Consider the following 57,671-nt stretch of genomic DNA (forward strand, 5'->3'; position numbering starts at 1 on the left):
CCTGCTGACAACCCCTAATTTCAAAAAACTTTTCAACCGTCTCTTTTTTGCTCAAAACAGCCCTAAACAGCCAGTTTTTCGAGCCTTTCGAAGCCATAGCGCTGCAAAACGGGCAGTAATTGCGCAGTTTCCGGCGTTAAAGCCATGCAATAGGCAATATTACTGTCAGACGATTTAGCCTCCGGCGCTTCATGCTCCAGCAGCCAGGCGGTACGCCGCGCAATAGCCGAACCGGAATCGATCAGCCGCGTCCCTTCCGGCAGCACCTGCAACAGCTCTTCTTGTAGTAGCGGAAAATGGGTACAACCCAGCACCACGGTATCCGGCGGCTCCTTCATCCGCAGCCACGGGCGCAGAATACGGCGCAACTCCTCAAGCGGCACAGGTTCGCCGTGCAGTTTGCCCTCGGCCAGCTCCACCAGCTCAGCGGAACCCAGCATTTCGATCCGGCACTCATTAGCGAAGCGCGCGATCAATTCATGCGTATAAGGACGCTTCACCGTCCCGCGCGTCGCCAGCAGGCCCACGATGCCGTTTGCCGTTAACCGCGCCGCAGGTTTGATCGCCGGCACCACACCCACTACCGGGAAGGTGAACTTCTCACGCAGCGCGGGTAGCGAAACGGTGCTTGCTGAGTTACAGGCAATAATGGCCAGAGAGAGGGGGTAGCGCGCCTGAACGGCGGAAACAATCTCGACAACACGCTCAACGATAAACTCCTCGCTCTTCTCCCCATAGGGAAACGCGACGTTGTCGAAGGTGTAGATATAGTGCAAGTCCGGCAGGAGCTGCCGGATCTCGTCATACACGGAAAGCCCACCGACACCGGAGTCAAACACCAGCACGGTGGGCCGCGCGTCAGAAGGTGTAGCTGCCAGACAAGGTGTATTCCCGTCCTGCAGTTTGGTAACCATATGCTGTCTCGTACTCTTTATCGAACAGGTTGGCGATTTTACCACGAACTGTCAGGTGAGAGGTTACAGGATATGAGGCAGAAAAATCGACGGTGCTATAACTTGGCAGAATACGTTGCTGCGGATTGTAGGCTGACGAACCGTTATCGTAACGACGACCGAAATACTCCCAGGCCACGTTCATATCTACATTGAAGAGAGACCAGTCCAGCTCATACTTCGCCTGACGCTTGGCGCGGCGCGGCAACACTTCATTGGTCGCATCATCACGCGGATCTATATATTGCAGCGTAATACGGTGAGAGAAAATCCCCGTATCAATGTTGCCTGTCCATTCCACCCCTTTAATGGTGGCCGAGTTGACGTTGTAATAGGTCGTATTGCTATAACTAATGAGATTATCTATCTCATAGCGGTACGCCGAGAGACGCCAGTCCAGCGGACCGGTAAGCCCTTCAATGCCCGCTTCCCACTGTTTCGACTCTTCCGGCTTCAGGTCTGGATTCGACGCAATGCCAAACCGCTTCGCGCCGAACTGCTGGCCCAGCGACGGCGCAAGGAAACCGGTGCCGTAAGAGAGCGTCAGGCGATAGTCCGGTACAAACTCCCATCCTGCCGCCGTCTGCCAGGTGCCGTGCCAGCCAAACGTATCATCTTTATCTTCGCGACCGGACGCCTCAAGCGTCACATCGCCTAACTGCTTCATCCCCGTCAGATAGAGCCCGGTGTTATCGCGATCGTAGGCATCGCGGCTGGTCTCGTTGGACGACACCAGGCGCTCCTGCTTCCAGTCTACGCCTGCGCCAACCGAGCCTTTGCCGATATCAACGTTATTAGCCCACTGAATGTAGCGCTGCTCCAGCTCATCCAGCGTTGTACCTTCATGGTATCGGCCATAGATGCTGCTGTAGTTGTAGTCTTTGCTTTTTTGATAGCTCGCCAGCAGCTGAGAGGAGTAAATACCCTGGCGGAAGTTGAGCCCGGTATCCCAACCCTGGGCATAGAGCTGACGCTCATCAGCGCTGTACTCCGGCGAAAATGGCGGGCTGCCGAGGTCATAGTCCACGTTATTGCTGAAGTCATACCCGCGGAAGAAGCCGTCAAAATTGTCGTTAAACGTATGCTGAACGCTGCCCCAGAAGGTTTTGTTCCGGTAGCCGTCGCGATCCTCGTCATGATCCCAGCTTGAACCGGGCTGAACGTTAAACCCGCGCGTGCCGGTATAGGAGGCCGCACCGGTCACCACCGTGTCGCCAAAACGCTGGCGCACCGTACCGTCGTAGGTTTGATATCCCTTCGAACCGATGCCAGCGTTAATTTGTGATTTCTCATCGCCCGTCAGAGTAATGATATTTACCACGCCACCAATCGCGCCGGAGCCATACACCGTCGAGCGCGGCCCGCGGATGTACTCCACGCGCTGCACCAGCGAGAGCGGGATCTGGTTGAGTTCGGGACTGTTGCTGATACCGGAACGACCAACCGGCACACCGTCAATCATCAGCAGAAGATGTTTGGCTTCCGTACCCCGCACATAGACAGAAGAGAGCTGCCCGAGACCGCCGCTTTGCGAAACATCGATGCCCGGGAGACGGCGTAGAACCTCTATCAATGAACGCGACTGCCAGCGATCGATCTCTTCACGCGTAACAATTTCCGTCGGCGCCAACACGGTTTTAAGCGGTTGTTGAAAACGGTTTGCTGTCACCACTAACTGATCCTGACCGCTATCCTGCGCCCAGCCGGAAAACGCCGTGACGGAGAGCGCCGTCAGCAGCGAAGCTTTTTTTATCATTATGTAAGCATCCACATAATAAGAAGGATGCCGCAGGTTCCATCAATAGCTCGCGATGATGACAACCAGATGCGACGTATGCCGGCAGGTCTTCGGGCTCGGAGGTACTACGAAAGGCGACTTCCCACCCGCAGGCAGTGTCTGGCCTCTCACCTTTATCCTTACCGCTGCGCGTCAGCCCCAGATTTGCACTGGGTTCCCTTTTAACTCACAGGACCGGAAAAAGGATGCTACATTCCGTTACATATAGATGTCCAGACTGCTACGGGACTATTTCGTTGCGCCGCAGGCTGGACATCCCGTGAGCAATCCCTACAATCCCCGCGTTATTCATAATCTCTCAGGAAGCATCATGACCCCAGAACACCTGCCGACAGAACAGTACGAAGCCCAGCTGGCCGAAAAAGTCGTACGTCTGCAATCGTTGATGACGCCCTTTTCCGCGCCGCTTCCGGAGGTGTTCCGCTCGCCCGTCAGCCATTACCGCATGCGCGCCGAGTTCCGTATCTGGCACGACGGGGACGATCTCTACCACATCATTTTCGATCAGCAGACCAAATCACGTATCCGCGTCGACAGCTTCCCGGCGGCAAGCGAGCTGATTAACCAATTAATGTCGGTGATGATCGAGGCGGTGCGCGACAACAAAACCCTGCGCCATAAACTCTTCCAGATTGATTACCTGAGCACCCTGAGCAACCAGGCGATCGTCACGCTGCTCTATCACAAGAAGCTGGATGCCGAGTGGCAGGAAGAGGCCACGCGCCTGCGCGATGCATTACGCGCGCAGAACCTGAATGTGCAGATTATTGGCCGCGCCACCAAAACCAAAATCGAGCTGGATCAGGATTTCGTTGATGAGCGTCTGCCGGTTGGCGGCCAGGAGATGATCTACCGCCAGGTAGAGAACAGCTTCACCCAGCCGAATGCGGCGATGAATATTCAGATGCTGGAGTGGGCGCTGGATGTCACGCGTGGGTCGAAAGGCGATCTGCTGGAGCTTTACTGCGGTAACGGCAACTTCTCGCTGGCGCTGGCGCGTACTTTCGATCGCGTGCTGGCAACAGAAATTGCCAAACCTTCGGTTGCGGCGGCGCAGTACAACATCGCAGCCAACCAGATTGATAATGTGCAGATTATCCGCATGTCGGCGGAGGAGTTTACCCAGGCGATGAACGGCGTACGCGCCTTTAACCGCTTACAGGGCATTGATTTGCAGAGCTACCAGTGCGAAACGATTTTCGTCGACCCACCGCGCAGCGGGCTGGATGCGGAAACTGAGAAGATGGTGCAGGCTTACCCGCGCATCCTTTATATCTCCTGCAACCCGGAAACGTTGTGCAAAAACCTGGAAACATTAAGCCAGACGCATACGGTTTCACGCCTGGCGCTGTTTGACCAGTTCCCCTACACGCACCATATGGAGTGCGGCGTCCTGCTGACGCGCAAGTAATCGCGATGCCGGAGGTGATAAAACGCCCTCCGGCTTACCGCTTACTCGGAATCGGAAGCTTCGTACTGACGGCTGCGGTTGCGCAGGCGAAAGCCAATCCAGAAGACCAGAATTACCGCCAGCAGCGCGGGCAGGAAGTTGGAGCCCATATCCGGATACTCAGCGCGCACCACGGCGCTATAGAGCAGCACACCGAGAATAAAGCAGGCCGCTGAAAGACCCGGTAAACCTACCGGCATGGTGCGATTCTGGTAGCGCTGATGCAGACAGTAGATCGTCAGCACCAGCGAGATAATCGGAAAGAGCGAAAAGGGTACGAGGGAGCTAAACACGGCGGTAAACGTGCCGTTAATCGACAAACCGGCGATCAGCGCCAGCAGCAGCGTACCTTTCTCTTGACCTGACTGTTTCATCATTCATCCTTCACTCGTCGGTTGTTGCGCCATTTTTTCCTGTTCGCGGCGATACCAGTAATATGCGCCCTTTGAAATCATACGCAGCTGTAAAACCAGCCGCTCTTCCAGCTGTTTGCGCTGCTCAGCGCTCACGTCCAGCGCTTCCGCACCGGCGTTAAAGACGATGGTGACCATCGCTTCAGCCTGCGCTTCCGTAAAGGCGCGCGGCATGTGGTTTTCGAGTTCTAGGTAATCGGCAAGTTCCGCAATGAAGTGCTGGATCTCGCGCGCGACCGCTGCACGAAACGCGGCTGACGTTCCGGAGCGTTCACGTAAAAGTAGCCGAAAGGCGTTCGGGTTATTGCCGATAAACTCCATAAAAGTGGAGACCGACGTGCGGATCACGCTGCCGCCTTTGGCAATTCGCTGACGTGCCTGGCGCATCAGCTGGCGCAGCATCAGGCCGCTCTCATCGACCATCGTCAGGCCGAGTTCATCAACGTCGCGGAAGTGCCGGTAAAATGACGTTGGCGCGATGCCCGCTTCACGAGCCACTTCCCGCAGGCTCAGGCTGGTAAAACTTCGCTCAGCGCTCAGTTGGCTGAATGCGGCTTCAACCAGTGACCGCCGCGTTCTCTCTTTTTGTTGCGCTCTTACACCCATCACGATGTTTGAATCCTTCCAGGGGCCCGCTGGCACTATACCAGAGAATAAATCCAAACCGATTGTACTGGATTGTGACGGATTGTTTACGCGCAGATTCTTCTTTTTCAGCGGAAAAAAGCACAGTGATAATTGGGTTATCCCGTGGTTAATGTTAGTATTATGTTGCTTTTATGTATAAGAACAGGTAAGCCTTACCATGCCACATTCCTACGATTACGATGCAATAGTGATAGGCTCCGGTCCCGGCGGCGAAGGCGCAGCCATGGGCCTCGTTAAACAGGGAGCCCGGGTAGCGGTTATTGAGCGCTACCACAATGTCGGCGGCGGCTGTACGCACTGGGGCACCATCCCCTCGAAAGCGCTCCGTCACGCAGTCAGCCGTATTATCGAATTTAACCAAAACCCGCTCTACAGCGACCATACCCGCCTTCTTCGCTCCTCTTTCTCCGATATCCTGAACCATGCCGAAAGCGTGATTAACCAGCAAACGCGTATGCGTCAGGGTTTTTACGAGCGTAACCACTGCGACATTCTGGAAGGCAACGCGCACTTTATTGATGACCACACGCTGGGGCTGGAGTGCCACGATGGCACCGTTGAAACCCTGACGGCGGAGAAGTTTGTCATCGCCTGCGGCTCGCGCCCTTATCACCCGGATGACGTCGATTTCGCGCACCCGCGCGTCTACGACAGCGACTCGATTCTCGATATGCACCACGAACCTCGCCACGTGATTATCTATGGCGCAGGGGTTATCGGCTGTGAATATGCGTCCATCTTCCGCGGTATGAATGTGAAGGTCGACCTGATCAACACCCGCGACCGCCTGCTGGCGTTTCTCGATCAGGAGATGTCCGACTCCCTCTCCTACCACTTCTGGAACAGCGGCGTGGTGATTCGCCACAACGAAGAGTATGAGCGCATTGAGCCATTGGATGATGGCGTCATCATGCATCTGAAATCGGGTAAGAAGCTGAAAGCGGACTGCCTGCTCTACGCGAACGGCCGCACCGGGAATACCGACAGCCTGCAGCTTGCCAATATCGGGCTGGAAGCGGATAGTCGTGGTCAGTTGAAGGTCAACAGCATGTACCAGACCGCGCTGCCGCATATCTATGCCGTAGGCGATGTGATTGGTTATCCGAGCCTGGCGTCAGCGGCTTACGATCAGGGGCGTATCGCCGCGCAGGCGATGATCAAAGGTGAAGCCACCGCGCATCTGATAGAGGATATCCCGACCGGGATCTACACCATTCCGGAGATCAGCTCCGTCGGGAAAACCGAACAGCAGCTCACCGCCATGAAAGTGCCTTATGAAGTGGGCCGTGCGCAGTTTAAACACCTCGCGCGTGCGCAAATCGTCGGCATGAACATTGGTACGCTGAAGATTCTGTTCCACCGTGAAACGAAAGAGATTTTGGGGATCCACTGCTTTGGCGAGCGCGCGGCCGAGATTATTCATATCGGCCAGGCGATTATGGAGCAGAAAGGTGGCGGTAACACCATTGAGTACTTCGTTAACACCACCTTCAACTACCCAACCATGGCGGAAGCCTATCGGGTAGCTGCACTGAACGGCCTAAACCGCCTGTTTTAAGCCATTGTCGAAATGGCCATCCATCGCGCCGCGGATGGCCTCTGCCAGCTGCTCATAGCGGCTGCGCAGCGGCGAGCCCGGTCGATAAACCAGCCCAACGGTACGCTTCGGCTCCGGCTTAATGCACGGTAAGTAGACCACGCCATCACGTTTACGCTCGCGCGGAACGGCAAGCGCTGGCAGCAGCGTGATGCCGCTCCCGGCCGCGACCATATTACGCAGCGTTTCCAGGCTGGTTGCGCGGAAATGGGTATCCTCATCCGCGCCCGCTTCAAAGCAGAAGCCCATCGCCTGATCGCGCAGGCAGTGCCCATCTTCCAGCATCAGCAGCTTTTCACCCGCCAGATCGGCCATTGGCACGCATTCACGGTTCGCCCAGGCGTGATCTTCGTAAATAGCCAGCATCATCGGCTCGTCAAACAGCGGCACTTCAATAAAGGCTTCGCTCTCTTTGACCAGCGCGAGGATCGCGCAATCGAGCTTGCCGCTATCAAGCTGCGCCAGCAGCTGCTGCGTCTGCGCTTCGTGCAGATACATCTCAAGTTTCGGGAAGGTTTGATGCAGCAGCGGAATAATATGCGGCAGCAGATAGGGGCCTACGGTCGGGATCAGCCCGATATGCAGCGGGCCGGACATGGCTTCACCCTGCTGGCTTGCCATCTCTTTCAGCACCTTGACCTCGCGCAGTACCGTGCGCGCCTGGTCCACCAGCAGCAATCCAGCCTGGGTAAAGAGAACTTTGCGGCTGGTGCGCTCAAGCAGCATTACGCCCAGTTCATCTTCCAGTTTGCGGATCTGCCCGCTCAGCGTAGGCTGGCTGACGTGGCACGAGTCGGCTGCACGGCGAAAATGGCGGTGTTCCGCTAACGCCACCAGGTATTCAAGATCACGAATATTCATCTTCATCCTCCGTCGCCACGATAGTTCATGGCGATAGATAGCATAGCAACGAACGATTATCCCTATCAAGCCTTCTATACAATAATTGGCTCCAGGAAACGTAGCGGTACTGTGTTCTACCCTAACCAGTCACCCTTTTCACTACCGTTTCTCTCTGTACAACTAAAGCCAACGTGAACGTTTTGCGGACCCCGTGTCCGCTTTTTTTTGCATAAAAAAGCCCGGCGTTACGCCAGGCTCATTTCGTTTCCACGCTTATCTCACACCAGGCGCGCTTTCGCTTCAGCAATCGCCCGCGCAACCTGCGTCGGGGAAACGCCCCCTTTCGCCGCGCGTTTATCGAGGCACGATTGCAGAGCAAGGATTGGGTAAACATCGTCGCCAATCACCGCACTGAACTGTTGCAGGTCGGCAAGTGCCAGCTCCTCCAGCGGTTTACCCTGACGAATCGCCTCTACCACAGCCTCACCAACAATATGGTGCGCTTCACGGAACGGCACGCCTTTGGCGACCAGGTAATCTGCCAGCTCGGTCGCATTGGCGTAACCCTGCTGCGCCGCTTCCTGACAACGCGGACGTTTCACCTGAATACCATCCAGCACCAGCGTCGCCATATGTAGGCAGTCAAGCCAGGTATCGAGCGCGTCGAACAGCCCCTCTTTATCTTCCTGCATATCTTTGTTGTAGGCCAACGGCAGCCCTTTCAGCGTCATCATCATGCCGGTCAGCGCCCCCTGAACACGGCCACATTTGCCGCGGATCAGTTCCAGCGCATCCGGGTTTTTCTTCTGCGGCATTAAAGATGAGCCGGAAGTAACGCGATCGGAAAGCTCAACAAAGCCCGCTTCGCCGGAGTTGAAGAAGATCAGATCTTCGGCAAAACGCGACAGGTGCACCATGCCAATCGAGGCATCGGAGAGCAGTTCAAGTACGTGATCGCGATCGGAAACGCTGTCCAGGCTGTTACGGGTGGCCGACGCAAAACCTAACCAGCCCGCCAGCTGTTCGCGATCGATCTCATAGGCGGTGCCCGCCAGCGCCCCGCAGCCCAGCGGGCTGACATCCAGACGCTTCAGGGCATCCTGCAAACGGCTCTCATCGCGGGCCAGCATCTCAACGTAGGCCAGAGACCAGTGCGCAAAAGTGACCGGCTGGGCGCGTTGCAGGTGCGTATAGCCCGGCATGACAGCGTCCTGGTTGTTCTCGGCGGTCACCACCAGCGCGCTCTGTAACTGACGGTTCGCCAGCAGCAGTTCGCTGATGGTCTCTTTGCACCACAGTTTTAAATCCGTCGCGACCTGATCATTACGGCTGCGGCCGGTGTGCAATTTCTTGCCCAGCTGGCCCACTTTGTCGATCAGCTTCCCTTCCACCCAGCTATGAATATCTTCCGCGTCGCTTTGCAGGATCTGCTCCGGGTTGGCGCGAACCTCTTCCAGCAGGGTGTTCAGCGCCTCTTCCAGCTGCTGCTGCTCGGCTTCGCTCATCACGCCAACGGTGACTAACGCTTTGGACCAGGCCACAGAGCCAACGATATCCTGCTCCGCCAGGCGGTAGTCAAAGCGCAAAGAGTCGTTGAACTGTTTGAACCGTTGATCCGCTGCCTGAGTAAAACGCCCGCCCCAAAGTGCCATAATATGCTTCCTTCTTTTTCTACGTTTTGCCGGATGGCGCCTGCGCTAATCCGGCCTACATAAGTGTGTCTGTGATTAAGCCAGAATACGGGTGCCGATCGGCGTGCCGTTAAACAGCGCCGGCAGTTGCTCGGCGTGACGCCAGGAGGCGATATCCACCGGACGACCCAGCGTGCGCGCCGCATCCAGCGCTGCATTCACTTTCACGATCATGCCATCGGTAATAATGCCCTGGGCAATCAGCTGTTCTGCTTTAGCTGCGGTCATCTCGGCGATGCGCTGGCCTTTGCCATCAAGGATACCGCTCACGTCGGAGAGCAGAATCAGATCTGCGCCAAGGGTCGCCGCCAGCGCCGTTGCCGCCTGATCGGCGTTAACGTTCATCAGCTTGCCTTCATCGGTCACACCGATGGAGCTGACGACCGGCAGGAAACCGCCCTCCAGTAGGGTGTTAATCAGCTTCGGCGAGCCAGGCTGCGCTAAACCGACATGGCCAAGCTCTTCATCCAGCTGGGTAACGCTGACGCTGTCGCCATCGCCAAGGAACAGACCAACCGAGGCGATATGGTGTTTCTTCGCCCACGCCAGCAGCGTTTTGTTGGCGGTGCCCGCCAGCGCGCCGGTAATGATGTCAATCTGATCGGCAGGCGTCACGCGCAGGCCATTCTTCTTCTTCACCGGCAGATTGAGCTGCTTCATTAACTCATCCACCACGCAGCCGCCGCCGTGAACGATCACCAGCGGGCGCTGATGGGCTTCGCGGTACTGCACCAGGGCAGTAAACAAACGCTCCAGCGCTTCTTCGCTATCCAGCAGTACGCCACCGAGCTTAATAATTAATGGATTCATCATCACGCCTGTTCGATTAGATAAGAGACTGGGTTTCAGCATAGCCGAAACGAATATTGGCACACTGCATCGCCTGCGCCGCCGCGCCTTTCAGCAGGTTATCTTCCGTCGCCACCACAATCAGGTGCTCGCCCTGCACGGCAAAGCCGATGTCGCAGAATGGCAGGCCGACCACGTTTTTCAGCGCCGGGACGCCTTTTTCATACAGACGCACCAGCGGTTTGCCGTCGTAAGCCTGTTTGAACACAGCCGCGATTTGTGCATGGGTCACGCCCGGTTTTAAGCGGCAGGTGATGGTTTCCAGGATCCCACGCGGGAAGCTTGCCAGATGCGGCGTGAAGATCACGTCCGTACCGAGATGCGTGGCGATTTCCGGATGGTGGCGATGGTTGAAGATGCCGTACGGCTGCAGGCTCACTTCACAGAAGCTGTTAGAGAGCGCGGCTTTGCGCCCTGCGCCGCTAACGCCGCTGGTGGCATTGATCACCGGCCACTGATTAAGATCCAGCAGGCCCGCATCGATCAGCGGTTTTAACGAGAGCTGCGCCGCTGTCGGGTAGCAACCTGGCACGGCAACCAGCTGCGCCTCTTTGATTTTGTCATGGTTCCACTCCGCCAGGCCGTAAACCGCTTTTTCGAGCAGATCGGCATGCTGATGGGTAAAGCCATAGAAGGTTTCATAAAACGCGGGATCGTTCACGCGGAACGCGCCAGAGAGATCGAACACCACGCAGCCAGCCGCCAGGCAATCTGGCACCAAATCGTGGCTCACTTCGTGGGCGGTTGCGAGGAACACCACATCCACACCGGCCAGAAAATCCTTGATATCGGCCATCGGCTGCAGCGGCAGATCGACAATGCCCTTCAGCTGCGGATGTAAATCGGAGAGATATTTTCCTGCATCATTACTTTGCGCAGAAACCGTCAAAGCGGTTATGTTCATATGAGGATGGCGATTTACATAGGACACAAGTTCTGCGCCGGCGTAACCGCTGGCACCCACAATTAATGTGTTCAACATCGGTGCGGTCTACCTTCTTACGTCATGTTCGGATCTGGAAGGGTGCGTTCTCCCTCCCGCGTCGCTGAGCAAAGTCGCCTTACGGGTTCCCATACGCTCAACATTATTGTATTTTTATGCACATTTACTGCATGAATATTGATACTATCACGAACTCAGGTATGTCAACAATGAAAATGAATTTGCCGCCATTTATCGAGATCTACCGCGCCCTGATTGCCACTCCGTCGATCAGCGCAACGGAAGAAGCACTCGATCAGAGTAATGCGTCTTTAATCAATCTGCTGGCAGGATGGTTTGGCGATCTTGGGTTCACTGTTGAAGTGCAGCCGGTACCCGGCACACGTAACAAATTCAATATGCTTGCCAGCGTCGGCAGCGGCGCGGGCGGGCTGTTATTGACCGGCCATACGGACACCGTGCCGTTTGACGATGGGCGCTGGACGCGCGATCCCTTCACCCTGACCGAGCATGACAACAAGCTCTACGGCCTTGGCACAGCGGATATGAAGGGTTTCTTCGCCTTTATTCTTGATGCCCTGCGTGACGTCGATGTGACAAAACTGAGCAAGCCGCTCTACATCCTCGCTACCGCTGATGAAGAGACCAGCATGGCGGGTGCGCGCTACTTCTCTGAGAATACGCAGCTGCGCCCGGATTGCGCGATTATCGGCGAGCCAACCTCACTGCAGCCGGTTCGCGCCCATAAAGGCCATATCTCCAACGCCATTCGCATTCTTGGCCAGTCTGGACACTCCAGCGATCCGGCGCGCGGCGTCAACGCTATTGAGCTGATGCACGATGCCATCGGCCATATTCTGACCCTGCGCGACAACCTGAAAGAGCGTTATCACTACGAGGCGTTCACCGTTCCCTATCCAACGCTTAACCTCGGTCATATTCATGGTGGTGATGCGGCAAACCGAATCTGCGCCTGCTGTGAATTACATATGGATATTCGTCCGCTGCCAGGGATGACGCTTGACGATCTCAACGGTCTGCTTAATGAAGCGCTGGAGCCGGTCAGTTCCCGCTGGCCGGGCCGCCTGAATGTTTTTGAACTCCATCCGCCAATCCCCGGTTACGAATGCCCGACGGATCATCAGCTGGTGGAAGTGGTGGAAAAACTGCTTGGCGTTGAAACGGAGGTGGTGAACTACTGCACCGAAGCGCCGTTTATCCAGACTCTCTGCCCGACGCTGGTCCTCGGCCCTGGCTCCATTAACCAGGCGCACCAACCGGATGAATACCTGGAAACGCGCTTTATTAAGCCAACGCGCGAGCTTATTACCCAGGTTGTGCACCATTTCTGTTGGCATTAAGCGCGGCAAAACAGATAAATATTCCCCTCTGCTGAGGGGATTTTTATGCGCCAAAATAGTGCATTTCATAAGCGAAACTTATCTGCAGCGAAGGGTGTTAACTTTCATAAATTCCCGTGATTTATTCGTTTGCTGAACCGATTTCGCCGCAATTGACGTAGTGAGTTTTACGTGGCTTTATAAAAGACGGTGTCTTATATCTGCTCAACGGCGGGTATAACAAAACAAAATGAGATGGGGTGTCTGGGGTAACATGAACGAACAATATTCCGCGTTGCGTAGTAATGTCAGTATGCTCGGCAAACTGCTGGGAGATACCATCAAGGATGCACTGGGCGAGAACATTCTCGACCGCGTCGAAACAATCCGTAAGCTGTCCAAATCTTCTCGCGCCGGCAACGAAACCGACCGCCAGGCACTGCTCACCACCTTGCAGAATCTCTCTAATGATGAGCTGCTGCCGGTGGCCCGCGCATTCAGCCAGTTTCTGAATCTGGCGAACACCGCTGAGCAGTACCACAGCATTTCAGCGAAAGGCGAAGCGGCCAGCAACCCGGAAGTGATTGCCCGCACCATCAGAAAGCTGAAAGACCAACCTCATCTCAACGAATCCACCATTATCAATGCGATTGAATCCCTCTCGCTGGAGCTGGTACTGACCGCCCACCCGACTGAGATCACGCGTCGCACCCTGATCCACAAAATGGTGGAAGTGAACGCCTGTTTAAAACAGCTCGATAACAGCGATATCGCCGATTACGAGCGCCACCAGCTGATGCGCCGTCTGCGCCAGCTGATCGCCCAGTCCTGGCACACGGATGAGATCCGCCGCAATCGCCCAAGCCCGGTTGATGAAGCGAAGTGGGGCTTTGCGGTGGTGGAAAACAGCCTGTGGGAAGGGGTGCCAAACTACCTGCGCGAGCTGAACGAACAGCTGGAAGAGAACCTTAATTACAAGCTGCCGGTCGATTTTGTCCCGGTGCGCTTTACCTCCTGGATGGGCGGCGACCGCGACGGCAACCCGAACGTCACCGCCGATATCACCCGCCACGTTCTGCTGCTTAGCCGCTGGAAAGCGACCGATCTCTTCCTGAAAGATATCCAGTTGCTGATTTCCGAGCTGTCGATGGTTGAGTGTACCGATGAGCTGCGCGAACTGGCCGGTGCCGAAGGCGCCCGCGAGCCGTATCGTTACCTGATGAAAAAGCTGCGCAGCGATCTGATCGCGACGCAGAGCTGGCTGGAAGCGCGCCTGAAAGGGCAGAAGCTGCCGAAGCCTGCCGGGCTGCTGACGCAAAACGAGCAGCTATGGGAGCCGCTCTACGCCTGTTATAAATCCCTGCAAGCCTGCGGCATGGGCATTATCGCCAACGGCGAACTGCTTGATACCCTGCGCCGCGTGAAGAGTTTCGGCGTGCCTTTAGTGCGTATCGATATTCGCCAGGAGAGCACCCGCCACACCGAAGCGCTGGGCGAGCTGACCCGCTATCTCGGCATCGGCGATTACGAAAGCTGGTCAGAAGCCGATAAACAGGCCTTCCTGATCCGCGAACTCAACTCCAAACGTCCGCTGCTGCCGCGCCAGTGGGAGCCAAGCGAAGAGACGCGTGAAGTGCTCGACACCTGCCGGGTGATCGCCGAAGCGCCGCGCGGATCGATTGCCGCCTATGTGATCTCGATGGCGAAAACGCCGTCCGACGTGCTGGCCGTCCATCTGCTATTGAAAGAGGCGGGTATCGGCTTCGCGCTACCGGTTGCACCGCTGTTTGAAACCCTTGATGACCTGAACAACGCCAATGACGTGATGAGCCAGCTGCTCAATATCGACTGGTATCGTGGCTTTATTCAGGGCAAACAGATGGTGATGATTGGCTACTCCGACTCCGCGAAAGATGCGGGCGTGATGGCCGCCAGCTGGGCGCAGTACCAGGCACAGGACGCGCTGATCAAAACCTGTGAGAAAGCGGGCATTGAGCTGACGCTGTTCCACGGTCGCGGTGGATCTATCGGCCGCGGCGGCGCACCGGCGCACGCGGCGCTGCTCTCGCAACCGCCTGGCAGCCTGAAAGGTGGTCTGCGCGTCACCGAGCAGGGCGAGATGATCCGCTTTAAATATGGTCTGCCGGAAGTGACCATCAGCAGCCTCTCCCTCTACACCAGCGCGATTATGGAAGCCAATCTGCTGCCGCCGCCGGAGCCAAAAACCGAATGGCGTCACATTATGGATGAGCTGTCGGCCATCTCCTGCGAGATGTACCGTGGTTATGTGCGCGAAAACAAAGACTTTGTGCCCTACTTCCGCTCGGCAACGCCGGAGCAGGAGCTGGGCAAGCTGCCGCTGGGTTCGCGTCCGGCGAAGCGCCGCCCAACCGGCGGCGTCGAGTCGCTGCGCGCCATTCCGTGGATCTTCGCCTGGACGCAGAACCGCCTGATGCTGCCGGCCTGGCTCGGCGCGGGCGCGGCGCTGCAAAAAGTGGTGGAAGATGGCAAACAGAGCGAGCTGGAGGCAATGTGCCGCCACTGGCCATTCTTCTCTACGCGCCTTGGCATGCTGGAGATGGTCTTCTCGAAAGCGGATCTGTGGCTGGCAGAGTATTACGATCAGCGCCTGGTAAAACCAGAGCTGTGGCCGCTGGGCAAAGAGCTGCGTAAGCTGCTGGCAGCCGATATTAAAGTGGTGCTGGATATCGCCAACGATTCGCATCTGATGGCCGATCTGCCGTGGATTGCTGAATCTATCCAGTTACGCAATATCTACACCGACCCGCTCAACGTCCTGCAAGCCGAGCTGCTGCAACGCTCGCGTCTGGCAGAAGAGCAGCAAAAAGAGCCTGATAGCCGCGTCGAGCAGGCGCTGATGGTGACTATCGCTGGCGTCGCCGCCGGGATGCGTAACACCGGCTAATCCTCTCGCCCCGCTTTTGTTAACCGATTGCAGCATTTTTATCTTTTGGGTAAAAATGCTGCAAATTATGGTTGTCATATATCCTTCACATTTCTTATATTCCTCGCGAAATTCTCACGCTTTGATGAGTTTCTCTACAACTTATCCGCCTGAATGATGAGATTCAGGTTTGCTTAAGCTTTAGCCGCTATGTTTTAGCGCTATTTATTCGCACAGGCACTTCGTATGCGCTCCACACAAACTCACGCTAAGCAACCGTTTAGTGTGAAAGCCCTTGGATGGGCTCTGCTCTATTTTTGGTACTTCTCCACGGTTCTGCAGGTCGCTATCCTGGTTAGCGGATACAGCGGCACCAATGGTTTTCGCGACTCCATTCTCTTCAGCTCACTGTGGCTGATCCCGGTCTTCCTCTTCCCACGCTATACGCGCGCCATTGCCGCAGCCATTGGTGTGGTGCTGTGGGCCACCTCGCTGTCGATGCTCTCCTACTACGTCATCTACGGGCAGGAGTTCTCGCAGAGCGTGTTGTTTGTGATGTTCGAAACCAACACCCATGAAGCGAGCGAGTTTTTAGGGCAATACTTCAGCCTGAAGCTGGTGCTGATTGCGCTGGCCTACACCGCGGGCGCGATCTTCCTCTGGACTCGCCTGCGTCCGGTTTACATTCCTAACCCGTGGCGCTGGGTTGTCTCTTTCGCCCTGCTGTATGGGCTGATCCTCAATCCGATTGCGATAAACATGCTGAAATATAAGCAGGATCTCGCTAAGGCTGCCTCAGGATTAGCCTCCAAGCTGGAGCCTGCCGCGCCGTGGCAGCTGGTGATGGGTTATGTACAGTATCGTAACCAGTTGAGTAGCCTGAACAGACTGCTCGACAGCAACCACGCCCTGCCGCCGCTGGCAAACCTGAAAGATGAGTCGGGCGATGCACCGCGCACACTGGTGCTGGTGATTGGTGAATCGACGCAGCGTGGCCGCATGAGCCTGTATGGCTACCCGCGCGAAACCACGCCGGAGCTGGATGCGCTGCATAAAAGCGACCCGCGCATGAGCCTCTTTACTAACGTAGTGACTTCGCGCCCCTACACCATTGAGATCCTGCAACAGGCGCTGACGTTCGCCGATGAGCAGCATCCCGATCTCTATCTGACACAGCCCTCGCTGATGAACATGATGAAGCAGGCCGGGTACAAAACCTTCTGGATCACCAACCAGCAGACGATGACCGAGCGCAACACCATGCTGACCGTCTTTTCAAAACAGACGGATGTGCAGTTCTATATGAACCAGCAGCGTACGCAGAGCGCCCGCGAATATGACACCAACGTGCTGAAGCCGTTTAAAACCGTGCTCGCCGATCCTGCGCCGAAGAAGTTCATCATTGTGCACCTGCTCGGCACGCATATTCGCTACGACTTCCGCTACCCGCAGGGCTGGGGCAAGTTTACGGATAAGCACGACCATCAACCGCCGGGGCTGGATGCCGATCAATCCGAGACTTACAACAACTATGACGATGCCAACCGCTTTAACGATCATGTTGTCTCCTCGCTGATTAATGATTACAAAGCGACCGACCCGAACGGCTTCCTGCTCTACTTCTCCGATCATGGCGAAGAGGTGTATGACACGCCGCCGCACAACATTCAGGGGCGTAACGAAGCGGAGCCGACGCGGCATATGTACACCATTCCGTTTATCCTCTGGACTTCGGATAAGTGGCAAGCGGCGCATCCGCGGGATTTCTCCGCCGATCTCAACCGTAAATACAGCAGTTCGCAGCTGATCCACACCTGGTCTGATTTAGCAGGCCTGCGCTACGACGGCTATGACGCCACGCGCTCGGTGGTCAGCCCGCAGTTCGTTGAAGCGACGCGCTGGATCGGTAACCCGTATAAGAAAAACGCGTTACGGGATTACGACGCGCTGCCGTACGGCGATCTCCCCGCCAACCAGTAAGCGTGTAAAGCCATCCCATCGGGATGGCTTTTTTTATGGCCTGGCGCTATGGTGAGCCTGTTTTTTTGTCGCAGGAACATCATGAGCCACGATATTGCGTCTCTCCTCTCCCGACTGATCCACGGCCCGACAACGGTTGGGCAGATTCGCTTTGCGGCGGTGAATGCAACCGCGCCTGCGCTTGCCTGCCAGGTTGATTTCCCACGCCTTGAAATTGTGCTTGAGGGGGCGCTGACCGATTCGGCGATCGCTGGCGAAACGGCATTAATGATGCAGCATGATGTGCTTTACGTTCCCGCTGGCGGCTGGAACTGCCCGCGCTGGCTGGCCCCGGCCAGGAGCTTAAGCGTGCTGTTTGGCAAACAGCAACTCTGCTTTAGCCTTACGCAGTGGGATGGCGCAGCACTACAGACGCTGACCCGGCAGCATGTAGCCCGGCGCGGCCCGCGCGTAGGCTCCTTTCTGCTGCAAACGCTGCATGAAATGCAGATGCAGCCGGATGAGCAGCACACGGCGCGGTTGATTGTCACCAGCCTGCTGAGCCACTGCCACGATCTGCTCGGCAGCCAGATCCATACCGCATCGCGCAGCCAGGCGCTGTTTGAAGCCATTCGTGATTATATCGACGAACATTACGCCATGCCGCTCACCCGCGAGTCGGTCGCGCAGGCGTTCTACATCTCGCCCAACTACCTCTCCCATCTGTTCCAGAAAACCGGCGCGGTCGGCTTTAGTGAATATCTCACCCACACCCGGCTTGAGCATGCGAAAACGCTGCTTAAAGGCTACGACCTGAAAATCAAAGAGGTGGCGCACAGTTGCGGGTTTGTCGACAGCAACTACTTCTGCCGCCTGTTCCGTAAAAACACCGAACGCTCGCCCTCGGAGTATCGCCAGCACTACCACAGCCAGCTACGAAACAAATAACTCCTGCACTGGATTTTTGTACGCTTTTCTACCCGCTTCTGCTCTACGCTCCGCGCCTGAAGCCGCTTTTCATCAGGCCGCACTGCATTTTGTGAGCGCTGTCGCACTTCATTCGCATGCGTACATTTGTCCAGTGTTTGGCAGAAATGTTATATAGCCGCCGCCGCCCCGCAGACCGTATGCTTTCGCCAGATCATATTGATGAGGAAGCAGGATGGAACTCTATCTGGATACGGCCGATATCGCGGAAGTGGAGCGCCTTGTGCGCATCTATCCGCTGGCTGGTGTCACCACCAACCCGAGCATTATCGCCGCCGGTAAAACCCCGCTCTGGGAGGTATTACCGCGCCTGCAACAGGCAATAGGTGCGAACGGGACGCTCTTCGCCCAGGTGATGAGCCGCGATGCAGAGGGCATGGTAAGCGAGGCGAAAAGGCTTCATCACGCGCTGCCGGGTATCGTGGTTAAAATCCCGGTAACGGGCGAAGGGCTGGCGGCGATTAAGCAGTTGAAAAAAGAGGGGATCGTTACGCTCGGCACGGCGGTGTATAGCGCGGCGCAGGGCTTACTGGCGGCGCTGGCCGGAGCCAAATATGTCGCGCCCTATGTTAACCGCGTCGATGCGCAGGGCGGTGATGGTGTGCGCATGGTGCAGGAGCTGCAAACCCTGCTGAGCCTGCATGCGCCGGAGAGCAAAGTGCTGGCGGCGAGCTTCAAAACCCCGCGCCAGGCGCTCGACTGTCTGCTCGCCGGGTGCGAGGCGATTACCCTGCCCGTCGATGTGGCGAAACAGATGCTCAATACGCCCGCCGTTGAATCCGCCGTCGAGAAGTTCGAGCAGGACTGGCAAAGCGCGTTTGGCAGCCTGAGCCTGTAATTTTCCGCGTACTAAACGGCAACGTTACAGGCCGGGCGCACGCCGAGAGTGTGGCAAATGGCATAGCTCATTTCGGCGCGGTTCAGGGTGTAGAAGTGGAAATCTTTAACCCCTTCGCGGCTGAGGATCTTCACCATATCCATGGCAATATTCGCGCCGACCAGCTTGCGGGTTTCCGCATCGTCATCCAGCCCGGCGAACATTTGCGACATCCACGCCGGGATGCGCACGTTGGTCATGTCGGCGAACTTTTTCGCCTGCTTAAAGTTGGAGACCGGCAGAATGCCGGGAATGATCTCGACGTCGATACCGGTTGAGGCGCAGCGATCGCGAAAGCGCAGGTAGCTCTCAACATCGAAGAAAAACTGTGTGATGGCACGGCTGGCGCCCGCATCGACTTTACGCTTCAGGTTGAGCAAGTCGGCCTGCGCGCTTTTCGCTTCCGGGTGCACTTCCGGGTAAGCCGCGACGGAGATATCAAAATCCGCCACCTCTTTTAACAGGCTCACCAGATCGGTGGCATACATTTCAGGCTTTCCACCGCCCGGCGGTAAATCGCCGCGCAGAGCAACGATATGGCGAATGCCGTTGTTCCAGTAATCCTGCGCGATAGCACGCAGCTCATCGCGGGTGGCGTCGATGCAGGTCAGGTGCGGCACTGCTTCCAGCCCGGTGCGATCTTTAATCCCTTTAATAATGCTGTGCGTGCGGTCGCGTTCGCCGGAGTTCGCGCCGTAGGTGACCGAAACGAATTTTGGCTTCAGACTGCTTAAGCGATCGATGGAGCTCCATAAGGTCTGTTCCATTTCACTGGTGCGCGGCGGGAAAAACTCAAAGGAGACGTTAATCTGGCCGTGAACTTCCGCCAGGCTCTGATTCAGGGCTTCCCGCTGATTGGCGTGAAAAAAGCTCATACCTTACCTCATCAATCACAAGTCATTATTCAGGGTGAGTGAACTTCTATACGTTTAGACGTCCAGATGTAAAAATGACGGAAATCGTACAAAGCGTCAACAGAAATATCTCGATTGTGCGTGAGGAGTTTTCAGCGAAGATGAAAAAGATTCATGAGGCGGGAAAACTCCCCTCCCGGTGCGGGAGAGGAGTTGCAGCGAGGGTTACAGCAGCTGTGCGAGGCGGTTAATATCGGACTGAATAGCGCCCGCGGTAACGTCCCGCCCTGCGCCCGGCCCGCGGATCACCATCGGGTTATCGCGATACCAGCGGCTCTCAATAGCAAAGACGTTATCGCACGGCAGCAGCGCGGCCAGCGGATGCTCCGGGCGCACCGCTTCAACGCCAACGCGCGCTTTGCCATTGGCATCGAAACGTGCGACGTAACGCAGCACCAGACCCAGCTCGCGGGCGGCTTCAAGGCGCTGGAGCATCTGCTCATTTAACGCCTCGCCATTCTCAAAGAAGTGATCGACGGATTCTGCTTCGCAGCCCGGCGGCACCAGCGACTCGACGCGCACCTGATCCGGCTCGATGTCATACCCCGCTTCGCGGGCAAGGATCACCAGCTTGCGCATCACGTCTTTACCGGAGAGATCGACGCGCGGGTCCGGCTCGGTCAGCCCCTGCTGCCACGCCTGATCCACCAGCTCGGTGAAGGGCACGCTGCCATCAAATTGCAGGAACAGCCAGGAGAGCGTACCGGAAAAGATACCGCTGATCGCCAGAATCGAATCGCCGCTGTCGCGCAGATCGCGCACGGTGTGGTTAACCGGCAGACCCGCGCCGACGGTGGCGTTATAGAGCCAGTGGCGGCCGGTTTTTTCAAAGGCGTCATGGATCTGGCGGAAGCGATCGCTTTTGCTCGCGCCCGCCAGCTTGTTGGCGCTGATGACATGGAAACCGTGGCTGGCGAAATCGAGATACTGCTCCGCAAGCTGCTCGCTGGCGGTGACATCCAGCACCACTAAATCATCATACGGATGGGCGCGCATCCACAGGAATAGCGACTCCTCATCCTGCTCTACAGCTTCATCATTGAAGAAAGCAAGCGCTCGGCTGGCATCCAGCCCGTCGTAGCTCAACAGGCTGCGGCGGCTATCAACCACGCCTGCCAGCACAAACTCAAACCCGGTGCGCGCAGAGAGTGCGCTCTGCTCGCGGGAGAAAAGCTCCAGCCAGCGCGAGCCGATATTGCCTTTGCCGAACAACACCAGACCAATGCGTTTTTCCGCGCGGAACAGCGACTGGTGCAGACCCTGGATCAGGCTCTCGGTCGGGCCAACGCGCAGCACGGCCACCAGGCTGATCCCTTCGTCCGATTGCCAGATAAATTCGACCGGCTGCCCTTTTAGCTGCTGCCAGAAGCGGTGGCTGTGCAGCGGATTGCGGCATACGCCCGCACCGACCATCGCCACCAGCGCCAGCCCCTGGCGTAAACGCAGCTCGCCCGGCAGACCCGCTTCATCAAGTAGTTTAAAGACGCTGTCGACCACTTCGGAGGTGTAGCAGAGTTGCAGCAGATTGCGGTCAGCGTGAACACCGACCGCCAGCGGGCGCACCTGCGCGCGCTTGAGAATAATGTCGATCTCTCTGTGCGCCAGCTTGAAGTCCTGCCCTGACGGCACGAGGAACTCAATCAGGCAGACATCATCATGGCTGGTAACAATGCGCGCTCCGGTACCGGAAGCGAGCACGCGCTCAATGCGCGTTGACCCCTGCTCGGGGTTGTAGCTGCAACGCAGTTGCAGATCGATATTGCTGCCGGAAACGGGCTGTAACGTGCGGGCATGCAGTACCGGTGCGGCCAGGCGCGCCAGCTCGCTCGCTTCATCCAGACGCAACAGCGGCAGCAGACAGGCATCTTTTACTTTGCGCGGGTCAGCGCTGTAGACCCCGGCGACGTCGCTCCAGATGGTCACACGCGAAACATCGCCCAGCGCACCAATTTGCGTTGCCGAGTAGTCGGAACCGTTACGGCCAAGCAGCACGGTTTCGCCCGCGTCGTTGCGGCTGATAAAGCCGGTCACCACAATTCGTTTACCTGGATGCTGCGCCAGCTGCTGCTGGAGTAAAGGGTAAGAGGCGCCTTCATTAACCTGCGGCTGCGCGCTGCGCTCGGCGCGCAGGAAGTCGCGGGCATCGAGCCAGGTAGCGTCAAGTTCCTGCTGATTCAGCACCGCCGCCATCAAGCGCGCAGACCAGATTTCACCATGCCCCACTACTTCGGCATAAACGGCATCGTTGATGCCGCTGTCGAGCAGCACGGCGAGGTGCTCCAGATCGTGAATAAAGGCGCTGGTCAGGCCATCGGCTACATCAGCAGGTAACAGGCCGTTAATTAATTCGAGCTGATAGCGGCGCAGCGATTGCTGCACCTGATGCGCAGAGAGGCGATCGGTCTGGCTCAGTTTAAGCCAGCTGATCAACTGGTTGGTGGTGCTGCCAGCGGCCGAAACCACCATCATGTCGCCCGGCTGCGAGTACTCCGCCATGATCCCTGCTACGCGCAGATAACACTTCACATCCGCCAGACTACTGCCACCAAATTTGTGCAGCTGACGAGCCTTCGTCCCTGCCTGCGCAATCACACTCATGTTTACCCCTCAGCGGCGATCCGGAAGCCATTTTCCAGATCGGCAATCAAATCTTCACTATCTTCAATACCGGTTGAGATGCGCAGCAGCGTCTCACCGATCCCGGCGGCGGCGCGTGCTTCCGGCGCCATGCCCGCGTGGGTCATGGTCGCGGCGTGGGAGATTAAACTCTCAACCCCGCCTAAGGATTCCGCCAGTGTAAACAGCGACAGTCCGCTCAGGAAACGACGCAGCGTCTGCTCATCGCCATCCAGTTCAAAACTCAACATCGCGCCAAAGCCCTTTTGCTGACGCGCCGCAATCTCATGGCCCTGGTTATCAGGCAGAGAGGGATGGTACAGCTTTTTCACCAGCGGCTGAGTCTGCAAAAAGTCGACAATCGCCTGCGCGTTACGCTGCGCCACTTCCATGCGCGGCGACAGGGTGCGCAGCCCACGCAGCAGCAAATAGCTGTCGAAAGCGCTGCCGGTGACGCCAATATTATTCGCCCACCATGCCAGTTCGGTGACGGTCGCCTCATCCTTCGCAATCACCACGCCGGCTACCACATCGGAGTGGCCGTTGAGGTATTTGGTGCAGGAGTGCAGCACCAGATCCGCTCCCAGCGCCAGCGGGTTTTGCAACGCCGGGCTCAGGAAGGTGTTATCCACCACGCTTACCGATCCCGCTTCCCGCGCAAGCCCACAGATTTTCGCAATATCTACGACGCGCAACAATGGGTTACTGGGAGTTTCTACCAGCACCAGCTTCGGTTTTTCCGCCAGCGCCGCTTTCAGCGCCTGCTCATCGCCCTGATCGACAAACTTCACGCGGTAGCAGCCGCGCTTCGCCAAGCTATCAAACAGACGATAGCTGCCGCCGTAACAGTCGTGCGGTGCCACCAGCAGATCGCCAGGCTTAAGGAACACCGTGGTCACCAGGTGAATTGCCGACATGCCGGTATTGGTCATCACCGCGCCCGCACCGCCCTCCAGCTCCGCCAGCGCGCGCTGCACCACATCACGCGTAGGATTACCGCGACGCGAGTAGTCGTGGGCGCGAGGTTCGTTAAAACCGGTGAAGTTATAGGTACTGGAGAGGTGAATCGGGGGGACAACGCAACCGTACTGCTCGTCATCGTTCAATCCGCTACGCACTGCGATGGTGGCCTGTTTACGCGTCATGGTGAAGGCTTCCTGGCTTAATGGATGAAAAGTCAGGTCACAGAGTAAACACAGGAATAATAGACGTCAATACATCTGGACATCTAAACTTCTTTGCGTATAGATTGAGCAATCGCATAATAGCCGTTAAAATTATATGCTTTCGTACGATATTGCAGAGCGATACACGGTGTCACCCCGATGACTCTACGGTAAACTACGCGCAATTACGGCCCGGCGCGACCGGGTATAGATCAATGACTGAGAGGATTAAAGGTATCTCATGGCTGAATGGAGCGGCGAATATATCAGCCCATACGCTGAGCACGGCAAGAAGAGTGAGCAAGTAAAAAAAATTACGGTGTCCATTCCTCTTAAGGTGTTAAAAATCCTCACCGATGAACGTACCCGTCGTCAGGTGAATAACCTGCGCCACGCCACCAACAGCGAACTGCTGTGCGAGGCGTTTTTACATGCGTTTACCGGCCAGCCTTTGCCGAATGATGAAGACCTGCGTAAAGAGCGCAGCGATGAGATCCCGGAAGAGGCGAAAGTGATTATGCGTGAAATGGGTATCGACCCGGATACGTGGGAATACTGATCGCAATAAAAAGGGCGGAAATCATATTCCGCCCTTTTTTGATTTATCGCACCTGCTTATCAGAAACGCGTCACTTCCGGATGCACTTCTGCCAGTGAGAGCAGGTAAGACATAAATACGTTTTTCATTGCTGTCAGCATACAAATGATCCTTTTACGCTCAAATAGTGTGAGGAGATGTATGGCGACAGAATATGCCTGTTTTTTGACCAGAGCAATATTTTTGTGAAGCCCATCACAAAAATAGCGCCCCTGAGGCAAACCGCAGAGACAAAAAAAGCGCCTTTCGGCGCTTTTTTCTTTGGCAACTTACTTGCTGCCCGGGATGCTGAAGCGTTTGTTGAAACGGTCAACACGGCCACCAGTTGCAACATCACGCTGCTTACCGGTGAAGAACGGGTGGCATTTACCACACACGTCCAGGTTCAGATCGTGACCCAGAGTAGAGTGGGTTTCGATCACGTTACCGCAAGAACAGGTTGCAGTAATCGCTACGTAATTCGGGTGAATACCTTTTTTCATGGGGAAACCTCAGTTTAAGGCCGCGTCGCTCTTCCAGCCCTAACGCCAGACACCACGCGAGTTGATATGTAAGTGAATCTCTGACGCCGCAATGAGCATCAAAGGCGGCGAATCATACAGAAATTAACCAGCGTATGCAAACTGATCCGCTCGACCGTCTTAACAATGTGTATACTAACCCGCCACTTTTCAAGTCAGGATGATGAAATGCCCGTCGCCCACGTTGCGCTCTCTGTACCGCTGCCCCGCACTTTCGATTACCTGCTGCCGGAGGGAACCCCCGCCAGCGCCGGTTTTCGCGTGCGCGTGCCGTTCGGTAATCAGACCCGCGTGGGGATTGTGGTGGCGGTCAGCGACAAAAGCGAGTTACCGCTGGCGGAGCTGAAAAGCGTCGAAGAGGTGCTCGACAGCGAGCCTGCATTTTCAACGCCCGTCTGGCGAATGCTGCTCTGGGCGGCTGACTATTATCACCACCCTATTGGCGATGTGTTATTCAATGCCCTGCCCGTTCTGCTGCGCCAGACCAAACCGGCCAGCGCCGAGTTTCAGGGCTACTGGTTCGCCACTGAACAGGGGCAGGCCACCGACATCAACCGCATCAAGTCGCCAAAACAGCAGCAGGCGTTATCGGCACTGCGCAAAGGCAAAGTGTGGCAGCATCAGTTAGCGGCGTTAGATCTGAAAAGCGTGACCCTGCAAGCACTGCGCGCAAAAGGGCTGGTGGAGATGAACAGCGAAGCGCCGACGTTTACCGACTGGCGCAGCACCTTTTCCGTCAGCGGCGATCGTCTGCGGCTCAATACCGAACAGGCCACCGCCGTCGGCGCGATCCACAGTGCGGCGGATCGTTTCTCCGCCTGGCTGCTGGCGGGCGTGACCGGCTCCGGCAAAACGGAAGTCTATCTGAGCGTGCTGGAAAATGTGCTCGAACAGGGCAAGCAGGCGCTGGTGATGGTACCGGAAATTGGCCTGACGCCGCAGACCATTGCCCGCTTTCGCGAGCGGTTTAATGCTCCCGTTGAAGTGCTGCACTCTGGCCTTAACGACAGTGAACGCCTGACCACCTGGCAGAAAGCAAAAAGCGGTGAAGCGGCGATTGTCATCGGCACGCGCTCCTCGCTCTTCACCCCTTTTAAAAACCTTGGCGTGATCGTCATCGATGAGGAGCACGACAGCTCCTATAAACAGCAGGAGGGGTGGCGTTACCATGCGCGCGATCTGGCTGTTTACCGTGCACACAGCGAGCAAATCCCGATAATCCTCGGTTCGGCGACGCCGGCGCTGGAGACGCTGCACAACGTGCGGGCGCGGAAATACCATATTCTGCGTTTAACCCGCCGCGCAGGCAACGCACGCCCGGCGATGCAGCACGTGCTGGATATGAAAGCCCAGCCGCTGCAGGCGGGGCTGGCCCCGGCATTAATCAACCGCCTGCGTCAGCATCTGCAAGCGGGTAACCAGGCGATCCTCTTCCTTAACCGACGCGGCTTCGCCCCGGCGCTGCTCTGTCACGATTGCGGCTGGATCGCCGAGTGCGCGCGCTGCGATCACTACTACACCTTCCACCAGGCGCAGCAGCATCTGCGTTGCCACCACTGCGACAGCCAGCGCCCGGTGCCGCGCCAGTGCCCGTCGTGCGGCTCCACGCACCTGTTGCCGGTTGGACTTGGTACCGAGCAGCTGGAGCAGGCGCTGGCTCCGCTCTTTCCCGGCGTGCCGATTTCGCGCATTGACCGCGACACCACCAGCCGCAAGGGCGCGCTGGAGCAACATCTTGCCGAAGTGCATCGCGGCGGTGCGCGCATTTTGATCGGCACCCAGATGCTCGCCAAAGGGCACCACTTTCCGGATGTCACGCTGGTAGCATTGCTTGATGTTGACGGCGCGCTCTTTTCAGCCGACTTCCGCGCAGCAGAGCGCTTTGCTCAGCTCTACACCCAGGTTTCCGGCCGCGCCGGACGCGCTGGCAAACAGGGCGAAGTGGTGCTGCAAACGCACCATCCGGAACACCCGCTGCTGCAAACGCTGCTGCATAAAGGCTACGACACCTTTGCCGAGCAGGCGCTGGCCGAGCGCCAGACGCTGCAACTGCCGCCGTGGACCAGCCATGTGCTGATCCGCGCGGAAGATCAGAACAACCAGCACGCCCCGCTCTTCCTGCAACAGCTGAAAAACCTGCTGCAGGCGAGCCCGCTGGCAGATAACCAACTCTGGATCCTCGGCCCGGTTCCGGCGCTGGCGGCCAAGCGCGCCGGGCGCTACCGCTGGCAAATCCTGCTGCAACACCCCTCCCGCATTCGCCTGCAACATATTGTGCACGGCGCGCTGGCGCTGATTAACACCCTGCCCGATGCCCGACGCGTAAAATGGGTACTGGATGTCGATCCGATCGAAAGCTAATGCTGCGAGCCAGCGCGTAAAATAGAATGCTTGTCACATTTTTTGTGAAATTTCTGTAACCGATGCGCTTAACTATCTGATAAAAATGTGGCTACGCCTGCGCCGTGCATGCGAGGAGAACAAGGTGAAACCGAAAAATCAGGTTGCGGCAGCAACCATGAAAGATGTTGCCATGAAAGCAAAGGTTTCTACGGCAACCGTATCTCGTGCATTAATGAACCCGGAAAAAGTGTCACAGGCGACCCGCAACCGGGTTGAGCAGGCCGCCATGGAAGTGGGCTACCTGCCGCAGTCGATGGGCCGCAACGTGAAGCGCAATGAGTCCCGTACCCTGCTGGTGATTGTGCCGGATATCTGCGATCCCTTCTTCAGTGAGGTTATTCGCGGCATCGAAGTGACCGCTGCGGAGCATGGCTACCTGGTGCTGATTGGCGACTGCGCCCATCAAAATCAGCAGGAAAAGACCTTTATCGATCTGATCATCACCAAGCAAATTGATGGCATGCTGCTGCTCGGTTCACGTCTGCCGTTTGACGCCAGTATTGAAGAGCAGCGCAATTTACCGCCGATGGTGATGGCTAATGAGTTCGCGCCGGAGCTGGAGCTGCCGACGGTGCATATCGACAACCTGACCGCAGCTTTTAACGCCGTCACTTATCTGCAAGAGCAGGGGCATCAGCTGATTGGCTGTATCGCCGGCCCGGAAGAGATGCCGCTCTGCCATTACCGTTTACAGGGTTACGTGCAGGCGCTGCGCCGCGCGGGTGCGACGGTAGATAAGGAGTATATTACGCGCGGTGATTTTACCTTCGAAGCCGGAGCGCAGGCGCTGGAGCAGCTTCTCTCCCTGCCGAAACCGCCGACTGCTCTCTTCTGCCATAGCGATGTGATGGCGCTCGGCGCACTGTCGCAGGCAAAACGCCGGGGCCTGAAGGTGCCGGAGGATCTGTCGATTATCGGCTTTGATAACATCTCGCTGGCAGAGTATTGCGACCCGCCGCTCACCACCGTCGCGCAGCCGCGCTACGACATTGGGCGCGAAGCGATGCTGCTTCTGCTGGAGCAGTTGCAGGGCCACACGGTAAGCAGCGGCTCGCGACTATTAGATTGTGAATTAATCCTGCGTGGCTCAACGCGAGCACTAACGTAAAGCCGGGGGATTTCGGACGCCCTCTTCTGGTCAAAACCCCGTCGCTTAAGTAACATGGCGGGCTGTTAAACGAATATGAATACAGCGAAACGATAGTGGCACAACGAGATTATGTACGCCGCAGCCAGTCGACTCCTGCGCGGCGAAAGAAGAGCACCTCAAAGAAAAAGCAGCGCAGCGCGCCTGCGGTCTCGCCAGCAATGGTCGCGATAGCGGCCGCCGTGCTGGTCGCCTTTATCGGTGGTTTGTACTTTATTACGCATCATAAGAAAGAAGAGTCAGAATCCCTGCAGAACCAGAAAGTGACCGGTAACGGCCTGCCGCCGAAGCCGGAAGAGCGCTGGCGCTATATTAAAGAGCTGGAGAGCCGCCAGCCTGGCGTACGCGCGCCGACCGAGCCGACGGCCGGGGGCGAAGTGCAAAAACCGGAGCAGTTAACCGATGAGCAGCGCCAACTGTTAGCCCAGATGCAGGCAGATATGCGCCAGACGCCGACGCAGCTCAACGAGGTGCCGTGGAACGAGCAGACGCCGGAGCAGCGCCAGCAAACGTTGCAGCGTCAGCGCCAGGTTCAGCAGATGCAGCAACAACAACAGCAGTCTCAGTGGACGCAAAGCCAGCCGGTTCAGCAACCGCGTACGCAGCCGCGCACGGTGGAACAGCAACCTGCGCGCGTCGCCACGCCGCCGCGCCAGACGCAGCAAGCGCAGCAGAAACCGGCCACAAATTCGCAGCCCTATCAGGATCTGCTGCAAACGCCGCCGCACAGCAACGCCGCGCAGCCAAAAACGCAGCAGGCCGCGCCGGTAACGCGCGAAGCGGAAACGGCGAAGGCGCAGCCGACAGAGAAAAAAGATGAGCGTCGCTGGCTGATCCAGTGCGGCTCATTCAAAGGCCAGGAGCAGGCGGAAACCGTCCGCGCGCAGCTGGCGTTTGAGGGCTTTGACTCACGCATCACCAGCAATAATGGCTGGAATCGCGTTGTGATGGGCCCGCTGAAAGGCAAAGAGAGCGCTGAAGCCACCCTTGGCAAGCTGAAACTGGCCGGTCACGCAAACTGCATTCGACTTTCCGCCGGGGGTTGAAACCCCCAAAATCTCCCCCATCTATAAATGCATTCTGCCCCGTACGCTGTGCGGGGCGCTGTATGTGCTTTTGTAACCAAGGGGTCTGCTCGTGACAACAATCGTAAGCGTACGCCGTAACGGCCATGTCGTTATCGCCGGTGATGGCCAGGCCACACTGGGCAACACCGTGATGAAGGGCAACGTTAAAAAAGTTCGCCGTCTCTACAACGACAAAGTCATTGCAGGCTTTGCGGGCGGCACAGCGGATGCCTTCACGCTGTTTGAGCTTTTTGAACGCAAACTGGAAATGCACCAGGGTCATCTGGTGAAAGCCGCCGTCGAGCTGGCAAAAGACTGGCGTACCGATCGTATGCTGCGCAAGCTGGAAGCGCTGTTAGCGGTCGCCGACGAAACCGCGTCGCTGATCATCACCGGTAACGGCGATGTGATTCAGCCGGAAAATGACCTGATTGCCATCGGCTCCGGCGGACCATACGCCCAGGCCGCTGCCCGCGCACTGCTGGAGAACACCGAGCTTGGCGCGCGCGACATTGCTGAGAAGGCGTTGGGGATCGCAGGCGATATCTGCATCTACACCAACCACTTCCATACCATCGAAGAATTACCCGCTCAAGCGTAAGGATCTCCCATGTCTGAAATGACCCCACGCGAAATCGTCAGCGAACTGAATAAACACATCATCGGCCAGGACGCGGCAAAGCGCTCTGTGGCGATTGCTCTGCGTAACCGCTGGCGCCGTATGCAGCTCGATGAAGAGCTGCGTCACGAAGTGACCCCGAAAAATATTCTGATGATCGGCCCGACCGGCGTCGGTAAAACCGAAATCGCCCGTCGTCTGGCAAAGCTCGCCAATGCGCCGTTTATCAAAGTGGAAGCGACCAAGTTCACCGAAGTGGGCTATGTCGGGAAAGAAGTGGATTCGATTATCCGCGATCTGACCGATGCCGCCGTGAAAATGGTGCGCAGCCAGTCAATTGACAGAAACCGCTACCGCGCCGAAGAGATGGCGGAAGAGCGCATCCTCGATGTGCTGATCCCGCCGGCGAAAAACAACTGGGGCCAGCCGGAACAGGCGGCGGAACCCTCTGCAGCACGCCAATCCTTCCGTAAAAAACTGCGCGAAGGCCAGCTGGATGACAAAGAGATTGAGATCGATCTCGCCGCTGCGCCAATGGGCGTCGAAATCATGGCCCCTCCGGGCATGGAAGAGATGACCAACCAGCTGCAGTCGATGTTCCAGAACCTCGGCGGGCAGAAGCAGAAGCCGCGTAAGCTGAAAATCAAAGACGCGATGAAGCTGCTGATCGAAGAGGAAGCAGCAAAGCTGGTTAACCCGGAAGAGCTGAAAGAGGAAGCGATCGAAGCCGTTGAGCAGCACGGTATCGTCTTTATCGATGAGATCGACAAAATCTGCAAGCGCGGCGGTAACACCTCCGGCCCGGACGTCTCCCGCGAAGGCGTACAGCGCGACCTGCTGCCGCTGGTTGAGGGCTGCACCGTGTCGACCAAACACGGGATGGTGAAAACTGACCATATCCTGTTTATCGCGTCCGGCGCGTTCCAGGTTGCCAGCCCGTCAGATTTGATCCCGGAATTGCAGGGCCGTCTGCCAATCCGCGTTGAACTGCAGGCGCTGACCGCGGAAGACTTCGAGCGCATCCTCACCGAGCCAAACGCCTCTGTGACCGTGCAGTACAAAGCGCTGATGGCAACCGAAGGGGTGAATATCGAATTTACCGACGACGGCATTAAGCGTATTGCGCAGGCCGCATGGCAGGTGAATGAAAGCACCGAGAACATCGGCGCACGCCGTTTGCACACCGTGCTGGAGCGTTTGATGGAGGATATCTCCTACGACGCCAGCGATCTGGGCGGCGAAACCATTACCATTGATGCAGACTATGTGAGTAAACACCTTGATGCTTTAGTGGCGGATGAAGATCTGAGCCGTTTTATCTTATAATCGCGCTCATACTCTTTTCATCACACTCGATGGGGGCTTATGCCCCCATTTTTATTGGCCGGACTTATGAACGATACGCACTCTCTGAGCCTTACCCAGGCATGGCTGGAAAGCCTGCGACCGAAAACGTTGCCGCTGGCCTTTGCCGCTATCGTGGTGGGAACCGTGCTTGCCTGGTGGCAGGGCTACTTCGATCCGCTGGTTGCGGCTCTGGCGCTGATCACCGCCGGTTTGCTGCAAATCCTCTCTAACCTCGCGAATGATTACGGCGATGCCATTAAAGGCAGCGATAAGCCGGATCGCATCGGCCCGCTGCGCGGGATGCAGAAAGGGGCGATCTCCCTTGGGCAGATGAAGCGCGCGCTGCTTATCGTCATTGTGCTGAGCTGCGTTTCCGGGCTCTGGCTGGTAAGCGCCGCGACCCAGACGATGGCGGATTTTGTCGGCTTCCTCGCACTCGGCGGGCTGTCGATTATCGCCGCCATCACCTATACCGTCGGCAAGCGGCCGTATGGTTATCAGGGGCTGGGCGATATTTCGGTGCTCACCTTCTTCGGCTGGATAAGCGTGATGGGAAGCTGGTATTTGCAGGCGCATACGCTGATTCCGGCGATCTTCCTGCCCGCGACCGCCTGCGGTTTGCTGGCGACGGCAGTGCTGAACATCAATAACCTGCGCGATATCGATAGCGATCGCGAGAACGGCAAACATACGCTGGTGGTGCGCTTAGGCCCGGTAAATGCCCGCCGTTATCACGCCGGTTTGCTGGCGGGCGCGCTGCTCTGCTTTGCGCTCTTCAACCTGATTTCGCTCCACAGCCTCTGGGGCTGGCTGTTTTTACTTGCCGCGCCGCTGCTGTTTAAACAGGCAAGTTATGTGCTGCGCGAGCGCGATCCGCGCGCGATGCCGCCGATGCTCGAACGCACCGTAAAAGGCGCGCTGCTGACTAATCTCCTGTTTGTACTGGGGATTATTTTGAGCAAGACGCTCGCCTGAGTGCCAAAAAACAATTAAAAATTGATGCTTTTGCCAACAGCGCGCGATGCGCGATATACTTACGGCTCTCGCAGCAACTGAACGTAAATCCTATGAAATACGATACTTCTGAGCTTTGTGACATCTACCAGGAAGAGGTCAACGTCGTCGAACCGCTGTTCTCCAACTTTGGCGGTCGCTCCTCTTTCGGCGGGCAAATCATCACGGTGAAATGTTTCGAGGATAACGGGTTGCTTTACGATCTGCTCGAACAGAATGGCCGTGGTCGCGTGCTGGTAGTCGACGGCGGCGGTTCTGTTCGTCGCGCCTTAGTCGACGCCGATCTCGCGCGTCTGGCGGCGCAAAACGAGTGGGAAGGGATGGTGGTCTACGGCGCAGTGCGCCAGGTGGACGATCTGGAAGAGCTGGATATCGGCATCCAGGCGATGGCCGCGATCCCGGTTGGCGCAGCGGGCGAAGGCATTGGCGAAAGCGATATTCGCGTTAACTTCGGCGGCGTGACCTTCTTCTCCGGTGACCATCTTTATGCCGATAACACCGGCATTATTCTCGCCGAAGATCCTCTCGATATCGAATAAACGAAAGGGCACCTGAAGGTGCCCTTTTTTGTCGCTGCCGAATGCAATGGCGCTTAACTATTTTGCTTAATACGCGAAAGATTTCGTGTCGTGGCAAGGCGGCAAGCAAGTGAATCCCCGGGAGCATAGATCACTATGTGACCGGGGTGAGCGCGCGCAGCCAATGCCGCTACGGCACGAAAGATAAAGCGTAATTACACTTCTTCCATGCGGCCCAGCAGCGCCTGCAGACGCTCCTGCCAGCCGTGCTGCTGCTCGCGTAGCTGTTGGTTTTCGCGCTCCAGCTCTTCACGGCTCTGGTGTGCAGAGTGAACGTCCTGCGACAGGCTGTTGTTCTTCTCTTTCAGTTCTTCGATTTCCATCTGCAGCAGCGTGATGGTATCAATCGCCTGCTGTACTTTTGCTTCCAGTTTCTCAAACACTTCTAATGACATAGTCATACTTCTCCTGAGTGGCAAGGCGTTGATGGACTTACACCTCATTATTCGCCAGACAAATAGGTTACCCCTCTGCCCGCTAAATTATGCGTGTCTTTAAGCGTCCTCGTCCCGCAGAGCGGCGACGCCTTAATACAATGAGCGGATTTCGCTTGTTAACGATTGTATGAATCGCGCCAGCCCCTGTCCAGCGTGGAGCGGCGCTGTTTGCGCTTTGCAACACTTTTCGTCCTCATCCTGGTGCAATCCGCTTCGCTACCCCGTAATTGTTAATGCCCGGGTTACAAAAATGATTCAGCTCTCATTTCGTATTGGTGCAAAAACGCGCGCCGCCGCTCGTAAACGCTCATTTTATTGACGCAGTACACACATTTAGATTTCGATATTTCTCGTTTTTGCTCGTTAACGATAAATTAACACTATGTCTACACGACATCATGGGGGTGCTGTTTCCCTCATGCCTACAATAACCATTAAACTTCTGCAGGATCCGATTATGAGTCAGACACCAACCGTAAAAGGCCAGTGCATTGCCGAGTTTCTCGGTACAGGGTTGTTGATTTTCTTCGGCGTGGGGTGTGTTGCAGCGTTAAAAGTGGCGGGTGCCACCTTTGGCCAGTGGGAAATCAGTATTATCTGGGGTTTGGGCGTGGCGATGGCCATCTACCTGACCGCAGGGGTTTCCGGCGCGCATCTTAATCCGGCTGTAACCATTGCACTTTGGCTCTTCGCGAGCTTTGACGGACGCAAAGTTGTTCCTTTTATTTTTTCTCAATTTGCCGGCGCGTTTTGCGCGGCTGCACTTGTTTACGGGCTTTACTACAATCTTTTCCTCGACTTCGAACAGACGCACAATATGGTACGCGGCAGCGTCGAAAGTCTTGATCTGGCTGGTATCTTTTCAACCTACCCCAACCCGCACATCAATTTTGTGCAGGCCTTCGCTGTTGAGATGGTAATTACCGCTATTCTGATGGGCGTGATTATGGCGCTGGGCGATGATGGTAACGGCGTGCCGCGCGGCCCAATGGCTCCGCTGCTGATTGGTCTGCTGATCGCGGTAATCGGTGCCTCCATGGGACCACTCACCGGCTTCGCCATGAACCCGGCGCGTGATCTGGGACCGAAGACCTTCGCCTGGCTTGCTGGCTGGGGTAACGTCGCCTTTACCGGCGGCAAAGATATTCCCTACTTCCTCGTGCCGCTGTTTGGGCCGATTGTAGGCGCGGCGCTTGGCGCGTTCAGCTATCGCAAACTGATCGCCCGCCATCTGCCGTCTGGAACCAGTGAGGCTGCGAAAGAGAAAGGCACCGCCTCCACCACGGCTCAACAAAAAGCTTCGCTGTAATGTGACTACGGGATCATAACTATGACTGACAAAAAATATATCGTTGCGCTCGACCAGGGCACTACCAGCTCCCGCGCCGTTGTGATGGACCACGATGCCAACATCATTAGCGTTTCACAGCGCGAATTTGAACAAATCTACCCGAAGCCAGGCTGGGTTGAGCATGACCCGATGGAAATTTGGGCGTCACAAAGCTCCACGCTGGTCGAAGTGCTGGCGAAAGCGGATATCAACTCCGACGAGATTGCCGCCATCGGCATCACCAACCAGCGCGAAACCGCGATTGTCTGGGAGCGTGAAACCGGCAAGCCGATTCATAACGCCATCGTCTGGCAGTGCCGCCGCACCTCTGAGATCTGCGAAAAGCTCAAACGCGACGGCATGGAAGATTACATCCGTAGCACCACTGGCCTTGTGATCGACCCCTACTTCTCCGGCACCAAGGTGAAGTGGATCCTCGACCATGTTGAAGGTTCGCGCGAGCGTGCTAAACGCGGCGAACTGCTGTTCGGCACCGTCGATACCTGGCTTATCTGGAAAATGACCCAGGGGCGCGTACACGTCACCGACTACACCAACGCCTCACGCACCATGTTGTTCAACATCCACACGCTGGAGTGGGACGACAAAATGCTGGAAGTGCTGGATATCCCGCGCGCAATGCTGCCGCAGGTGCGTAAATCGTCCGAAGTTTACGGCCAGACTAACATCGGCGGTAAAGGCGGCACGCGTATTCCTATCGCCGGTATTGCGGGCGACCAGCAGGCGGCGCTGTTTGGCCAGCTCTGCGTAAAAGAGGGGATGGCGAAAAACACTTACGGCACCGGCTGCTTTATGTTGATGAACACCGGCGAGCAGGCAGTGAAATCCGATCATGGCCTGCTGACCACCATCGCCTGCGGCCCGAAAGGCGAAGTGAACTATGCGCTGGAAGGCGCGGTGTTTATGGCTGGCGCATCCATTCAGTGGCTGCGCGATGAGATGAAGCTGATCAATGACGCGTTCGACTCCGAATACTTCGCTACCAAAGTGAAAGATACCAACGGCGTCTACGTTGTTCCGGCCTTCACCGGCCTGGGCGCGCCGTACTGGGATCCGTATGCACGCGGCTCCATCTTCGGCCTGACCCGTGGCGTCAACGCGAACCACATCATTCGTGCAACGCTGGAGTCGATTGCCTTCCAGACCCGCGACGTGCTGGAAGCGATGCAGGCTGACTCCGGCATTCGCCTGCACGCGCTGCGTGTTGATGGCGGCGCGGTGGCGAATAACTTCCTGATGCAGTTCCAGTCAGACATTCTCGGCACGCGCGTTGAGCGTCCGGAAGTGCGCGAAGTGACCGCGCTGGGTGCCGCTTACCTGGCGGGCCTGGCGGTTGGTTTCTGGCAGAACCTGGATGAGTTGCAGGAGAAAGCCGTTATCGAGCGCGAATTCCGTCCGGGCATCGAAACTACCGAGCGTAACTTCCGCTACACCGGCTGGAAAAAAGCCGTGAAACGCGCGATGGCGTGGGAAGAACACGAAGAGTAACCGCTCCACTTATGCCCTCTCCCTGCCGGGAGGGGGCATCTGCCTCACCCCCCTCCTCTTTTCACTGTGTTAAACTTCGCGCAATTTCTTTCAAAACTGAGTGTGTGATGAAACGAGAACTTGCCATCGAATTCTCCCGTGTTACCGAAGCTGCGGCGCTGGCTGGCTATAAGTGGCTGGGGCGCGGCGATAAAAACACGGCGGACGGCGCAGCGGTACACGCTATGCGCATTATGCTCAACCAGGTCAACATTGACGGCACGATTGTTATCGGCGAAGGGGAGATCGACGAAGCGCCGATGCTCTTTATCGGTGAGAAAGTAGGCACCGGCAAAGGCGACGCGGTGGATATTGCCGTCGATCCGATTGAAGGGACGCGCATGACGGCGATGGGTCAGGCCAACGCGCTGGCGGTGCTGGCGGTCGGTGACAAAGGCTGCTTCCTCAACGCGCCGGACATGTATATGGAAAAGCTGATCGTCGGCCCCGGAGCCAGAGGCGCTATCGATCTCAACCTGCCTTTAGCCGACAACCTGCGCAATATCGCCGCCGCACTCGGCAAACCGCTCAGCGAACTGACGGTCACCATTCTCGCCAAGCCGCGCCATGATGCGACCATCGCCGAGTTACAGACGCTGGGCGTGCGCGTGTTTGCCATTCCTGACGGCGATGTCGCCGCCTCGATCCTCACCTGCATGCCCGACAGCGAAGTGGATGTGCTCTACGGGATTGGCGGCGCGCCGGAAGGCGTGGTGTCGGCGGCGGTGATCCGCGCGCTGGATGGCGATATGCAGGGCCGCCTGCTGGCGCGTCACCAGGTGAAAGGCGACAGTGAAGAGAACCGTCGTATCGGCGAGCAGGAGCTGAAACGCTGCCGCGGTATGGGCATTGAAGCGGGCAATGTGCTGCGCCTCGATGAGATGGCGCGCAGCGATAATGTTATCTTCTCTGCTACCGGCATCACCAAAGGCGATCTGCTGGATGGTATTACGCGCAAAGGCAATATGGCGACCACCGAGACGCTGCTGATCCGCGGTAAATCGCGCACCATTCGCCGGATTCAATCGATCCATTATCTGGATCGTAAAGACCCGGACGTACAACGACATATACTGTAAGTCTATTTGTTCAATTGAGCTTTCCGGCCCGCGCGGGCTGGAAATCTCAGGCGACAACCACCAGGATAAGGCAACGTTACAGAACAGGAGAGAACCATGGCGGATTGGGTAACAGGAAAAGTCACAAAGGTGGAATTCTGGACCGATGCACTCTTCAGCCTCACCGTACATGCCCCCGTTCAACCCTTCACTGCCGGACAGTTCGCCAAGCTTGGGCTGGAGATTGACGGCGAGCGTGTGCAGCGCGCTTACTCCTACGTCAACGCGCCAAGCAATCCCGATCTTGAGTTCTATCTCGTCACCGTTCCGGAAGGCAAACTGAGCCCTCGCCTGGCCGCCCTGCAACCGGGCGATGAGCTGTTAATTGTCAGCGAAGCCGCCGGCTTTTTCGTGCTGGAGGAGGTGCCGGAGTGCGAAACGCTCTGGATGCTGGCGACCGGCACGGCCATCGGGCCTTATCTGTCGATGCTGCAAGAGGGGAAAGATCTTGAACGGTTCAAAAATATCGTCCTGCTGCATGCGGTGCGCTACGGCGCGGATCTAAGCTACCTGCCGCTGATGCTGGAGCTGCAAAAGCGCTATGAAGGAAAGCTGCGCATTCAGACGGTGGTCAGCCGTGAGACGCTCTCCGGCTCTTTAACCGGGCGCGTTCCGGCGCTGATTGAGAGCGGCGCGCTGGAGGAAGCAGTCGGTCTGCCAATGAGCGCCGAGACCAGCCATGTGATGCTGTGCGGCAACCCGCAGATGGTGCGCGACACCACACAGTTACTGAAAGATACCCGGCAGATGACCAAACACCTGCGCCGCCGTCCGGGGCATATCACCGCTGAGCACTACTGGTAATCAGCGGAACTTCACCTCAAGCGTCTCATTGCCAAAACGGTTTTTGCCCTGGGTGCCGAGCATCGCGCCCAGGTCGATCATCATTACTACGATAATCGCCACCGGGATCAGGCGTCCTACCGCCCACGCCAGCGTGCCATCGAGCATCGTCCAGTTACCTGACAGCAGCATCCACGCCAGCACCATCAGCAGCGCCCAGCCGCCGTGACGACCGCGATCGTGCAGCCGTTTGACCATCACGCAGGCGGTCGGCCAGATCAGGCAGACGAGGATAAACGCCGCCGTCTGAAAATCGAGCATGCCGCCATTCGCCAGCACAAACAGCAGGGTCATGCTCACCACCCACAACACCATCCAGATCCAGAAATCGCGGCGTCCAATGCGCCCCTTAAACGAAAACAACCACTGCTGTATGCCCATGTAAGGTTCCTTATTATCGTAATAGCGGCTAGTGTACCCTGGCGGCGGGAGTTTTTGACAAGGCCGCCCAATCTCGTTTTAATCGTCAGCACACTCTACAGAGGGCGATGTGAATGAAAGCACGGCGTTACCACTTTTGGCTGCTCTTTTCCGCGCTGGCGTTCTGCGCGCCGGGTTGGGCAGAGGAGGCACCAGCCGCCGTCACCGCGCCCTACTTACTACCGGGCGCGCCTACCTTTGATGAATCTATCAGCCAGTTCCGGGAGAAGTTTAATACCGACAATCCCACGCTTGCGCTGAACGAGTTCCGCGCCGTCGATAGCCGTAGCGATCGTGCCAATCTGACGCGCGCGGCGACGCGCATTAATGATTATCTCTATGCCTCCACGGCGCTGGAGCGCGGCACGTTAAAGATCAAATCGATGCAGATCACCTGGCTGCCGGTGCAGGGGCCGGAGCAGAAAGCGACGAAAGCGAAGGCGCAGGAGTATATGAGCGCCTTTATCCGCGCCTTCTCTCCGACCATGACCGCGGCGCAAAGCATGCAAAAAGTACAAAAGCTGCTGACCAACGGCAAAAGCAAGGCCTACTACGCTGAGACGGAAGGCGCGGTGCGCTATGTGGTGGCAGACAACGGCGAAAAGGGGCTAACCTTCGCGGTTGAACCGATTAAGCTGACGCTATCTGAACCTCTCGAAGGGAACAATAAATGACAAAAAGCAAAGCCTTTCAGGGGAGGGATCTCTATACTGTTTCTCAGACCATGCTGCCCTGATGGGCGGCCATTTTCATTAATTCGCCAAGCGCGTGGAGAGTAAAAATGCGACATCCTTTAGTGATGGGTAACTGGAAGTTGAACGGCAGCCGCCACATGGTTAACGAACTGATTGCCAACCTGCGTACCGAACTGGCGGGCGTTTCAGGCTGCGGCGTGGCGATTGCGCCGCCGAACCTCTACCTGGATCTGGCAAAACACGCCGCTGACGGCAGCCACATCATCCTTGGCGCGCAGAACGTTGATACCAACCTCTCTGGCGCGTTCACCGGTGAAACCTCCGCTGAAATGCTGAAAGATATCGGCGCTAAATACATCATCATCGGCCACTCTGAGCGTCGTACTTACCACGCTGAATCCGATGAGCTAATCGCGAAAAAATTCGCCGTGCTGAAAGAGCAGGGTCTGGTTCCGGTGCTGTGCATCGGTGAAACCGAAGCGGAAAACGAAGCGGGTAAAACCGAAGAAGTGTGCGCGCGCCAGATCGATGCCGTGCTGAAAACGCAGGGCGCGAGCGCGTTCGAAGGCGTGGTTATCGCTTACGAACCGGTTTGGGCGATCGGTACCGGCAAATCCGCTACCCCGGCGCAGGCTCAGGCCGTGCACAAATTTATCCGTGACCACATTGCTAAAGCCGACGCGAAAGTGGCTGAGCAAGTGATCATCCAGTACGGCGGTTCTGTTAACGCCAGCAACGCGGCAGAACTCTTTGCCCAGCCGGATATCGACGGCGCGCTGGTTGGCGGTGCTTCCCTGAAAGCCGACGCCTTCGCAGTGATCGTTAAAGCTGCTGAAGCCGCTAAACAGGCGTAATGCTGCTGTTACCCTCTCCCGCCCGGGAGAGGGTCTCTTCTATAATTTCCCCAGTACTTTAAACCACGCGTAATCAAGCGGCAGCAACAGCAGATAACTCACCAGCGCCAGCGCCAGACAGAGCAGCATTCCCGCGCGCGCAGGCACTTTACCGAGCGCCATCGCCACCACAATCGGCGAAGCCTGATAGGGCAACAGCGGCGTCGAATACCCCAGCACCTGAATCATAATCACCGACAGCAGCGGGAAACCGGTAGCGTCGGCAAAGCTTTGCGCCAGCGTGGTAAACAGCGCCGGGACGCCGTTGGCGGTCATAATAAAATTGAGCGCGGTGGTAATGCCGGTGAGCGCGAGAAAACTGGTGAACGGGCGTTCGGCATCAAGCGGCATCACATGCAGCAGCGCATCGCCCACCGCGCTACCAATACCGGTTTGCGTCACGGTGATCGCCAGCCCCAGAATCCCGGCGACATAGATGCAGGTGCGGATATTTACTCCGCTGGAGAACTCATCGCCGGAGATAAAGCCAACGCGCGGTAGCAGCGTAACGAAAGCGGCTGCCAGCCCGGTCCACGCCGGGCCAATGCCGTGCCAGCTCTCCGTTACCCACAGCGTCAGGACCACCGCCAGCAGCCAGGCGAGGCGCTTTTCATCCCCGCTCATTGGCGTAGAAGGCAGCGCTTCGCGCATCGCCTGCGGTTTACCGGGGAAGAGCCAGCAGATCAGGCCAATCAGAATTGCGCCTTTCAGGATCCCCAGCACCGGCGTGTGCAGCAGCAGATAAGGCAAATAGTTGAGATGGATTCCGTAGGAGCCTTCCGCCGCGCCGCTCATCACCAGGTTGGGGACGTTAGCAGGCAGAATGGTCGCCGAAAGTTGGAAAGTGCCGAAGCCAACCGCTAGCGCCAGGCCATACCACGCGCGTGTGCCCTCATTGATGCCAGCGCGCGCCGCCATCGCTGCGACAATCGGCATTAACAGCGCGATTCGCCCCATGTTAGAGGGCATAACAAACGCCAGCGCATAGCTGAGCAGCACCACGCTTGCCACCATCTGCGGCCAGGAGCCGGTCATCTTTGCCGACAATGCTCGCGCCGCGCGATCCGCCAGCCCGGTTTTGCGAATGGCGACGCCCAGCACAAAGCCGCTAAACACCAGCCAGAAAGCGGACGAGGCAAAGCCGCCAAAAATCACCTCCGGCGGCGCGATTTTCGCGATCATCGCAGCGGTGAAAAAAAGCAGCGCGGTGATGAACTCCGGCAACAGCGACGTCGCCCAGAGAATAATGGTGATACCGACGATAACAGAGGGAAGGAACAGAGGGTGTGAAAGCCAGAGCGACATGCCTGTCTCCTGTAGATTTTTCCAGCAAGTCTACGGCGACAGGCAGAGTGAGTAAATGCGAATTATGGTGGGGTTATTTGAGGATCTCGCACTGATGATCCTGAATCTCTTCCGCCGATGCGCGGTTTAACGCCAGCAGATTTCGCTCTGTCGCCAGCAGCACAAACGAGCCGTCCGACTGCTGCGCCAGCGCCAGTGCAAAGCGTCCCATATGCTCTTTCGCATCCGGCACCTCTTCCGCCAGCATCAGGAAGGGGCTGCGCTGCGCCAGCTCTGCGGCCGTTACGCGCCGGGCTAAATACTCATGGCCAAGCAGCCCGCCGGGGAAGACCAGCCACTGGCTGCTAATGCGCCCGGCATTCTCATTAAGCTTTCCGCGCACGTCGGTACGCAGGCAGGAGATATGAATATGGAAATGGTTCTGCGTGCGGCCAGAGCGGGAGTTAATCGCCAGCGAGACCGCCTCATCCGGGATCGGGCTGCCGCGCCGGGTGCTCATCACATCACGTGATTGCCAGGACTGCCAGAAGAAGTTCGGCGTCGCAGGCTTAAGCAGTACCGGGCTTTCGGTGCCGTTAACCAGGTACGTGGGCATTAACAAGTACTGCAACGGGCCGTTGCGGTCCTTCATTAACACATAGCCGTTTTTGAAATTAACCTGCTCGCAGGGTGCGGGGTTGTTGTGATTACGCATATTGGGCAGGCACTGCTGAAAGACGATTTGGCGCAACGCGTCCGGGTTGCTGGTGAACTTCATCCAAATCCATACACCTGCGGCTGCAACAATAATCAGGACCAGCAGGGCAATCATAAGACGTTTAACAGTTTTCATTTTCCGCTTCCTTTGCTGAAAGAAACGGCATAATAGCGCAAAAATTAAACGAAGCGACACCCCGAATTTGCCGGATAGCACTTACGCCATCCGGCTGGTTTAACAGTAAAAATTACCGCTTACTAATCTGATCAAAAGTGCCGCCGTTGGCGAAGTGCTCTTTCTGCGCCTTGCTCCAGCCGCCGAACACATCATCAATGGTGAACAATTTCAGTTTCGGGAATTCGCTGGCGTACTTCGCCGCAACCTGCGCATCGCGCGGGCGGTAGAAGTTCTTCGCGGCAATCTCCTGCCCTTCTGGCGAGTAGAGATATTTCAGATAGGCTTCGGCCACTTTCTGAGTGCCCTTTTTATCCGCGACTTTATCGACCACCGACACGGTCGGCTCGGCGAGGATAGATTCACTCGGGGTGACGATCTCAAACTTATCTTTGCCCAGCTCTTTGGTCGCCAGCAGCGCTTCGTTTTCCCACGCAATCAGCACATCGCCAATCCCGCGTTCCACGAAGGTGTTGGTCGCGCCGCGCGCACCGGAATCGAGCACTTCGACATTTTTGTACAGCGCTTTAACAAACTCCTGCGCTTTAGCCTGATCGCCGCCGTTCTGATGCAGGGCATAGCCCCAGGCCGCCAGATAGTTCCAGCGTGCGCCGCCGGAGCTTTTCGGGTTCGGTGTGATAACGGAAACGCCCGGTTTTACCAGATCGTTCCAGTCATGAATCTGTTTCGGATTGCCTTTACGTACCAGGAAGACAATGGTCGAAGTGTAGGGTGCAGAGTTGTCGGGCAGGCGTTTAATCCAGTTTTTGTCGATACGGCCGCGCTCGGCAATCGCGTCGACGTCATAGGCCAGCGCCAGCGTTACCACATCGGCATCTATACCGTTGATAACTGAGGTCGCCTGTTTTCCGGAGCCGCCGTGCGACTGGCGGATCACCACATTGTCGCCGGTCTCCTGTTTCCAGTGCGCGCTGAACGCTTTGTTGTACTGCTCATACAGTTCACGCGTCGGATCGTAAGACACGTTTAACAATTGGATATCTTTTGCCAGTACGCTGCTGGAAGCCAGCAGCAGCGTTAAGCCCACGCCCCATTTATTCATTGCCCGCTCTCTTCGGTTGTCAATTTTGATGACACCAGCCTGCCAGAAAGGGATCCGATGATTAAAGAATAAAAAAAGATTGGCTATAACTCTGGGGAATATGCTGCGGTAAAAAAACGCCCTCAGCGGAGAGGGCGTAGTGCGTATTAGTAAAGTTTTTTCGCGCAGTCCAGCCAGTCGCCTTTGAACGGACGCTTCATGTTTTCAATCGCGTCGATGATGTCGTGATGCACCATTTTTTCGTTCTGGATACCGACGCAGCGGCCGCCGTAGCCCTGCAGCAGCAGATCGATAGCGTAGGAACCCATGCGGGAGGCGAGAATGCGGTCGTAAGGCACCGGCGAACCGCCACGCTGGATGTGGCCCAGCACGGTCGCGCGGGTTTCGCGCTGCGTTTCGCTTTCAATGTACTTCGCCAGCTCGTCGATATCGCAGATGTGCTCGGTGATCGCCACAATCGCGTGTTTTTTACCTTTGGCGATACCGGCTTTGATCTCGGCGACCAGGTCTTCGCGGTTGAACTCCACTTCCGGCAGAACGATAAACTCACACCCGCCGGCAATGGCTGCTGCCAGGGTCAGATCGCCGCAGTAACGGCCCATCACTTCAACAATGGAGATACGCTGGTGTGAAGAGGAGGTGTCGCGCAGGCGGTCAATCGCTTCAACCACGGTTTGCAGCGCGGTGAAGTAACCGATGGTGTAGTCGGTACCGGCAACGTCGTTATCGATGGTGCCCGGCAGACCGATGCACGGGAAGCCCATTTCGGTTAGGCGTTTGGCACCCATATAGGAGCCGTCGCCGCCGATAACGACCAGCGCGTCGATGCCGCGCTTTTTCATGTTTTCGATAGCCACGGCACGGATATGCTCTTCACGGAACTCCGGGAAGCGGGCAGAGCCGAGGAAGGTACCACCGCGGTTGATCATGTCAGACACGCTGTAGCGGTCGAGCTGGATCATCCGGTCTTCATACAGGCCCAGGTAGCCGTCGTAGATACCTGCAACTTCCAGACCTTCTGTTAATGCTGCACGGACAACGCCGCGGATGGCGGCATTCATGCCTGGCGCATCACCGCCGCTTGTCAACACACCGATTTTTTTAATCATGACTACCTCTGAACTTAGGAATGCAAAATAAAATTCTGTGGCCCGAAGCAACTCCCACGGGGAGCGAACAACAATGCTGCAAATAGTATCTCAATCCACTACTGCTGAATTGATTCAGGTCAGGCGAAATGGGGGTATTTTATACACAACCGCACTGCCTGACCCACACTTAAAAAACGCGTTACGAAAGCCTCTGCGGGCTTATCGTCCTTGAGGAACAACTGAGCACGGATCCTGATGAATAATCACATCGGAGCCGGGGAAACGGCGCAAAATTGCCTGCTCTACCTGCTCGGCGACAAGATGCGCCTCAACCAGCGGCAGGTGATCGTCCATTTCCAGATGTATTTGAATAAAGCGGGTCGGCCCTGACTGCCGCGTGCGAAGATCGTGAGCGCCTCTGACGCCCGGCCAGGAAGTGACAATATCAACAATTTCCTGGCGCTCTCCATCGGGTAGCGCGCGATCCAACAGCGCCTGTACCGCCTCATACCCCATACGCAACGCACTGTACAAGATATAGCCGCCGATACCCAGCGCAAACAGCGCATCCGCCCGGTGCCAGCCATACCACGCCAGCCCAAGCGCGATGAGAATAGCGCCGTTCATCATAACATCAGACTGATAATGAAGCATATCCGCGCGCACCGCCTGGCTGTGTGTTTTGCGCACAACCCAGCGTTGAAAAGTGACCAGAATCACAGTGCTGATCAGCGCCACCAGCGTGACGGCAACGCCAATTCCCGCGGCCTGCAAGGGCTCCGGCCGAGCAAGATGCTGAATGCCGGTTAAAAAGAGAAACAGCGCGGAGCCGGAGATAAACATACTCTGCGCCAGCGCGGCTAACGACTCCGCTTTGCCGTGCCCGAACGTATGCTCCTCATCCGCCGGTTGCAGCGAATAGCGCACCACCAGCAGGTTGGTGAGCGACGCGGCGATATCCACCAGCGAATCGACCAGCGCCGCCAGAATACTGACCGAACCGGTGTGCCACCAGGCGAAAATTTTAATCACCAGCAGCAGCGACGCCATGATGGTTGCCGCCATTGCCGCCCGTGTGACCAGCCGTCCATAAGATGCTTTCATACACGCTCCTGCTTGTCGTTGGCGGAATTATAACGGATAGCAAAAGGAGCAATGGAGAAAATAGGGGCAGGAATTGCGGGCAAAAAAAACCCCCACATCATGTGGGGGAAGACAGGGATGGTGTCTATGGCAAGGAAAAACAGGGGTTGTTACCTGGTACTGCTACTACTCATTACCGTCAACGGGGAGCTTTTTTGCATCTGCGCAACGTTACGCAGCTTTGCCATCCGTTGTTGGTGCTTCTGGTTTAAAACCGCTTGCTGCTCCGGCGTTAGAAGGTGGTACATCTGGTTGCGGACTTTCGCCATCTCAACCTGGCGAGCAACCTGCTCCTGCGCCATTTTTTCTGCCTGAGCGCGTACAGCGGTTTCATCAAATTTATCTGCGGTGACAAGGCTGTGCATTGTCTCCATTTCGCTAACATTAACAGGTGGCTGGTCGTGCCGCGCCTGTGTCATCAGATCCCGCATCTGCTGGCGCTGATGTTCGGTCAGATTAATACCGTCGAACATATGGCTCTGAACACTGCGCTGTGCAATCCCCTCAGTGGGGTGCCAGTTATCGCCTGTTACGGCTTCAGCAGCCTGGCTAACAGCGCTTAATGTCAGCGTTGAGGCCATGACGGCAGCGGTAACGATGCGCATCATTTACTCCAGTAACCTATTTGTCTCACGAGTGAACGAAAATCAGTCTACGATTCAGGCTGCAAACATGCGTCAGGGGGTGTAAAACAACGTAAAGTCATGGATTAGCGACGCTTGATGACGTAATTTCTGCCTCGGAGGTATTTAAACAATGAATAAAATCCTTTTAGTAGATGATGACCGAGAGCTGACTTCCTTGTTAAAGGAACTTCTCGACATGGAAGGTTTTAACGTGCTCGTTGCCCATGACGGTGAACAGGCGCTCGACCTCCTTGATGACAGCATCGATTTGCTTTTGCTCGACGTGATGATGCCGAAGAAAAACGGCATCGATACCCTTAAAGAGCTTCGCCAGACACACCAGACACCGGTAATCATGCTTACAGCCCGCGGCAGCGAGCTGGATCGCGTTCTCGGCCTTGAGCTGGGCGCGGATGACTATCTCCCGAAACCCTTTAACGATCGTGAACTCGTGGCGCGTATTCGCGCGATTTTGCGCCGCTCCCACTGGAGCGAACAGCAGCAGAACAGCGATAGCGGTTCGCCGACGCTGGAAGTGGACGCGCTCAGCCTCAATCCTGGCCGCCAGGAAGCGAGCTTTGACGGTCAGTCGCTGGAGCTCACCGGCACCGAATTTACCCTGCTCTACCTGCTGGCTCAGCATTTAGGCCAGGTGGTGTCGCGTGAACACCTGAGCCAGGAAGTGCTGGGTAAACGCCTGACGCCGTTCGATCGCGCCATCGACATGCATATCTCCAACCTGCGCCGCAAACTGCCGGAGCGTAAAGATGGGCATCCGTGGTTTAAAACTCTGCGCGGCCGCGGTTATCTGATGGTCTCCGCTTCATGATAGGAAGTTTGACCGCCCGCATCTTCGCCATCTTCTGGTTAACCCTGGCGCTGGTGTTGATGCTGGTATTGATGGTGCCAAAGCTGGACTCCCGCCAGATGACGGAGCTGCTCGACAGCGAGCAGCGCCAGGGTCTGATGATTGAACAGCATGTGGAAGCGGAGCTGGCTAACGACCCGCCGAACGATCTGATGTGGTGGCGCAGGCTGTTTCGCGCCATCGACAAATGGGCTCCGCCCGGTCAACGCCTGCTGCTGGTGACCAGCGAAGGGCGCGTGATCGGCGCGGAGCGCAGCGAAATGCAGATCATCCGCAACTTTATCGGCCAGGCCGATAACTCCGATCATCCGCAGAAGAAAAAGTATGGCCGCGTCGAAATGGTGGGCCCCTTCTCCATTCGCGACGGGGAAGATAATTACCAGCTCTATCTGATTCGTCCTGCCAGCAATTCGCAATCTGACTTTATCAACCTGCTGTTTGACCGCCCGCTGCTGCTGCTGATCGTTACCATGCTGATCAGTTCACCGCTGCTGCTGTGGCTGGCGTGGAGCCTGGCAAAACCGGCGCGTAAGTTGAAAAACGCGGCGGATGAGGTGGCGCAAGGCAACCTGCGCCAGCATCCGGAGCTGGAAGCCGGGCCGCAGGAGTTTCTCGCCGCCGGGGCCAGTTTTAACCAGATGGTGAGCGCGCTGGAGCGCATGATGACCGCGCAACAGCGTCTGCTGTCGGACATCTCTCACGAACTGCGCACGCCGCTGACGCGCCTGCAACTGGGCACCGCCCTGCTGCGCCGCCGTAGCGGAGAGAGCAAAGAGCTGGAGCGCATTGAAACCGAGGCGCAGCGGCTGGACAGCATGATCAACGATCTGCTGGTGATGTCGCGCAACCAGCAGAAAAACGCGCTGGTCAGCGAAACGGTCAAAGCCAATCAGCTGTGGCATGAGGTGCTGGATAACGCCGCGTTCGAAGCCGAGCAGATGGGCAAATCCCTGACGGTCACCTTCCCGCCCGGGCCCTGGCCGCTGTATGGCAACCCCAACGCGCTGGAGAGTGCGCTGGAGAATATTGTCCGTAACGCGCTGCGCTACTCCCACACCAAAATCGAAGTGAGCTTTGCGGTGGATAAAGAGGGCATCACCATCAACGTTGATGATGACGGCCCAGGCGTCAGCGCGGAAGATCGCGAGCAGATTTTCCGTCCCTTCTACCGCACCGACGAAGCGCGCGACCGCGAATCGGGCGGCACCGGCCTTGGGCTGGCGATTGTCGAAACGGCAATTCAGCAGCATCGCGGCTGGGTGAAAGCGGACGACAGCCCGTTAGGCGGTTTACGCTTAACCCTCTGGCTGCCGCTCTATAGACGCGCCTGATAATGCGCCCTCTCCCACCGGAGGGGGCGTTTTTTTATCCGCGCAGCCGCCGGGCGTTATCCTCAATTTTGCCGCTCAGGCGTCGCTTCTGCATCGTGCGCGTCCAGCTTGCCGATAACCCCGCCGCCGCCAGCAGGCGCTGATACTGCTCATCATCAAACGGTTGATACCAGGCGATCGCCGCCGCCTCATGAACGCTGACATCGCTCACTCTTGAGACAAGCTCTAACGGCGCGTCAGCGGCGACTTTGCCTGCGGCAATCACCCGGTAGAGCCAGCCCACGCGGCCGCTCGCCTGCATCTGCGTGGCCATATCCTCAATGCCGAAGTGGTAGTTGAGCTTAAAGCAGGGCGAGCGCGGCTGCGTCACCTGAATCAGCGCCTCGCCCCAGCGAAAGATATCGCCGATAAAGACATTTTGTTCCGTCAGCCCGACGGTAGAGAGGTTTTCGCCGAAGGCGGGCGCGCAGAAAAGCGCGGCCTGTTGCGGGAAGGCTTGCGCCCAGTGCGTGTAGTGTTCACGCGGATAGTGGCACAGCGCGCGATCGGCCCCGCCGTGGTAGCTTTTCTCTGCCTGCTCATCGCCAGCAAGGCCCAGCTCCGTCAGGGTCAGCTCTCCCTGCACCTGCAATTTGGCGATGGCGCTCGGTCGGCTGCCCTCATAATCCCTTATCTTGCCCCTGAAAACGTTAACCTGATGGCGCATCTTCCCTCCCGGAATTCCGTTATTGGTCGCGTTATTAGAGCACACTTTTTTCTCACCCGAAGCGGCGAAAATGAGACATTCATGCGCGTGTCTGACGCCATGCCGTGTTATCACTTACCTTGAGTTTTGAAACGCAATTTCATTAAACGAGGAGAGAGCGACGTGGCCACTACAGTTCCATTTTCTGGCGTCTGGTGCCCTTCCATCACGCCGATGGATCGTGAAGGGAGTATCGATCTGGCAGGCTTAGCGCAACACATTGCCCGTCTGAATGCGGCAAAAGTCGATGTCGTGCTGCTGATGGGCAGCATCGGGGAGTTTGCCTCGTTCTCGCTGGAGGAGCGCTTAATGCTTATCCGCGAAGCGCGGGAGATGTCACCGGGCACGCTGGTAGCAAATGTCTCCTCCCCCTGCTTTTCCGATGTGGTGCGCATGGCGCAAGAGGCCAGGCGCGTCGGGTATGACGCAGTAATGGTGCTGCCACCCTATTACTACGGGCAGACCAGCGGGCAGTTATTGCACTATTTCCGCGCCATCGGCCAGGCGGTTGAGGGCAAGTGGTTCGCCTACAACTTCCCGGCGCGCACCGGCTGCGATTTAACGCCGGAACTGGTCGCCACCCTGGCCGCCGAGTTTCCTGATTTCGCCGGCATCAAAGATACGGTCGATTGCCAGTCACACACGCGAAACATGATCCTCGCCACCCAGGCGGTACGCAGCGATTTCGCCGTGTTGAGCGGCTACGACGAGTACTACATCCCGAACTTACTGGCAGGCGGCGCAGGGGTGATCTCCGGGTTGAATAACGTTATGCCAGAGCTGTTTGTGCAGGCGAGAGAAGCCTGGCGCACCGGCGATCTCGACGGGTTGAGCAAAGCGCAGCAGGAGATCGGCAAGTTTATGGCGATCTACGCCATCGGGGATGATTTCGTCACCACCATCAAAACCGTGGTATCACGTAAATTTGGCTACTCGACGCCCGTCTCGCGCAACGTCGGCGGCACACTCAGCGACGCGCAGTGCGCCATCGTCGACCAGCTGTTTAGTATCACCTCGCGAAGGTAAACCGCAGGCAATAAAAAACCCCCGACGGCGAAGCCGGACGGGGGTTGACCTCACGCAAGCGTGGGGGATCGTGCGAACTTATTTTTTAGCGGCGAAACGTGCTGCTGCTTCGTCCCAGTTCACCACGTTCCAGAACTCTTTGATGTAGTCCGGGCGGCGGTTCTGGAATTTCAGGTAGTAAGCGTGTTCCCACACATCCAGGCCGATGATCGGGAAGCCGGATGCGCCAGAGATCGCTTCGCCCATCAGCGGGGAGTCCTGGTTTGCGGTAGAAACTACAGCCAGTTTGTCGCCTTTCAGCACCAGCCATGCCCAGCCGGAACCGAAGCGGGTTGCTGCTGCTTTTTCAAATTCAGCTTTGAAGTTGTCCACGGAACCGAAATCGCGCTCGATAGCCGCTTTCAGATCGCCCTGCAGGGTAGTGCCGACTTTCAGGCCTTTCCAGAACAGGCTGTGGTTAGCGTGGCCGCCCGCGTTGTTACGCAGTACGGTTTTCTTGTCGGTCGGCAGCTGGTCCAGCTTGGTGATCAGCTCTTCAACCGGCAGGCTTGCGAACTCCGGCAGGTTTTCCAGCGCGGCGTTAGCGTTGTTTACGTAGGTCTGGTGATGTTTAGTGTGATGGATTTCCATCGTCTGCTTGTCGAAATGAGGCTCAAGGGCATCATACGCATACGGCAGAGCGGGCAGTGTATAGCTCATTTTCATCTCCATTTTTAGTCTGGCGGCGGATTTGTTAACGCCGCGTAAGCAGTTGGATCATTATAGTTAATTACGTGATATTGAAAATGTTTATCAATGCCGTAGTTTCTATAAGGTTATCTATTTTAGTTATGTTCTTGAAATTGTGAAGCTGCTCATTCTCATCATGCCCTGATTGCCAGCGCCAGGCGCAGCGCGGCAATCGTCTCAAGGTTAAATCGTTTACTGATTTTTACACTCTGCGAGTCGGCGACCTCTGTCGGCCATAAAAACAAAAGGAGTGCACAATGAGTAACGCGATTACGATGGGTATTTTGTGGCATTTGATAGGCGCGGCCAGTGCTGCCTGTTTCTATGCCCCGTTCAAAAAGGTCAAACAGTGGTCATGGGAGACGATGTGGTCGATAGGCGGCCTTGTCTCCTGGGTAGTCCTCCCCTGGAGCGTCAGCGCGCTGTTACTGCCCGATTTCTGGGCCTATTTCAGCTCGTTTAACGCCTCCACCCTGCTGCCGGTGTTTCTCTTTGGCGCGATGTGGGGCGTCGGCAATATCAATTACGGTTTAACGATGCGCTATCTCGGCATGTCGATGGGTATCGGTATCGCTATCGGCATCACGCTGATTGTCGGCACCCTGATGACACCGGTGCTCAACGGCACTTTCGGCGTGCTGATCCATACCGAAGGAGGTCGAATGACGCTGCTTGGCGTGCTGGTTGCCCTGATTGGCGTCGGCATTGTGACGCGCGCCGGTCAGTTGAAAGAGCGCAAAATGGGCATCAAAGCCGAAGAGTTCAATCTGAAGAAAGGGCTGGCGCTGGCGGTCATGTGCGGCATCTTCTCAGCCGGGATGTCCTTTGCGATGAACGCCGCCAAACCGATGCACGATGCCGCCGCCGCGCTGGGCATCGATCCGCTCTATACCGCGCTGCCAAGCTATGTGGTGATCATGGGCGGCGGCGCGCTGGTCAACCTTGGCTTCTGCATCATCCGGCTGGTAAAAGTGAAGAACTTATCGGTCAAAGCGGACTTCTCGCTGGCAACGCCGTTGATTATCAGCAACATCCTGCTCTCCGCGCTTGGCGGGCTGATGTGGTATCTGCAATTCTTCTTCTACGCCTGGGGCCACGCCCGTATTCCGGCGCAGTATGACTACATCAGCTGGATGCTGCACATGAGTTTCTACGTGCTGTGCGGCGGCATTGTCGGGCTGGTGCTGAAGGAGTGGAAAAATGCCGGACGTCAGCCGGTCAGCGTGCTGAGCCTCGGCTGCGTGGTGATTATTATCGCGGCCAATATTGTCGGCCTCGGTATGGCGAGCTAATCAGACGGCGGCGCGACTGCGATGACGCCACTGTCCTGGCGTCATCCCCACTTCGCGGCTAAAGACCACCGAAAAGTAGTTACTGTCCTCAAACCCGCACTGCATGGCGATTTCGCCAATCATCTGCTCCGAGTGCTGGAGCAGATATTGCGCGTGGCAGATGCGCAGCTGGCGCAGATAGTGATTGATGGTCATGCCGGTCTGGGTGCGAAACTGCTGGCGCAGGGCGCGCTCGCTGCACTGCTCCTGCTCGCAAAACTGTTCAAGCACAAAGCTGCGGTTCAGGCTGCCGGAAAGGGCGGTGATCAGCTTATCCAGCAGCGCTTCGCTGTGAGTGGCGGCAAGGTTATCGGCGGCGAAACGGTGGCGTTTTAAGGTCATCACCAGCTGGGCAAAGAGCGTTTCCGCCATTCCATTCGCCAGCGGATCGCTCTTATTGCTCTCATGCTCCAGCTGGGCGATCACCTGGCGGGCCTGCGTCATGCCGCTGCTGCCAATGCGCCAGTGCGGGCTCCACGCTCCGCCGCTAAAGCCCGGGATCAGCCCCGCCCAGTCCAGATTGAGCGTCAGCCGCTCCGGGCAGTAGATGATGTTCTGCAACACCAGATCGTTAACCGAGGCGTAAGAGTGGCAATCCTCGGCGCGGATATAGAAGAGATCGCCGCGCGTAATGCGGTACGGGCGGTTGTTAAGCACATGCAGGCCATTGCCGCGCCACACCATCACCAGCTCATTAAACTCGTGGGTGTGTTCGGCAAACACATGTTGCGGGTAGCGATCCGCCACCGCCACCGCCTGACCGGCGCGCGGAAAAAAGTCGTCCCGACGAAGAATAAGCTGGCCTGTCACATCATCACCTCTGCGTGCACTAACCTGACATTATTAGCCAAAGCGCAGCCAAAAATCGGTGATTCTCTTCTCGTTACTGAAGCAGCGTATCGCGCCCCTGACGGATCTCGCGCGGAGACCAGCTAAACTCGCGGCGAAACAGGGTCGAAAAGTGGTTACTGTCGCCAAACCCGCAGCGAAAAGCGATATCCGTTACGCTCTCATCGCTGTGGCGCAACATATGGCGGGCTTTGATCAGCCGCAGGCGGTTCAGATAGCGCTGCGGCGTCATGCCGGTGGTCTGTTTAAGCTGGCGATGCAGCGTGCGCAACGAGAGCGTGAAGCGCTCGGCAAGCGACGCCCAGCAGATATCCTCGGCGAAGTGATCCTCCAGCCACAGCAGCAATTGGTTAAGCCGCGCGTCGCTGTTGCCCATCTCCGCCTGCTGGCTGCTACGGCGCAGCAGCACCAGCAACTGCATAAAGAGCATTTCGCGGTTAGCAATATCGTGGGTTTCCAGCTCCGCGCCCTGCGCCTCCATCTGGCTGATAATGCCGCGCACCTGCCCCAGCGTCTGCTGGCTCACCCGCCAGTGCGACGGGTAGTGCCCCTCCTGCTCCTGCGGTAACAGCTGGTTTAACCCGGCAAGGAACTGGAAAGCGTCCGGCGAGCGGTAGAGCACGTTGGTCAGGCAGAGATTATCCGTATGTTCATAGAGATGGCGGTCGTGATCGCGCACAAAGCAGACCGTGCCGCCGCTGATGGTGTAAGGCTGACCGTTAAAGACATGAATGCCGGAACCATGCTCAACAATCACAATTTCATGAAAATCATGATGATGCTCAGGGAAAGCCGCCTGCGGCAGCCGCGGCTCAATGGCAACCGGTGATTTACCTGGCGGAAAGAAATCGACGCTATGCAGTATGGTCATGATCGCCCCAGCAAATGAGAAACAGTCTCAAAATAGTAATTAAGGGCGGCCAACCTCACCTTTAATTTTCGACGCCATTTCGCGCATAAGCTGCCCGTTTTTCAAGAAACGCCCGGAAAGATCGGGAAATGTGGCGAGAGTCACAATGGCGTAAGACCCCGTCATCACTGGAATATGTGAACTCTCTCACGTTCATCTTTGCTTTCTTGCCAGCGCCCCTTCGCCGCTGTCAGTAGCAAGAAGGTAGACCCCACGCCCCCTTTTTTAGACTGTCCGCAATGACTCTTTGAAGGACCTCATCATGACTTTTCGCCACTGCGTCGCAGTTGATTTAGGTGCCTCCAGCGGACGGGTAATGCTGGCGCGTTACGATCGCCAGAGCCGGGCGCTGACGCTTCAGGAAATTCACCGCTTTGTTAACTGCTTACAGAGAGTTGATGGATTCGACTGCTGGGATATCGACCGCCTGGAAGCCGAGATCCGCAGCGGGCTGCAAAAGGTATGCGAATCCGGCGTACAGCCTGACAGCATCGGCATTGATACCTGGGGCGTCGATTATGTGCTGATTAACCGCGCGGGTGAACGCGTCGGTCTGCCAATCGCCTACCGCGACAGCCGCACCGACGGCATTATGCAGCGCGCTTTCCAGCAGCCGGGCAAAGCCGATATCTATCGCCGCAGCGGCATCCAGTTTCTCCCCTTCAACACGCTCTATCAACTGCGCGCGCTGGCGGAACAGCAGCCGCAAACCGTAGAGCAGGTGGAGCACGCCCTGCTGATCCCAGACTACTTCAGCTTCCGCCTCACCGGGCAGTGCAACTGGGAGTACACCAACGCCACCACCACACAACTGGTCAATATCAACACCGACAACTGGGACGCCACGCTGCTCGACTGGGCTGGCGTGCCCGCAAGCTGGTTCGGTACACCGACCCATCCGGGGAATGTGATTGGCGACTGGATCTGCCCGCAGGGCAACGCTATTCCGGTGGTCGCCGTGGCCAGCCACGATACCGCCAGCGCAGTGATCGCCTCGCCGCTGGCCGATAACGATGCGGCATATCTCTCTTCCGGCACCTGGTCATTGATGGGCTTTGAGAGCAAAACGCCCTACACCAGCGACGCCGCGCTCGCCGCCAATATCACCAATGAGGGCGGTGCCGAGGGGCGTTACCGGGTGCTGAAAAATATCATGGGCTTATGGCTGCTACAGCGGGTGCTGAAAGAGCAGAACATCAGCGACCTGCCCGCGCTTATCGCCCTCACCGAACAGATCGCGGTCTGCCGCTTCGTCATCAACCCCAACGACGAGCGCTTTATCAACCCGGAGAACATGAGTGCCGAGATCCAGGCCGCCTGCCGCGACGCGGATCAACCCGTGCCGCAGAGCGCTGCCGAGCTGGCGCGCTGCATCTTCGACAGCCTCGCCCTGCTCTATGCCGATGTGCTGAGCGAGCTGGCAACGCTGCGCGGTAAGCCCTTTACTCGCCTGCACATTGTCGGCGGCGGTTGCCAGAACAAACTGCTGAACCAGCTTTGCGCCGACGCCTGCGGTTTGCCGGTGGTCGCCGGGCCGGTTGAAGCCTCAACGCTCGGCAATATTGGCATACAGCTAATGACGCTTGATGAGCTGACCAACGTCGATGAGTTCCGTCAGGTGGTGGCGGCTAACCACCCCCTGCTCACCTTTACCCCCGATTCTGATAATGAAATCGCCCGCTATGTCGCGCGTTTTCAGCAAAAACGACAGACAAAGGAGCTTTGCGCATGACCACTCAACTTGAACAGGCCTGGGAGATTGCCAGAGAGCGTTTTGCCGCGGTCGGCATCGATGCCGAGGAGGCACTGCGTCAGCTCGATCGCCTGCCGGTCTCGATGCACTGCTGGCAGGGCGACGATGTGGCCGGGTTCGAAAACCCGGAAGGCAGCCTGACCGGCGGTATTCAGGCCACCGGTAACTATCCGGGTAAAGCGCGCAACGCCGCCGAATTACGCGCCGATCTTGAGCAGGCGCTGAGCCTGATCCCCGGCCCTAAGCGCCTCAATCTGCATGCTATTTATCACGAAGCCGATGCGCCCGTGGCGCGTAACGAGATCAAACCGGAGCACTTTAAAAACTGGGTTACGTGGGCGAAAGCCAACAAACTGGGGCTCGATTTTAACCCCTCCTGTTTTTCGCACCCGCTCAGCGCGGATGGTTTTACCCTCTCCCACGCCAATGATGAGGTGCGCCAGTTCTGGATTGATCACGTGAAGGCCAGCCGCCGCGTCTCTGCCTCCTTCGGCGAGCAGCTCGGCACGCCGTCGGTGATGAATATCTGGGTGCCGGACGGCATGAAGGATGTCACCGTCGATCGCCTGGCCCCGCGCCAGCGTCTGCTCGCCGCGCTGGACGAAGCGATGAGCGAGAAACTGAACCCGGCGCACCATATCGACGCCGTGGAGAGTAAGTTGTTCGGCATCGGTGCCGAGAGCTACACCGTCGGCTCGAATGAGTTCTATATGGGATACGCCACCAGCCGCCAGACTGCGCTCTGCCTGGATGCGGGCCACTTCCACCCGACGGAGGTGATCTCCGACAAAATCTCCGCCGCCATGCTCTATGTGCCGCGCCTGCTGCTGCACGTCAGCCGCCCGGTGCGCTGGGACAGCGATCACGTGGTGCTGCTGGATGATGAAACCCAGGCCATTGCCAGCGAGATCATTCGCCACCAGCTGTTCGACCGCGTGCATATCGGCCTCGACTTCTTTGACGCCTCTATCAACCGTATCGCCGCGTGGGTGATTGGCACCCGCAATATGAAAAAAGCGCTGCTGCGCGCTCTGCTCGAGCCGGTTGAACAGCTGCGCCAGCTGGAAGCCGACGGCGATTACACCGCGCGCCTTGCACTGCTCGAAGAGCAGAAATCCCTGCCGTGGCAGGCGGTGTGGGAGATCTATTGCCAGCGCCACGACACCCCCGCCGGCAGCCAGTGGCTTGAGAGCGTGCGGGCGTATGAGCAAGCGGTATTACGCCAGCGCCAGTGAAGCAGTGCCGGATGGCGGCTTACGCCTTATCCGGCCTACAAAAGAGGCGCACCGCCTAACGAACGCTGTGCCGGATGGCGGCTTGCGCCTTATCCGGCCTACAAAACCGACGTACCGCCTAACGAATGCTGTGCCGGATGGCGGATTACAGAGAAACCGATTCACGTAGGCCGGATAAGCGCAGCGCCATCCGGCAACAGAACCAACAGGAACTCCATACATGCAGACCATTATTAACGCCTGGTTCGTCCAGGGGATGATCAAAGCG

The 57,671-nt window shown here is 57.1% G+C and carries 52 protein-coding genes and 1 riboswitch (1 of these 53 running past the window's edge); of the genes, 28 read left to right on the forward strand and 24 right to left on the reverse strand.

Annotation, left to right across the window (positions count from 1 at the left end):
- Positions 1–62: 62 nt before the first annotated feature.
- Both murI and btuB read right to left on the reverse strand, forming a co-directional pair.
- The gene (gene murI / locus ACWPW2_RS21805; protein WP_023479359.1) at positions 63–914 is read right to left on the reverse strand and encodes a glutamate racemase; all 852 of its coding nucleotides are present in this window, start codon (positions 912–914) and stop codon (positions 63–65) included.
- Complete coding sequence (btuB, locus tag ACWPW2_RS21810; RefSeq protein WP_454125414.1) at positions 859–2,709, reverse strand: TonB-dependent vitamin B12 receptor BtuB; 1,851 nt, start codon at positions 2,707–2,709, stop codon at positions 859–861. The genes murI and btuB overlap by 56 nt, the downstream gene beginning before the upstream one ends.
- A gap of 66 nt (positions 2,710–2,775) precedes the next feature.
- Positions 2,776–2,945, reverse strand: a riboswitch (cobalamin riboswitch).
- Between the two features lie 116 nt (positions 2,946–3,061).
- Between btuB and trmA the strand changes: the two genes are divergently transcribed.
- The gene (gene trmA / locus ACWPW2_RS21815) at positions 3,062–4,162 is read left to right on the forward strand and encodes a tRNA (uridine(54)-C5)-methyltransferase TrmA (RefSeq protein ID WP_454125416.1); all 1,101 of its coding nucleotides are present in this window, start codon (positions 3,062–3,064) and stop codon (positions 4,160–4,162) included.
- A 41-nt stretch (positions 4,163–4,203) separates the two neighbouring features.
- Here trmA and ACWPW2_RS21820 read toward each other — a convergent pair whose 3' ends face one another.
- On the reverse strand, positions 4,204–4,575 hold the full coding sequence (locus ACWPW2_RS21820; protein WP_023479341.1) for a YijD family membrane protein: 372 nt from the start codon (positions 4,573–4,575) through the stop codon (positions 4,204–4,206).
- Between the two features lie 3 nt (positions 4,576–4,578).
- Positions 4,579–5,223 (reverse strand): HTH-type transcriptional repressor FabR, encoded by a 645-nt coding sequence (fabR, locus tag ACWPW2_RS21825; protein WP_034812619.1) that lies wholly within the window; start codon positions 5,221–5,223, stop codon positions 4,579–4,581.
- 196 nt (positions 5,224–5,419) lie between these two features.
- On the opposite strand from fabR, the gene sthA reads away from it, so the two are divergent.
- Positions 5,420–6,820 carry a Si-specific NAD(P)(+) transhydrogenase gene (sthA, locus tag ACWPW2_RS21830; protein ID WP_023479370.1) on the forward strand — a complete coding sequence of 467 codons (1,401 nt, stop codon included), beginning with the start codon at positions 5,420–5,422 and terminating at the stop codon, positions 6,818–6,820.
- On the opposite strand, the gene oxyR is transcribed toward sthA, so the two are convergent.
- From oxyR to argC, 4 genes are all read right to left on the reverse strand, one after another.
- Complete coding sequence (gene oxyR, locus ACWPW2_RS21835) at positions 6,803–7,720, reverse strand: DNA-binding transcriptional regulator OxyR (protein WP_124970916.1); 918 nt, start codon at positions 7,718–7,720, stop codon at positions 6,803–6,805. The two genes, sthA and oxyR, sit on opposite strands and share 18 nt — an antisense overlap.
- A gap of 260 nt (positions 7,721–7,980) precedes the next feature.
- Positions 7,981–9,354, reverse strand: a complete 1,374-nt coding sequence (argH, locus tag ACWPW2_RS21840; protein WP_454125418.1) for an argininosuccinate lyase — start codon at positions 9,352–9,354, stop codon at positions 7,981–7,983.
- Between the two features lie 75 nt (positions 9,355–9,429).
- Entirely contained in the window at positions 9,430–10,206 is a 777-nt protein-coding gene (gene argB / locus ACWPW2_RS21845; RefSeq protein WP_124970922.1) for an acetylglutamate kinase, read from the reverse strand.
- Between the two features lie 13 nt (positions 10,207–10,219).
- Positions 10,220–11,224 carry an N-acetyl-gamma-glutamyl-phosphate reductase gene (gene argC / locus ACWPW2_RS21850; RefSeq protein WP_454125420.1) on the reverse strand — a complete coding sequence of 335 codons (1,005 nt, stop codon included), beginning with the start codon at positions 11,222–11,224 and terminating at the stop codon, positions 10,220–10,222.
- A 170-nt stretch (positions 11,225–11,394) separates the two neighbouring features.
- Here argC and argE point away from each other — a divergent pair, with 170 nt between their 5' ends.
- From argE to fsa, 5 genes are all read left to right on the forward strand, one after another.
- Positions 11,395–12,546: an acetylornithine deacetylase gene (gene argE / locus ACWPW2_RS21855; protein WP_454125422.1), complete on the forward strand. Its 1,152-nt coding sequence runs from the start codon at positions 11,395–11,397 to the stop codon at positions 12,544–12,546.
- A 253-nt stretch (positions 12,547–12,799) separates the two neighbouring features.
- On the forward strand, positions 12,800–15,451 hold the full coding sequence (gene ppc, locus ACWPW2_RS21860; RefSeq protein ID WP_454125424.1) for a phosphoenolpyruvate carboxylase: 2,652 nt from the start codon (positions 12,800–12,802) through the stop codon (positions 15,449–15,451).
- Positions 15,452–15,676: 225 nt separating this feature from the next.
- Positions 15,677–17,410, forward strand: a complete 1,734-nt coding sequence (locus ACWPW2_RS21865) for a phosphoethanolamine transferase CptA (protein WP_023479358.1) — start codon at positions 15,677–15,679, stop codon at positions 17,408–17,410.
- An 81-nt stretch (positions 17,411–17,491) separates the two neighbouring features.
- A complete protein-coding gene (locus ACWPW2_RS21870) occupies positions 17,492–18,337 on the forward strand; it encodes a helix-turn-helix transcriptional regulator (protein WP_279794782.1) in 846 nt (281 codons plus the stop codon).
- Between the two features lie 214 nt (positions 18,338–18,551).
- Entirely contained in the window at positions 18,552–19,214 is a 663-nt protein-coding gene (gene fsa, locus ACWPW2_RS21875) for a fructose-6-phosphate aldolase (protein ID WP_454125427.1), read from the forward strand.
- An 11-nt stretch (positions 19,215–19,225) separates the two neighbouring features.
- Here fsa and metF read toward each other — a convergent pair whose 3' ends face one another.
- From metF to metB, 3 genes are all read right to left on the reverse strand, one after another.
- Positions 19,226–20,128 carry a methylenetetrahydrofolate reductase gene (gene metF, locus ACWPW2_RS21880; RefSeq protein ID WP_454125429.1) on the reverse strand — a complete coding sequence of 301 codons (903 nt, stop codon included), beginning with the start codon at positions 20,126–20,128 and terminating at the stop codon, positions 19,226–19,228.
- 204 nt (positions 20,129–20,332) lie between these two features.
- On the reverse strand, positions 20,333–22,765 hold the full coding sequence (locus tag ACWPW2_RS21885; protein WP_454125431.1) for a bifunctional aspartate kinase/homoserine dehydrogenase II: 2,433 nt from the start codon (positions 22,763–22,765) through the stop codon (positions 20,333–20,335).
- A gap of 2 nt (positions 22,766–22,767) precedes the next feature.
- A complete protein-coding gene (gene metB / locus ACWPW2_RS21890; RefSeq protein WP_454125433.1) occupies positions 22,768–23,928 on the reverse strand; it encodes a cystathionine gamma-synthase in 1,161 nt (386 codons plus the stop codon).
- 262 nt (positions 23,929–24,190) lie between these two features.
- Between metB and metJ the strand changes: the two genes are divergently transcribed.
- Entirely contained in the window at positions 24,191–24,508 is a 318-nt protein-coding gene (gene metJ, locus ACWPW2_RS21895) for a met regulon transcriptional regulator MetJ (protein ID WP_023479337.1), read from the forward strand.
- A gap of 308 nt (positions 24,509–24,816) precedes the next feature.
- Here metJ and rpmE read toward each other — a convergent pair whose 3' ends face one another.
- Positions 24,817–25,029 carry a 50S ribosomal protein L31 gene (gene rpmE / locus ACWPW2_RS21900; RefSeq protein WP_023479344.1) on the reverse strand — a complete coding sequence of 71 codons (213 nt, stop codon included), beginning with the start codon at positions 25,027–25,029 and terminating at the stop codon, positions 24,817–24,819.
- A gap of 207 nt (positions 25,030–25,236) precedes the next feature.
- Between rpmE and priA the strand changes: the two genes are divergently transcribed.
- From priA to rraA, 7 genes are all read left to right on the forward strand, one after another.
- On the forward strand, positions 25,237–27,429 hold the full coding sequence (gene priA, locus ACWPW2_RS21905; protein WP_042717058.1) for a primosomal protein N': 2,193 nt from the start codon (positions 25,237–25,239) through the stop codon (positions 27,427–27,429).
- A 124-nt stretch (positions 27,430–27,553) separates the two neighbouring features.
- Positions 27,554–28,579, forward strand: coding sequence for a DNA-binding transcriptional regulator CytR (gene cytR / locus ACWPW2_RS21910; protein WP_454125436.1), 1,026 nt, complete (start codon positions 27,554–27,556; stop codon positions 28,577–28,579).
- A 95-nt stretch (positions 28,580–28,674) separates the two neighbouring features.
- Positions 28,675–29,664, forward strand: a complete 990-nt coding sequence (gene ftsN, locus ACWPW2_RS21915; protein ID WP_124970956.1) for a cell division protein FtsN — start codon at positions 28,675–28,677, stop codon at positions 29,662–29,664.
- A 91-nt stretch (positions 29,665–29,755) separates the two neighbouring features.
- On the forward strand, positions 29,756–30,286 hold the full coding sequence (hslV, locus tag ACWPW2_RS21920; protein WP_023479345.1) for an ATP-dependent protease subunit HslV: 531 nt from the start codon (positions 29,756–29,758) through the stop codon (positions 30,284–30,286).
- 9 nt (positions 30,287–30,295) lie between these two features.
- Complete coding sequence (gene hslU, locus ACWPW2_RS21925) at positions 30,296–31,630, forward strand: HslU--HslV peptidase ATPase subunit (RefSeq protein WP_023479328.1); 1,335 nt, start codon at positions 30,296–30,298, stop codon at positions 31,628–31,630.
- Positions 31,631–31,696: 66 nt separating this feature from the next.
- Positions 31,697–32,626: a 1,4-dihydroxy-2-naphthoate polyprenyltransferase gene (gene menA / locus ACWPW2_RS21930; RefSeq protein WP_454125438.1), complete on the forward strand. Its 930-nt coding sequence runs from the start codon at positions 31,697–31,699 to the stop codon at positions 32,624–32,626.
- A gap of 92 nt (positions 32,627–32,718) precedes the next feature.
- Positions 32,719–33,204 (forward strand): ribonuclease E activity regulator RraA, encoded by a 486-nt coding sequence (rraA, locus tag ACWPW2_RS21935; RefSeq protein ID WP_023479360.1) that lies wholly within the window; start codon positions 32,719–32,721, stop codon positions 33,202–33,204.
- A gap of 194 nt (positions 33,205–33,398) precedes the next feature.
- Here rraA and zapB read toward each other — a convergent pair whose 3' ends face one another.
- Positions 33,399–33,644: a septal ring assembly protein ZapB gene (zapB, locus tag ACWPW2_RS21940; protein WP_023479321.1), complete on the reverse strand. Its 246-nt coding sequence runs from the start codon at positions 33,642–33,644 to the stop codon at positions 33,399–33,401.
- Positions 33,645–34,137: 493 nt separating this feature from the next.
- On the opposite strand from zapB, the gene ACWPW2_RS21945 reads away from it, so the two are divergent.
- The 4 genes from ACWPW2_RS21945 to fpr all read left to right on the forward strand — a co-directional run bounded on the left by ACWPW2_RS21945 (position 34,138) and on the right by fpr (position 38,480).
- Positions 34,138–34,989, forward strand: coding sequence for an MIP/aquaporin family protein (locus ACWPW2_RS21945; protein ID WP_023479322.1), 852 nt, complete (start codon positions 34,138–34,140; stop codon positions 34,987–34,989).
- 21 nt (positions 34,990–35,010) lie between these two features.
- Complete coding sequence (glpK, locus tag ACWPW2_RS21950) at positions 35,011–36,519, forward strand: glycerol kinase GlpK (protein WP_023479376.1); 1,509 nt, start codon at positions 35,011–35,013, stop codon at positions 36,517–36,519.
- Between the two features lie 107 nt (positions 36,520–36,626).
- Positions 36,627–37,637, forward strand: a complete 1,011-nt coding sequence (gene glpX / locus ACWPW2_RS21955) for a class II fructose-bisphosphatase (protein ID WP_139966904.1) — start codon at positions 36,627–36,629, stop codon at positions 37,635–37,637.
- A gap of 96 nt (positions 37,638–37,733) precedes the next feature.
- On the forward strand, positions 37,734–38,480 hold the full coding sequence (fpr, locus tag ACWPW2_RS21960; RefSeq protein WP_454125442.1) for a ferredoxin--NADP(+) reductase: 747 nt from the start codon (positions 37,734–37,736) through the stop codon (positions 38,478–38,480).
- Here the strand turns inward: fpr and ACWPW2_RS21965 are convergent, their stop codons facing one another.
- The gene (locus tag ACWPW2_RS21965) at positions 38,481–38,900 is read right to left on the reverse strand and encodes a DUF805 domain-containing protein (RefSeq protein ID WP_346441196.1); all 420 of its coding nucleotides are present in this window, start codon (positions 38,898–38,900) and stop codon (positions 38,481–38,483) included.
- A 113-nt stretch (positions 38,901–39,013) separates the two neighbouring features.
- On the opposite strand from ACWPW2_RS21965, the gene ACWPW2_RS21970 reads away from it, so the two are divergent.
- Positions 39,014–39,613, forward strand: a complete 600-nt coding sequence (locus ACWPW2_RS21970; protein WP_054804131.1) for a DUF1454 family protein — start codon at positions 39,014–39,016, stop codon at positions 39,611–39,613.
- Positions 39,614–39,720: 107 nt separating this feature from the next.
- A complete protein-coding gene (tpiA, locus tag ACWPW2_RS21975) occupies positions 39,721–40,488 on the forward strand; it encodes a triose-phosphate isomerase (protein WP_023479339.1) in 768 nt (255 codons plus the stop codon).
- Positions 40,489–40,527: 39 nt separating this feature from the next.
- On the opposite strand, the gene ACWPW2_RS21980 is transcribed toward tpiA, so the two are convergent.
- The 6 genes from ACWPW2_RS21980 to cpxP form a co-directional block, all read right to left on the reverse strand.
- Complete coding sequence (locus tag ACWPW2_RS21980; RefSeq protein ID WP_054804132.1) at positions 40,528–41,832, reverse strand: SLC13 family permease; 1,305 nt, start codon at positions 41,830–41,832, stop codon at positions 40,528–40,530.
- A gap of 73 nt (positions 41,833–41,905) precedes the next feature.
- Positions 41,906–42,664, reverse strand: coding sequence for a CDP-diacylglycerol diphosphatase (locus ACWPW2_RS21985; protein ID WP_454125445.1), 759 nt, complete (start codon positions 42,662–42,664; stop codon positions 41,906–41,908).
- 112 nt (positions 42,665–42,776) lie between these two features.
- Positions 42,777–43,766 carry a sulfate ABC transporter substrate-binding protein gene (locus ACWPW2_RS21990; protein WP_124970974.1) on the reverse strand — a complete coding sequence of 330 codons (990 nt, stop codon included), beginning with the start codon at positions 43,764–43,766 and terminating at the stop codon, positions 42,777–42,779.
- A 146-nt stretch (positions 43,767–43,912) separates the two neighbouring features.
- On the reverse strand, positions 43,913–44,875 hold the full coding sequence (gene pfkA, locus ACWPW2_RS21995) for a 6-phosphofructokinase (protein ID WP_023479317.1): 963 nt from the start codon (positions 44,873–44,875) through the stop codon (positions 43,913–43,915).
- Between the two features lie 201 nt (positions 44,876–45,076).
- Entirely contained in the window at positions 45,077–45,961 is an 885-nt protein-coding gene (fieF, locus tag ACWPW2_RS22000) for a CDF family cation-efflux transporter FieF (protein WP_023479353.1), read from the reverse strand.
- Between the two features lie 149 nt (positions 45,962–46,110).
- Positions 46,111–46,605 carry a cell-envelope stress modulator CpxP gene (gene cpxP, locus ACWPW2_RS22005; protein ID WP_023479354.1) on the reverse strand — a complete coding sequence of 165 codons (495 nt, stop codon included), beginning with the start codon at positions 46,603–46,605 and terminating at the stop codon, positions 46,111–46,113.
- A gap of 151 nt (positions 46,606–46,756) precedes the next feature.
- Between cpxP and cpxR the strand changes: the two genes are divergently transcribed.
- Positions 46,757–47,455, forward strand: coding sequence for an envelope stress response regulator transcription factor CpxR (cpxR, locus tag ACWPW2_RS22010; RefSeq protein ID WP_034812606.1), 699 nt, complete (start codon positions 46,757–46,759; stop codon positions 47,453–47,455).
- The gene (cpxA, locus tag ACWPW2_RS22015; protein WP_023479308.1) at positions 47,452–48,825 is read left to right on the forward strand and encodes an envelope stress sensor histidine kinase CpxA; all 1,374 of its coding nucleotides are present in this window, start codon (positions 47,452–47,454) and stop codon (positions 48,823–48,825) included. Before cpxR ends, cpxA begins: the two co-directional genes overlap by 4 nt.
- Before the next feature lie 34 nt (positions 48,826–48,859).
- Here cpxA and yiiM read toward each other — a convergent pair whose 3' ends face one another.
- Positions 48,860–49,531: a 6-hydroxyaminopurine reductase gene (gene yiiM, locus ACWPW2_RS22020; protein WP_454125449.1), complete on the reverse strand. Its 672-nt coding sequence runs from the start codon at positions 49,529–49,531 to the stop codon at positions 48,860–48,862.
- A 162-nt stretch (positions 49,532–49,693) separates the two neighbouring features.
- On the opposite strand from yiiM, the gene ACWPW2_RS22025 reads away from it, so the two are divergent.
- On the forward strand, positions 49,694–50,596 hold the full coding sequence (locus ACWPW2_RS22025) for a dihydrodipicolinate synthase family protein (protein WP_454125451.1): 903 nt from the start codon (positions 49,694–49,696) through the stop codon (positions 50,594–50,596).
- A 78-nt stretch (positions 50,597–50,674) separates the two neighbouring features.
- On the opposite strand, the gene sodA is transcribed toward ACWPW2_RS22025, so the two are convergent.
- A complete protein-coding gene (gene sodA / locus ACWPW2_RS22030; protein WP_023479369.1) occupies positions 50,675–51,295 on the reverse strand; it encodes a superoxide dismutase [Mn] in 621 nt (206 codons plus the stop codon).
- Positions 51,296–51,582: 287 nt separating this feature from the next.
- On the opposite strand from sodA, the gene rhaT reads away from it, so the two are divergent.
- On the forward strand, positions 51,583–52,617 hold the full coding sequence (rhaT, locus tag ACWPW2_RS22035) for an L-rhamnose/proton symporter RhaT (protein WP_454125453.1): 1,035 nt from the start codon (positions 51,583–51,585) through the stop codon (positions 52,615–52,617).
- Here rhaT and rhaR read toward each other — a convergent pair whose 3' ends face one another.
- Both rhaR and rhaS read right to left on the reverse strand, forming a co-directional pair.
- The gene (gene rhaR / locus ACWPW2_RS22040; RefSeq protein ID WP_312121707.1) at positions 52,618–53,466 is read right to left on the reverse strand and encodes an HTH-type transcriptional activator RhaR; all 849 of its coding nucleotides are present in this window, start codon (positions 53,464–53,466) and stop codon (positions 52,618–52,620) included.
- A 73-nt stretch (positions 53,467–53,539) separates the two neighbouring features.
- Entirely contained in the window at positions 53,540–54,376 is an 837-nt protein-coding gene (gene rhaS / locus ACWPW2_RS22045) for an HTH-type transcriptional activator RhaS (protein WP_023479306.1), read from the reverse strand.
- Positions 54,377–54,677: 301 nt separating this feature from the next.
- On the opposite strand from rhaS, the gene rhaB reads away from it, so the two are divergent.
- The 3 genes from rhaB to rhaD all read left to right on the forward strand — a co-directional run.
- Positions 54,678–56,147: a rhamnulokinase gene (gene rhaB, locus ACWPW2_RS22050; RefSeq protein WP_454125456.1), complete on the forward strand. Its 1,470-nt coding sequence runs from the start codon at positions 54,678–54,680 to the stop codon at positions 56,145–56,147.
- The gene (locus ACWPW2_RS22055; RefSeq protein ID WP_454125458.1) at positions 56,144–57,403 is read left to right on the forward strand and encodes an L-rhamnose isomerase; all 1,260 of its coding nucleotides are present in this window, start codon (positions 56,144–56,146) and stop codon (positions 57,401–57,403) included. The genes rhaB and ACWPW2_RS22055 overlap by 4 nt, the downstream gene beginning before the upstream one ends.
- Before the next feature lie 220 nt (positions 57,404–57,623).
- Positions 57,624–57,671: the 5' portion of a rhamnulose-1-phosphate aldolase gene (gene rhaD, locus ACWPW2_RS22060; RefSeq protein ID WP_023479304.1), read on the forward strand. Its footprint extends 783 nt past the window's final position; 48 of the gene's 831 nt are visible here — the first part of the coding sequence; its start codon is at positions 57,624–57,626; its stop codon lies off the right edge, out of view.

Source organism: Kosakonia sp. Marseille-Q7440, from assembly GCF_965119485.1.

Coding starts and splice junctions, on each gene's coding strand:
- murI (WP_023479359.1), bottom strand. CDS start 914: ATGGTTACCAAACTGCAGGACGGGAATACACCTTGTCTGGCAGCTACA.
- btuB (WP_454125414.1), bottom strand. CDS start 2,709: ATGATAAAAAAAGCTTCGCTGCTGACGGCGCTCTCCGTCACGGCGTTT.
- trmA (WP_454125416.1), top strand. CDS start 3,062: ATGACCCCAGAACACCTGCCGACAGAACAGTACGAAGCCCAGCTGGCC.
- ACWPW2_RS21820 (WP_023479341.1), bottom strand. CDS start 4,575: ATGAAACAGTCAGGTCAAGAGAAAGGTACGCTGCTGCTGGCGCTGATC.
- sthA (WP_023479370.1), top strand. CDS start 5,420: ATGCCACATTCCTACGATTACGATGCAATAGTGATAGGCTCCGGTCCC.
- oxyR (WP_124970916.1), bottom strand. CDS start 7,720: ATGAATATTCGTGATCTTGAATACCTGGTGGCGTTAGCGGAACACCGC.
- argH (WP_454125418.1), bottom strand. CDS start 9,354: ATGGCACTTTGGGGCGGGCGTTTTACTCAGGCAGCGGATCAACGGTTC.
- argB (WP_124970922.1), bottom strand. CDS start 10,206: ATGATGAATCCATTAATTATTAAGCTCGGTGGCGTACTGCTGGATAGC.
- argC (WP_454125420.1), bottom strand. CDS start 11,224: ATGTTGAACACATTAATTGTGGGTGCCAGCGGTTACGCCGGCGCAGAA.
- argE (WP_454125422.1), top strand. CDS start 11,395: ATGAAAATGAATTTGCCGCCATTTATCGAGATCTACCGCGCCCTGATT.
- ppc (WP_454125424.1), top strand. CDS start 12,800: ATGAACGAACAATATTCCGCGTTGCGTAGTAATGTCAGTATGCTCGGC.
- ACWPW2_RS21865 (WP_023479358.1), top strand. CDS start 15,677: ATGCGCTCCACACAAACTCACGCTAAGCAACCGTTTAGTGTGAAAGCC.
- ACWPW2_RS21870 (WP_279794782.1), top strand. CDS start 17,492: ATGAGCCACGATATTGCGTCTCTCCTCTCCCGACTGATCCACGGCCCG.
- fsa (WP_454125427.1), top strand. CDS start 18,552: ATGGAACTCTATCTGGATACGGCCGATATCGCGGAAGTGGAGCGCCTT.
- metF (WP_454125429.1), bottom strand. CDS start 20,128: ATGAGCTTTTTTCACGCCAATCAGCGGGAAGCCCTGAATCAGAGCCTG.
- ACWPW2_RS21885 (WP_454125431.1), bottom strand. CDS start 22,765: ATGAGTGTGATTGCGCAGGCAGGGACGAAGGCTCGTCAGCTGCACAAA.
- metB (WP_454125433.1), bottom strand. CDS start 23,928: ATGACGCGTAAACAGGCCACCATCGCAGTGCGTAGCGGATTGAACGAT.
- metJ (WP_023479337.1), top strand. CDS start 24,191: ATGGCTGAATGGAGCGGCGAATATATCAGCCCATACGCTGAGCACGGC.
- rpmE (WP_023479344.1), bottom strand. CDS start 25,029: ATGAAAAAAGGTATTCACCCGAATTACGTAGCGATTACTGCAACCTGT.
- priA (WP_042717058.1), top strand. CDS start 25,237: ATGCCCGTCGCCCACGTTGCGCTCTCTGTACCGCTGCCCCGCACTTTC.
- hslU (WP_023479328.1), top strand. CDS start 30,296: ATGTCTGAAATGACCCCACGCGAAATCGTCAGCGAACTGAATAAACAC.
- menA (WP_454125438.1), top strand. CDS start 31,697: ATGAACGATACGCACTCTCTGAGCCTTACCCAGGCATGGCTGGAAAGC.
- rraA (WP_023479360.1), top strand. CDS start 32,719: ATGAAATACGATACTTCTGAGCTTTGTGACATCTACCAGGAAGAGGTC.
- zapB (WP_023479321.1), bottom strand. CDS start 33,644: ATGACTATGTCATTAGAAGTGTTTGAGAAACTGGAAGCAAAAGTACAG.
- ACWPW2_RS21945 (WP_023479322.1), top strand. CDS start 34,138: ATGAGTCAGACACCAACCGTAAAAGGCCAGTGCATTGCCGAGTTTCTC.
- glpK (WP_023479376.1), top strand. CDS start 35,011: ATGACTGACAAAAAATATATCGTTGCGCTCGACCAGGGCACTACCAGC.
- glpX (WP_139966904.1), top strand. CDS start 36,627: ATGAAACGAGAACTTGCCATCGAATTCTCCCGTGTTACCGAAGCTGCG.
- fpr (WP_454125442.1), top strand. CDS start 37,734: ATGGCGGATTGGGTAACAGGAAAAGTCACAAAGGTGGAATTCTGGACC.
- ACWPW2_RS21965 (WP_346441196.1), bottom strand. CDS start 38,900: ATGGGCATACAGCAGTGGTTGTTTTCGTTTAAGGGGCGCATTGGACGC.
- ACWPW2_RS21970 (WP_054804131.1), top strand. CDS start 39,014: ATGAAAGCACGGCGTTACCACTTTTGGCTGCTCTTTTCCGCGCTGGCG.
- tpiA (WP_023479339.1), top strand. CDS start 39,721: ATGCGACATCCTTTAGTGATGGGTAACTGGAAGTTGAACGGCAGCCGC.
- ACWPW2_RS21980 (WP_054804132.1), bottom strand. CDS start 41,832: ATGTCGCTCTGGCTTTCACACCCTCTGTTCCTTCCCTCTGTTATCGTC.
- ACWPW2_RS21985 (WP_454125445.1), bottom strand. CDS start 42,664: ATGAAAACTGTTAAACGTCTTATGATTGCCCTGCTGGTCCTGATTATT.
- ACWPW2_RS21990 (WP_124970974.1), bottom strand. CDS start 43,766: ATGAATAAATGGGGCGTGGGCTTAACGCTGCTGCTGGCTTCCAGCAGC.
- pfkA (WP_023479317.1), bottom strand. CDS start 44,875: ATGATTAAAAAAATCGGTGTGTTGACAAGCGGCGGTGATGCGCCAGGC.
- fieF (WP_023479353.1), bottom strand. CDS start 45,961: ATGAAAGCATCTTATGGACGGCTGGTCACACGGGCGGCAATGGCGGCA.
- cpxP (WP_023479354.1), bottom strand. CDS start 46,605: ATGCGCATCGTTACCGCTGCCGTCATGGCCTCAACGCTGACATTAAGC.
- cpxR (WP_034812606.1), top strand. CDS start 46,757: ATGAATAAAATCCTTTTAGTAGATGATGACCGAGAGCTGACTTCCTTG.
- cpxA (WP_023479308.1), top strand. CDS start 47,452: ATGATAGGAAGTTTGACCGCCCGCATCTTCGCCATCTTCTGGTTAACC.
- yiiM (WP_454125449.1), bottom strand. CDS start 49,531: ATGCGCCATCAGGTTAACGTTTTCAGGGGCAAGATAAGGGATTATGAG.
- sodA (WP_023479369.1), bottom strand. CDS start 51,295: ATGAGCTATACACTGCCCGCTCTGCCGTATGCGTATGATGCCCTTGAG.
- rhaT (WP_454125453.1), top strand. CDS start 51,583: ATGAGTAACGCGATTACGATGGGTATTTTGTGGCATTTGATAGGCGCG.
- rhaS (WP_023479306.1), bottom strand. CDS start 54,376: ATGACCATACTGCATAGCGTCGATTTCTTTCCGCCAGGTAAATCACCG.
- rhaB (WP_454125456.1), top strand. CDS start 54,678: ATGACTTTTCGCCACTGCGTCGCAGTTGATTTAGGTGCCTCCAGCGGA.
- ACWPW2_RS22055 (WP_454125458.1), top strand. CDS start 56,144: ATGACCACTCAACTTGAACAGGCCTGGGAGATTGCCAGAGAGCGTTTT.